Source organism: Sphingobacterium sp. UBA1897, from assembly GCF_002337775.1.
GTDB classification, from domain to species: Bacteria; Bacteroidota; Bacteroidia; order Sphingobacteriales; family Sphingobacteriaceae; genus Sphingobacterium; species Sphingobacterium siyangense.
The window spans coordinates 20,587-78,257 of record NZ_DDGR01000034.1 but is presented as its reverse complement, the minus strand read 5'-3'; the positions used below and the strand labels follow the sequence as shown (position 1 = coordinate 78,257).

The window sequence follows — 57,671 nt, the reverse complement described above, 5'->3', positions numbered from 1 at the left end:
AATTTGTATCCTACTCCTTTTACGGTGGTTACATAATCATCACCTATCTTTTCGCGCAACTTGCGAATGTGAACATCAATTGTTCGATTGGTTACAACAACAGAATCTTCCCAAATGCTCTTTAAGATCTGCTCACGCGTAAACACCTTGTTTGGTTTTGAAGCCAATAGATACAATAACTCAAACTCTTTCTTTGCAAGAACAATCTTTTGTTCCCCTTTGTAAACTAAGAAAGAATCTCGATCAATGACCAAATCGGCAATTTCAATCTTATCTTGAACAGTGGCATCTGACTCTTCAGAAGTATTTCTTCTTAAAATAGCGTTTATACGACTCATTAAAGCACGCGGCTTAATTGGCTTTGCTATATAGTCGTCTGCACCGACATGAAATCCTGCGATCTCCGAATACTCTTCACTTCTTGCAGTCAAAAATACCATGAATGTACTTTTGAATTCAGGCATTGCGCGCATGATGCGACAAGCTTCAATTCCGTCCATCTTTGGCATCATCACATCCAAAATGATAAGGTCCGGATTTACTTGTTTAGCAACGTTGATTGCCTCTTCTCCATTTTGCGCTGTAGAGACCTGATAACCTTCACGATTTAAGTTGAATGCAATTAAATCCAAGATATCTTTTTCGTCATCAACAATTAAAATCTTTTGTTTCGAAGAACTCATTTGTCTTATTTTTTTTGCTAAATTATAAACAAAATGATAACAATCAGTTAATCTAATGTTACCAAATTATTAAGTAATATAATATTTAACAATAACACATTGATTACTTAATTGTTTTCTTCAAAAATGCCTCCAGTTCCTCTCCACGCAAGTTCTTTGCTATAATAATGCCGTTCGGATCGAGAATGTATGAGGTAGGCAAGGCTTTAACACGGTAATCAATGACAACCGGTGAGCTCCAAGCCTTCAAATCTGACACATGTGTCCAAGTTAACTTGTCATCTTCGATAGCACGCATCCAGGAACCAGGATTATCATCAAATGAAACGGAGAGTATATCAAAGCCTTTACCATGATAGGTATTGTACAACCTAACGAGATTAGGGTTTTCCTGGCGACAGGGCATACACCATGAAGCCCAAAAATCCACCAAAGTATATTTCCCTTTAAAACTCGATAATTTAACTTCTTTGTTTGATGGTGTAAAAGAAGTCAACTCAGGAGCAGGTTGCCCAATTGCCATTTTTTTCAGTTTTTGGGTCTCCTCTTTAAACTGTGTTACATATCTGTTCTCCGTAAATTCATTTTTTATTTTATCTGCATAGGTAATGATTTCATTTTCGGCTACTTCAGGATCTAAGGTAGAGATTGCATAAAAACCTGCAAGATCATTGTGCTTATTCGAGAAATCGACTGCTTTTTTTGTATATGCACGCAATTCTTCTGCAAACTTTGATTTATATTCAGCACGAATCTTTTCGATCTCAGCTGCTGTGGAATTGGCCGTTAGCTTTGAAAACACCGTCTGCAATGAGTCCTGTAGATAATCGCGATAATTTCGCTCTTTGGCAAAAGGCTGTATAGTCTTTGACAATTCAGAACCATCAACCTGGTAATCATTTACATCTTTATGCAAATCTGTCTTAAATGTAATTGTCTCCCCCGGAGAAGCAATTAAATCGTACCGATTTTTACCGACACGCAAGGACAACAATCTGGATTGGCTAGCAGGTCGTACAAACTGAAATTTGTTATTATCGCCAAAAAACATAGAATCCAGCTTGGTATCACCTTCATACAATGAAATAACTTTGATATTGCCAGGATTTTCGACATTTCCAGCGATGGTAAACTGTTCTTTATTTTGGCAACCCATCATCAAACCAACGATCCCTACTACTGCTAAAAAAACTGCCTTTTTCATCCGTTTATTTTTATTTGTTAAGTACCTATTCCCAATTACGCAAATGGCTTTGCTCTGTTTGATTCACGCTACATGTCGCAGCTTAAAGAATCGTGAAAACGATCAGATTTATTCGGATCTTCCAAGGAAGAAGTCGAATAAATCTGATGGTTTCGTATTGTATATTTAGGAAATAAAATCATCTATTTACATCCTAGTTCAGCTAAGTAGCCTGTTCAACTACCCCTAAAATTTATTTCAAGAAATCTATTGCTCGCTCAATTGCACCTTTTAATCCGGCTGGGTTCTTACCTCCAGCTGTTGCGAAGAACGGCTGACCACCGCCGCCACCTTGGATATCCTTAGCCAAATCACGCACAATATTACTTGCGTTCAACCCTTTTTCTTTGGCCAATTCGTCTGATATGACAACGGTCAAACTTGGCTTACCATCAAATTCAGCACCGATCACCAGGAACAAGTTATTAACAGCCCCCTTTACCGCATAAGCCAAGGTTTTCACCGCCTCTGCACTCGGTAGATCGACGATTGTGGACAAGAAATTAATCTCGCCGACCTGCTGGATCTTTGCTTCCAGATCTGACTTTAACGCTAAGGATTTTTCTGTAATACTTTTCTCTACCTCTTTTTTCAAAGCACCATTCTCATCGATGATTTTACCCAGTGCAGAAACAAAATCTTTCGGATTATTCATGAGCTCTTTCAGGTGGTGAACCAATTCGAAATGCTCGCGGATAACAGCTGCAGAGCGAGTTCCAGTGATCGCTTCTATACGACGTACACCAGCTGCTACAGCAGATTCAGAAACAATTTTGAAAAAACCTATTTGCCCCGTTGCTTTAACATGTGTACCACCGCACAATTCTTTAGAATATTGATCTTCGAAGGTGATTACACGAACAAAATCGCCATACTTCTCACCAAATAGTGCTGTTACGCCCGAATCCAATGCTTGTTGATAAGGTACATTTCGTTCCTCCTTCAATGGAATATTTTCACGAATTTTGGCATTGACAATATCTTCCACCTGTTTGACCTCTTCTTCAGTCATTTTTGCAAAATGAGAGATATCAAAGCGCAAAATATCTGCGTTGACCAATGATCCCTTTTGATTCACGTGACTTCCCAACACCTGCTTCAGGGCAGCATGCAGCAAATGTGTTGCGGAGTGATTGTTTTCAGTATCGATTCTTTTGGTTTTATCGACCTGCGCAACAAATGTTCCTTTCAATTCCAGCGGCAATTTGTTTGTAAAATGTACAAATAGACCGTTTTCCTTTTTCGTATCTGTGATATAAATCTTTTCTCCAGTTTCTTCGGAAACCAATTCTCCAGAGTCGCCTACTTGGCCACCACCTTCGGCATAAAAAGGACTAACAGAAAGCACCAATTGGAATTGCTCTTTATTTTTCGCAACAACTTTACGGTATTTAATAACTTCAGTAACGGCAGTTAACGTATCATAGCCTACAAATTCAAATCCATCATCATCATTTACCACAACCCAATCACCCGTATCTATAGCAGTGGCAGCACGAGAACGATCTTTCTGAATTTGAAGTGCCTGGTTGAAACCTTCCATATCAACTGTTAAACCTTTTTCGCGCGCTAGCAATTCCGTCAAATCGATCGGGAATCCATAAGTATCGTATAATTCAAAAGCAAAATCCCCATTAATTACGGTGTGGTCCTCCACATAATTTTCAAAACGTTGGACGCCCGTAGACAACGTTCTTAAGAATGAAACCTCTTCTTCCAAGATTACTTTCTGTACAAAATCCTGCTGCTGGATCAATTCGTCAAATACTCCGGCGAACTGAGCTGCCAATACAGGTACAAGTTCATTGATAAAAGGAGTCTTAAAGCCTAAAAATGTATACGCATAACGTACTGCACGACGTAAAATACGACGGATCACGTAGCCAGCTTTATTGTTGGATGGCAGTTGACCATCGGAAATTGCAAAACTAACCGCACGAATATGATCAGACACTACCCGCATGGCAATATCAGACTTTTCATCTATACCGTATTTTATACCTGACTTCTCAGCAATAAAATCAATGGTAGGCGTAAATACATCGGTATCATAATTGGAGGTCTTCCCCTGTATACATCGCACCAAACGCTCAAAGCCCATTCCCGTATCCACATGTTTAGCTGGTAACGACTGAAGTGAACCATCTTTCAACCGATTAAATTGCATGAAAACAAGGTTCCAGATCTCAATTACTTGAGGGTGGTCTGCGTTGACCAAACTCTGCCCTGAAGTCTGTACGCGCTCTTCCGGACTACGCATATCGAAATGGATTTCGGAACAAGGTCCACAAGGCCCTGTCTCGCCCATTTCCCAGAAATTATCTTTTTTGTTACCAAGGAGAATTCTATCTTCACCAATCCATTCTTTCCAGAAATCGAAAGCTTCCATATCACGTTCTAAGCCTTCTTTTGCATCCCCCTCAAAAATAGTTACATATAAACGATCTTTGTCTAATTTATATACTTCTGTCAACAGCTCCCAAGCCCAAGCAATAGCTTCTTTCTTAAAGTAATCACCAAAGCTCCAATTTCCCAACATCTCAAACAACGTATGGTGGTAGGTATCGATCCCTACTTCTTCCAAATCATTGTGCTTTCCGGAAACACGCAAACAACGTTGCGTATCGGCAACACGCGGAAATTTGATGGGTGCTTCACCAAGAAACAAATCTTTGAATTGATTCATCCCCGCATTGGTAAACATTAATGTCGGGTCATTTTTTACCACTACTGGTGCTGAAGGTACTATCTGATGCCCTTTACTTTTAAAAAAGTCCAGAAAGGCTTGACGAATTTCTCTACTTGTCATTTAATTATCTAAAAATATGTGCAAACTTACTCAAAATTGGTAGGTTATGCAATGTAGAATTCCATATATTGACCTTGAAACGACTGTTTTCTCTAAACGAGCAAAACTTCAATATTGACTTTTCAAACAAAAAAATCAGGAGATAACATACAGACAATTAGGGTACACTTATTTTAGATATGACAGAAATCACAAACTGATATTAAATACAACATTTTAAAACTGTTATTCGTTATTCATATTTGTCTAAAGCGCGTCAAATTCAATACGTAAAACAACAAAAACTATTTGACTTAAGGTCATTCACAATTACATTTGTTTTATTACATTTGATAGTAAAATAGGGAATCCAGTACACTTTCACGCACATTCCCTAAATGCAAAATAAATAAGATTAGATTTTGTAGATTAAATTCCTTCTAATGAAAAAAAACATTCTACTACCGGTAGATTTTTCGGCTCATTCTAATAATGCTGTAAATTACGCAGTGGACCTTGCCCTCGAAAAGGGGTATTCTATCCATCTTTACCACAATTATACTTCGGCTTCTGCTGTATTTGAGGAAGAAAACAGCCGTAACGACGCAACTTCCCAAACATTCAAAGCTGATATCCTTATCAAAAATCTGGCAGAATCAATAAAATTACAACATCCTGCACTTGAAATAACCACCCAATGTGAGCGTGGTATGATAACAGAAACACTACCGGAACTTGCCACTCCTGATCGATTTGATTTTGTTATCATGGGGACTAAAGGCATCACCAATGACGATAGCCAACTTATTGGCAGCACGACCTATGTCATTAGCAAAAAAGCCAAAATACCTGTCTTGGCCATCCCAACTGAAGCGTCCTTTACACCTATTGACAAAGTTGGCTTACTGTCTAATTTTAAAGAAGAAGAGGTACAGACCGTGCAGGATTTTGTCAACATTATCGGCAAAGACTTTGAACTAAAACTTATGCATGTTCACTACGATCATTCATCAGAAAACAGAATCGAAGACAAGCTTGAAGTATGGAAATATAAGATCAAAAAATATATTGGTGTGACCAATATTGCTATAGAAGTAGATTCAATACAAGGCGACATTGAGGACTTAGATACGGTTCCGGAAGTGATTAATGAGATGATCCATGAGGAAAAGATCAAAATATTACTGGTGACACGATCGAGGAAATCGTTCTTTGAACGTGTTTTTACGCGTTCCGTTGCAAAAGCATTATTTAGTCATCCCTTAGTTCCAATATTTTTTACTAAAGCATAACCTTATAGCCATGTCTAAACTATTAATACCAGTAGATTATTCCGAAAACGCACGAGTTGCCGCATTTTATGCAGCTCAAATCGCGACGACAACAAATGATGAGATTACACTCTTTCATTCGTTCACTTCGCATATCAACAAATTTGCGAATGCGAAGCATTTAGTAGACCCCACCGAGGGAGAAGCTCACCATCAGATGGAAAAACTTGTAGCCGAACTTCTACAGGAATATCCTTCGCTTAAAATTTCTACCTTATTTGCCAACGGTATTTTGGCTGAAACACTGGATAAACAAGAGATAAAAGAGGTCTATCAAACGGTGATTATGGGTACAAAAGGAGTGACCGGACTTGAATCTGTATTGATTGGAAGCAATACATATGATGTCATTAAAGAGTCGAAGATCCCTGTTCTAGCCATCCCGAAAAACGTGACAAAATTCAAAAATGACAACATCGCTCTATTGACAAATTTCAAACCCGGTGAACTTGAAGTGCTTAAACAAGCGATACCATTATATGGAAAAAATTTCCATTTACAGCTTATCCACATCAACAAAAACAACCTAGATATCAACATATTAGGAGAAAAACTTAAAAATTGGATTGAACAGATTATTGCTGAAACTGGCATCGAGGATATTTCCTATATCATCAAGTCGCCAAGTTATTTTGCAGGTTCACGAGAGAATATTGCTAACGGTATCCATACCATTATCCGGGATGAAGATATCGATGTTATTTTGATCACAAAAAGCAGAAAAACTTTTTTCCAAAACATTTTTACAGAAAATATTGTTAAGCATCTGGCTTTTGAAATTGAGGTGCCAAACTTTTTTGGGCGTGTAGAGTAACCAAATAATTTTTGGCAAATTTATTGCAAGAGTGTTCAGTGAGTTAATTTAACAACAGTATTATAGTAGATAATTTTACAAACACGCATTATGAAAATTAGCCTTAAAAAATCAGGATTACTTGTTGCGGCAGGAATTTTATCCACCGCATCCTTTGCGCAAAGCACAAAAGAAGCATCAATCGAAGGCACAACTCCATTAGGTTCGGCAACACAATATAGAACCTGGTCTATCGGTGTAGGAGCCGGTGTAACAAGCTTGCAGAATATCGCCAAGTTTAACAATGGTGGTTATGACAAACTAGACTGGAATTTAGGATATAGTGCTTATATCAAGAAACAAATCTCGCCATCATTCGGATTAAAAGCAACTTATTTTGGCGGAAAGACAGCTGGTTATGATAACAGCGACAAGCAAACTGGATTCGAAACCAAAACTCCTTGGTCAGTTGCCTTATCTGGTGAGTTTTTAGCAGCCAACACGAATTGGAGATTTTTCAACAGTTTTATTAAACCTTATGCATCGATTGGTGTTGGGGTAATGAATGCTGAAACTGCTGCAATCGCTGGTGGTAACAAAGGTGAATATGGAGATTCTTATTCTAAGATCTATGTTCCCGCAGATTTTGGTTTGAAATTCGCTGTTGCCAAAGGTATTAACTTTGAATTGGGATACCAATTGAATTGGGCAAACCAAAGATTTGACAACAGAACAGTTGATCAACAATATAAAAATGACTTATTTACTTACGCACATGCTGGCTTAGAATTCGCATTGGGTAGCAGCAGCAAACCTGCATTGAATAATTCAAATCCTGTCGCAACCCTTGTGAATGACTATACAGTAAAATACGATGATCTAAAAGCTCAAAATGATGCATTGAATGCTAAAAACCAAGCTCTGCAAGGTCAATTGGACGGTCTAAACAATGATCTAAAAGATGACGACGGTGACGGTGTTGCCAACAAATATGATAAATGTCCGGGCACACCTTCAGGTGTTCAGGTTGACGGATCAGGTTGTCCAATTGTTGTGAAAAACGAAACCAAAGTTGTTGAAAAAGTAGTCGTTACTGAAGCCGATCGAAAAGTTGTTGCTGAAGCGATCAAAAACTTAGAATTCGATTTAGGCAAAGCAACGATTCGCTCCACTTCGTATGCAACATTGAATAAAGTTGCTGCATTATTGATCGAGAAGAATTTTAGTTTAAAACTCGCAGGTCACACCGACAATACAGGTTCACGTGAATTAAATATGCGTTTATCTAAGGAGCGTGCAGAGTCTGTAAAAGCATATTTAGTATCTCAGGGTGCTAACGCGTCGCGCATCGAAGCAACTGGATATGGTCCAGACCAACCGATTGCATCCAATAAAAACGCAGCGGGTCGTCAACAGAATCGCCGCGTTGAATTTACACTTTATTAATAACTAACAAATTACACTAATAAAAAGGTGTTTTTTAAACAGAAACACCTTTTTATTTACCAAATGTCATAATTCAACTACAAACCTATAGTGAATTTAATTTATAACTTATTACTTTTACACCGGTTTATACAAACACAAATTATATGAAACTAAAATTACAATTAGTACTTGCTCTAGCATCAGCGGGCTTATTTGCCAATAATGCAATTGCTCAAAATGCGAAGGGATCATCCATTGAAGGAACAACACCATTTGGTCCGGTTACGCAATACAGAACATGGTCTATTGGTATCGGTGCAGGGGTGACTAATCAAACCAATATTGCTGGTTTCAATCGTGCAGGTTATGAAGATTTGGCATGGAACCTGGGTTACAGTGCCTATATTAAAAAACAAATTTCTCCTTCGTTCGGTATTAAAGGAAGTTATTTCGGAGGTAAAACAGGAGGTGCTTTCTTAACGAAAACAGCAGATCAGTCATTCGAGGCAAAGACCCCTTGGTCAGTGGCCTTATCTGGAGAGTTCCAAGCAGCCAATACCAACTGGAGATTCTTTAACAGTTTCATCAAACCTTATGCATCAATAGGTGTTGGTGTGATGAACAGCAAAACTACGTTGACGACAGGAACAACTTCCCAAGAATCGGATGGCATTTCCAAAATTTACGTACCATTGGACATGGGACTTAAATTTGCTGTTGCCAAAGGGATCAACTTCGAGTTGGGTTATCAGTTAAATTGGGTTAACCAAAACTTTGACGGTATTCAAGGTGGTCAATATAAGAATGACTTGTTTACTTACATCCATGGTGGTTTAGAATTTGCATTGGGTAATGGTAGCAAACCGGCTTTGAACAATTCAAATCCAGTAGCGACCTTAGTTAACGACTACACATTGAAATATGATGATCTTAAAGCACAAAATGATGCTTTAAATGCTAAAAACCAAGCACTACAAAATCAATTGGATGGCCTAAACAGTGACCTGAAAGATGATGATGGTGATGGTGTAGCTAACAAATATGACAAATGCCCAGGCACACCTTCAGGTGTTCAGGTAGACGGTGCAGGATGTCCAATTGTTGTTAAAAACGAAACAAGAGTGGTTGAGAAGGTTGTTGTAACAGAGGCTGACCGAAAAGTTGTTGCTGACGCAATCAAAAACCTGGAATTCGATTTAGGAAAAGCAACCATACGTCCTACGTCATACGCGACATTAAATAAAGTAGCCGAACTGTTAATCGAGAAAAATTTTAGCTTAAAACTAGCTGGTCACACCGATAATACAGGTTCCCGTGAATTGAACATGCGTTTATCAAAAGAACGCGCTGAATCGGTAAAAGCTTATTTAGTATCTCAAGGTGCTAATGCATCACGTATTGAAGCGACAGGTTATGGCCCTGACCAACCGATCGCATCAAACAAAACCGCTGATGGTCGTCAACAAAACCGTCGCGTAGAGTTCACGCTTTATTAATCGATATTCTTTGATTTATACAAGCCAAAGGCATCACGTGAAGTGATGCCTTTTTTATTACTCCTTTTCTTATCGAAATCTTATTCTTTGATAAGGTAAACGTAAAAAGATCCCCCTATTTAAAGTAAATAAACATTTGAGCAACAAAAAGATAACTTCCAAACAAACAGCATAACACGTATTTTTAATAAAGAAAAATTTAAAAAATGCGTAGACCCCATGCTCTTGTGTTGGCTTTCTTTTCGTTGATCTTTTCCTCTTGTGAAAAGGATCCACCACTTCACGAACCCGGCTCAAATGAAACCATCAACCAGTGGACATTAGACCAAATGAAACGCTACTACTACTGGAATGATAAAATTGGATCAACCCAAGATTACCAACAAAGTCCAGATTTATTTTTCAAACATATCCTATACCCCGAAGATCATTTTTCCACTATCTTACAAACCCTAAATAGTGATACCTATGGAAATACGCTAACAAATACTTTTGGGTTCGATATGGTACAACTCCAAACAACAGGTAAAACCATCCAACTGATCACCCAGATTGTTCCCTTCAGCGAAGGAGATTTAATAGGACTCAAAAGGGGAGACAGCATAAGCCACATCAACAACGAGCCTATCGACCAGAGCAACCTGAAATCGCTACTAAGCAAATCCTTGATTTTACCGGCAATGCATTTGACGCGAAACGATGGCAAAATCTTTCATCTGCCTTCTTCCTATATTTCCCAGCCTGTCCTCTATACCGCTAAACTCATCTCCTCCTCCCCCACGGTAGGCTATATATTTTTAAGTCAATTTGACTTTAGTGGGGCATATTCATTATTGGAAGCGGTCCAAAATTTCAAGTCCCAACAGGTACAAGAACTTATTGTCGATTTACGTTATAACCCCGGTGGACAGGTTGCTTTCGCCTCATTTTGCGCACTCTTATTGGCAGACATCAAGGAAAACGACATTTTTGCCAAATACCAAGGCAACAAAAATATCAAAAATAGAGAAGACAGCTTCGCAGCAGCACTGCAAGGTCAGCCCGATGGCTATTCATTTTCAGCAAAAGATGTTCTAAAACAAGGTTTACATTTAAAAAGAATTTTTATACTCACAGGGCCAAACACGGCATCTGCGTCCGAAATGTTAATTAATGGATTACATCCCTATGTACAGGTTGTACAGGTTGGCGATAAAACCTATGGAAAAGATATGGCATCGACCACGCTATCTACACCTGAGGAAATTCATGGCACTGAACGTGCTTGGCATTTGATTCCCATGATCTATAAAATATACAATAAAATGGGACAAGGAGATTATAGCAACGGAATTACTCCTTCTACCAAGATCGACGAGTTTGCCTTTTTACCTTTGACCCCAATAGGTGACACCAGAGATCCATTGATCCGGGAAGTGTTACGAACAATTCGTGATAAAGACACCAGAGTCAAGGGCACTATCAATACAACAGAAAAGACGAACATTTTATCCCCAAAATATAGAGGAAGTACTTATCAGGTAATACCTATCGAAGTGAGTACAGAGGATAAGACCGAAAAATAATTTTATCAGTGGGCACAAGAATTTAATGAGGTGATGATCATACGTAGATCGGCTCCAGTCTGTCCATTTTTGACTAATTTGCGAAGAGAAGGAGACAAGATTTTCGAACGAATGGTTCGCTCCTTCGATTCATAGTACTGTACGATGTCTTCCAGCTGCTGTAACTGTTCCAAATATTGCCGATAAAGTTCATTCAGCTCCGCCATTTCATTCCTTAAGGATAGCAGCGCAGCCGCATCAACGGACTGATCTACATCTCCCTGAATTTTCAGGGAGATAGCAAATAAATTGCGATGTTTTATAGCATTGATGCCTTTCATAATGACTATTTTTTTGAATTAATGGTTTACCATTGATGTAAGTGTTGACGGGTATCTGTGCTTGTTTTGTAATGAGTTTTATTTCTGTAGCCAGATATTATCCAAACCATAGCCTATCCCTCCAATTTCTGAGAATGCATCAACATCAAAATATGCATCGGATTCTTTTTGAGGGAGATATACAATACCGATATCTACCGAAAAATTAAAAAACAAAAAGACTTTTTGTCCATCTATAAGGATCGGTTTTAAATCCTTATCTAATACTTGCGCCTTTGGCACAAAAGTAGCGTCAATCGGTATTTTGATAAATTCTTCGGGAATTTTATCTGATATCAAGTCGGTAATCAGGATTGGATTTTCGTCATACTTGACCATATCCATTCCCCAACTTTCATCATAGACAGGCTTACCTTGATAAACCGCCAATCGAATTGGCTCACCATTAGGTGAAATTGTTTTATTATAATTTAAGATCTTTACTTGCCTCACACCCGGAATCGATTCAACATCATCTCCCAAGGGATTTGGCCCAACAACGAGTGACGGATCAATGGGACTTTTACTATGTACACCAAAGGTATTTAATCCTGATTTGAGCGGAAGCCGTTGCTCTAGGACGACCTGATCATTACTATTATATGCAACGACCGATGAAGAATCGGCATCTTTATTTCGTATAAAAATAAAATTAGCATCGTTTGGATTAGCAACTTTTCCATCTATCGTTACTCTTTTTACATCCACCGACGCAGTGCTATAGGATCTAAAAGCAATCCGGGCCAATTCTTCAGTTTCTACAATAGGTTCACCTTTTTGACAGGAAGACAATAGGGATCCAATCCAAAGGGCTATAAAACAGAGAAATAAATTTTTAATCATCTATAAAGGATAAAGAAGTGAGCCATTGCATGGCTCACTCAATTAAATAATCAATATTAATAAGTTTTTGGAGCAAATTGAGTCCAGTTTGCAGTCCAAGGAGCAGTTGTCGGATGGAATGCACCTTTATAAGTTGTACTTCCATCACCATATGCAGGTGAAGTTGACAATGGTCTTAAAAAAGCAGGATTAAATGTAGATGTTGTTGGATAAAAAATATTTCCAGCTCCTGCTAAATTCAAATATGTCGTTGCATCTGTTGAAACATTTGTTTGATTTCCAGCTGGTGTTGCACCACTGAAAGCTGCTGTATACGCATGTACAACATTACCTGTAAAAGTACCTGTTGCACCATCCTGAAATGCAGCACCTGTGGCATAACCTGCGATAATCGAATTTTGAATATCATACTGTGAAGCTCTTCTCCAACGGTTACCAAATTTCAGCTTAGTCGTAGCTACACTAGCATCTTTAATACCCAAGAATGTGAAATTTTTCAATACCGGACGAGTCTTAGGTGTCGCTGCATATGGTGCTGTACCTTCGTTATCCGACTCCAAACCGTTTGAATCCGAGCTACCGCTTGATGTGCTATTTGTTGAATTAGGATCCTTTAATGATAAGGCATATTGAATTGTTCCAGTGTATCCATGATCGAAATCAAAGTCATCATCGTCATTCGATAATGCAACCAAGTACTTCGCATTTACAGTACCTCCGAAGAATTCGAAGCCATCATCTTTACCCCAGGATACTTGAATGTTTTCTAGGGTAGTTCCGCTACCAACACCACCTAGCGTTAATCCATTGATTTCATTGTTATCGTTCAAGTTGTAACCGGCAAATTCAATACGCACATATTTCAATGAACCTGAATTGTCTGCTGGACTAGAACCACCATAAGATACATCTGTTCCTATTGGTTGCGGTAATCCTTCGATTTTTGTTGTCGCAGGCTGGTTTGTTGTTGCTGATCCCAATATGATCAATCCACCGAAATCGCCAGGATTGCGGGATCCAGATGCATTCGGAGAAGTAAACACGATAGGCGATGCAGCAGTACCATTAGCGATCAATTTCGCTGTTTTTGGAACAACTAATACTCCCTTAATATCGTGTGTTTTTCCAGAGACATTATCAGTGTAGGCTTTAGTATTACCAGAAGTAATGTAAGTACCCGCTTGAATTGTCAATGTCGCACCCGGTTTTACGAAAGCAACTCCATCAATTTTCCATACGGTATCTGCAGAAAGCGTAGTTTTAGTAATAATACCGGCAGCATCTGTTGGGATCGTTGCCTGAGGTTTGTTTGGCAAACCAGCATTCAAATCTGAATTAGGTCCTACGTTGTCTTTGTTACAAGAAGCTAATGCGATTGCGCATACGCTTGCTACTGTTAAGATTTTTTTCATTTTGTGTTAAATAATTACTAGCTTTGCCATCACAAGATCATTTTTTAGACTATGCATCCCTATGGGATAGCATTTCATAAGGTTGCATAGTTGTTTTCAATCACCCGTTTTCTGTATTTTTCTATTTTACTTCCCTGTTGTGCGACTTGGACAAACCCGGAACTTATGTACATTATTGAGGAGTGATATGAAACTGCCTCGCGCAGATAGTTTTATCTTATTAAAAATTGTATGTCAATGAAAGATTAAATCTTCTTCCATCTTTTTTTCGATAGGTTATAATATCCCCATCAGCTTTATTGTATCTATTGTCCCCTTTAAATTTTTTGATTGTATAAATTCCATTTTCATTTCCGACACTGTATCCCTCTGTATTCTGATAATAGCGAGTCCAATCATCTAATAGGTTCGCCATATTCAACTTAGCTTCTAATTTATTGTTGAGAAAACGTTTATATATCTGCAGGTCCAGTTGCTTAGGCGCTAATTCATATTCCACTCTATTGGGATCAATGGAAGTAATATTCGTTCTGTATCCTCTATGGTTATAACTAACCGTCGTTCCGAATGAATTTCCCCAATAGCCAATTCCCAAATTCAACAACCATGGTGATTGACCGATCAAAGGACGATCCTGACCGGGAGAACGATCTTTAATCCGCTCAGGCAACTCCTTTCCGTCAACAATCTTATACTTCCACGAACTCAATACATTTACTTTGGAGCTTAAAAGCGTTGCATTCGCTGAGATAAAAAAATTTGTTAACCAATCTTTATCACCTATAAAACTTAAATTTTTACGAATTTCAAATTCTAACCCATTATTTTTAGCAGATTCCATATTATTAAAGACATAATAGGCCCCACCCGTAAATGATTCATCTTCGACCAGTTCAATGGGTTTATCCAGATATTTATAAAATCCCGTTAATGATATAATTTCTCCCGGACTTGGGTACCATTCCAACCGCAGATCTACATTATCAATAAAGGTCGATTCCACATTATCCCCTGAAATAATCGCATCCAGTTCAAAGTCATAAAATCCAAAAAAACCTGTTTCTCGAAAATCTGGACGGATGGCAGTTTTTGAATAGCTACCTCGAACATTAAAGGTATTAGTAACACTATAAGTGGCATTAATGGATGGTAAAAATTTCCAATTATTTTCACGCACAAGCAATTTATATGCTATAAATTTATTTTTGTCATCATTCGGATCACCATTCTGTTTTCTAAACATTTCGTCCTGACGATTTTTTAGGTTATAATATTCAGCACGAACACCATACACCAAGCGCAATTTATTCCATAATTTCTGATCCAACATAAAATATCCTGCGTGCGATTGCATACTTCCGTCATATACATTTCCGCCAATAAGCTCGGGATAATAATAAGCCTGACCAATGCCGTTGCCAATATTTTCCGACGAAAACAACACATCATAAGGCGCTTCGATAGCAGGCGCTGCGGTTGACGGATCATTAGGCATATAGGAACGCGTAAAGGGCAACAAACGAAATATGGATAAATCTCGCTTCTTAGACCAGCCCTGATAACCAACTTTAACCAAAGTACTGACAGATCGTCCTTCTCCAAAAATGCGGGAAAATGCCATTGCCCAATTATAATCATCCTCATTGATCTGTGTCCACATACGGGAATCTTTTCCCAGCACAGATGAATTTGACCATCCTGAAAGATTTAACAAATTTGGAGTCTGAAATAGATGTTGATCATCGAATACAGTAGTCAATCTATATCTCAATTTCCGCTCATCTAAAATCTGTTGTTTGATTTTATTATAGGCAAACATGCCTTCCGCTTTAATTTTCCAAGGCAATTTATATTCGCCGCTTAATTGATGCTGTTGTAAAGACATTGCTTCAGGCAGCTGATACTGATTTTTTGTTGGAGCATTACTTAGGTCTGCAAAGGCCGCTCGAATATTTTCATTATAGGAGTTGTTATAAGTACGGGCATATATATTTTTGAATGCGAGCTTAAAATCCTGCCCTTGTAACCCAAAATTCGCAACTAACCCACTACTACTATTAAAACGATAAGAAGTACCCGCTCCATTTAAACCGACTCCTGTACTGTCAATATAGTGTGCTCCATTAATAGCGGATCCTCTCACATTATTGAAGGCTACAATATTTTGTTCATTTCGAATATTCGCAGAAGCAGAGAAACCAAACAATAATCCATTTGAAAGATTATATCGTCGCCCCAATGCAAACCGAAAATTTTGGTTGGGATTGGCTTTATAACGATATAGTTTCATAGCGTCTGCATTGACCTGTTTAGATTGGGATATTGCATCAATGTCATTATACTTGACATCTGAACCCGGCATTAAAAATTCTTCATTTAACTTTGGATCGTCCAGTACATACCCAGGGGGGGCATCCAGACGTCGGGCTTCACCATTCCAATACCAAGGCAATATCCCCTCAGGTTGTTTTGAAGAAGAATGATTAAAACCAAAAAATTCCGATGCTTTCCGCTCCCCCAGCCGATAAAAGTCTTTGCCAGTTGTGCGGGAATTACCACCTATCCCATATTGTATTGTCGTAAAATTCTTCTCCGGAATATTCAATGTATTTACCGAAACCTGTCCGCCAGAAAATTCAGCGGATACATCCGGTGTTGCCGTTTTATTGACCACCACCGAGCTCACCATTTCTGTCGGTATAATATCAAAGGAAAAATCCCGTCTATTCTGCGAAGTACTCGGAATCACCACACCGTCCAACATGGCCTGATTGTAGCGGTCGGACATCCCCCGCACAATGACGTTCCGGTTATTAACAGTGGTCAATCCGGTAACACGTTTTAAAACCTGCCCCATATCATTGTCCGGTGTACGTGCGATCTGTTCGGCGGATATTCCGTCCGTCACCGACGCTGCGTTTTTTTGCGCCGCATAAAGACCGGCTACGGAAGCTTTTTTAAACGATACATTGACAACTGCCGTCTCTAGCGCATTTACCTGCGTCTTCATGGCAATGTTTAACCCTGTCCGTTGTCCGGACTGTATTTTGACCCCTTCAATACGTTGGGTCTGGTAAGAGAGGTAACTGACTTCCAATATGTAGGTTCCCGGTTCAGCATTCAAAAGATAGCTCCCATCGATACCGCTCTGTGTTGATTTATTGGTACCGATCAGTTTGATGCTGGCATTAGCCAAAGGCTGACCGCGATCATCAATAACTTTACCTGAAATATACCCATTCTGCTGTACCGGTTTTTCGACCAATGTAATATAGACACTGTTGTCTTGAGCCATTAGGTCAGTCTCCCTGAGCAGATAACGCATGACATCGCGGACACTATTACTTTTAAAAATTTTGGCATTTACCTTTTTCTTTGCCAGATTATATTTCGCTGCATCGAAAGCGATATGTATATTTTGGGATTCCAAACGTTCGAAAGCCGCCGGAATATTAGATTCACTAAAAGAAACTGTAATCTTTTTATTGAGTAACTGCCCGTATGCGCCCGAAGCTAAGAGCATTTCGGCCGACACGATCGAAAGAAATAGACCTACCAACGATGTCCTTATCATAAACTTAATATCGTTTTGCGTAACGTATTGCTTAAATTTCATAAATTTGTATGCGTATATAATATCTCTTAAGTTGTTGTATATGTTATCTATACCATCTCCAAATGGTACATGATGCAGAGTTGACGATGGCCGTCGTCAGCTCTCTTTTTTTATTCCCGAATTAGTAAATATGCACTATCCTGCCCTCCTTCCTTGATTTGTTGTGATGAATTGCTTTGATACTTTCCAGGGTTGCCGTCCAGGACAGCTGCTTTGATATCGGCATACTATACCGTTGTTGGGCAATCCGCTGATCGTCAGTTTTAATATCCACATCATAGATACTTTTGACCGCCAGTGCCAATTCTGCAAAACTGCTTTGCTTAAGATAAACTCTTCCCTCAATCCAGCTATTCCGTGTCGTCAGATCAAAAGTCTCCTGCTGGCTATTGTGGTTATTTTTGGTATAACGGATCTGTTCGCCGCGGGTCAGCACACCCAGCGGATTGCTATTGGCAGTAACCTGCACTTTACCTGTAAATACGGACACCGATATCTCATCCAATTCCGCATAGTTTTTCACGGTAAAGGAGGTCCCCAGCACCCTTGTCTGTATTTGTCGGGCATTCACCACAAAAGCTTTTGAGGAATCTTTCTTGATCTCAAAATAGGCCTCTCCAGCCATAAGCTCCACAACTCGATCACGCCTATTGTAAGAGACGGTATCCAATTTAATTTTGGAATATGCGTTCATTATAACGGTTGATCCGTCGGCCAAAAATATCCGCTTACGTTGTGAGGCCCCTGTTTCAAAAATCCGGTAACCGGGTTTTAAATTCGCTTCTCTTTGGGAGAAATTCAGATCATGCTGTTTTGTCCAAAATAAAACGCTAACACATAACAGTAGACTTGCTGCAACCGTTCCGCTCCAGTAGATTATGCTCCGACCCACTGATTTTTTAGACGCAGTACTTCCAATACGTTGCTGTATATTATTCCATAATCGAACCTCATCTACCTCCCCTTCAGAAAGTTCTTCCCGATCAAGCGTATCATACCAGCGATCAATCAGGGACCTCTCAGCCTTGTTCGCATTATTATGCTGGTATCTATAGATTAAGGATTCAAAAATTCTTCTTTTCACTTTTTATGCCTGCTGTTTATATACAAGTCCGCAAAAAAGCCTCAAAGTACTTCAAGAAATAGTTAATGTTGTATGAAAGAATTGTTAAAGGATCAAAGTTCAGAAAATAGGAATATGGCAAGGTGGGTAAGCTACTTAGCGAGCTCGTCTATAATAAAGACCAAAAGAAGGCTAAAACTACCGTTTTGAACATGTTGATAGCCCAAAATAGCTTTCCGTAATCGTTTGGATGCTTCCGTAAGATTATTTTTGACCGTTTGCTCAGACAGCCCCATACGCATGGCTATCTCTCGAATGGATAAATGTTCCCATTTCAATAAAAGCGCTTGCCGCATATTCTGTGGCATAATTTCCAGCTCTTCCTCCAACAACTTCTCAAGGGCTAAATACGTATTGAGATCCTCTGGATGCTGCTGCACATAGTCGAATATATGTTTACTCCAGTGTTCCAACAATCTGTCTTTGGCTTTATTGGAATTAAAGAAATCTATAATTTTATATTTGAGCATCCCTTTCAAATAGGCTGGAAGATTCATTTGGATGTCGATTGTATGCCGCCTTTCCCAAAATTGGACAAACAGCTCCTGTAGAATATCCTCCACATCCTGTCGGTCTAGGATCCGACGGGCAGCGTGCTGATAAAGATCTTTCCAGCAATAGCGATACAATTCCTCATAAGCAGAAGTATCGTTAAACTCTTTAATAGCTTGTAGCCAACGCTGATGTACAACTGGTCCTTGATTCATGCTAATACCAAAATTAAGGTTGAGATATTAAGTTTCTATTAATAAATGAATAAAGAAACTGTAGGTATATAAAATAGTTTCACATTCGAAATAATACTTTTCAAAGTGAGCTAAATCTATATAACAGCGCTCAATTTATTATCACCTGGTATAAAAGAATCAGATTCCCTTAAAAATCAATTATTTAAATTATTTGTTTATTCCAATATTATTCTTACCTTTGCAACGCCTTAGGCAATAGTGCCTATTGTATAAAATATTTCATGAACCCATTTTTAGAACTGGGAATCCGTGAGGAAGTTGTTAATGCCATCTCAGAATTAGGTTTCGAAAAACCTTCTGAAATTCAGGAAAAAGCCATTCCTGTTTTATTGACTGGTAACGACGATTTTGTCGGATTAGCCCAAACTGGCACAGGAAAGACCGCGGCATTTGGTCTTCCATTATTAGAGCAATTAGACTTTTCTCAAAAACACCCACAGGCATTAATCCTTTGCCCTACTCGGGAATTATGTTTACAAATCTCAAAAGATTTAGAAAAATTTGCTAAATACGTTGACAACGTACATGTTGTTGCTGTATATGGAGGTGCAAATATCTCAGACCAGCTACGTCAAATTAGACGTGGAGTGCAAATTGTAGTAGCGACCCCAGGTCGTATGTTGGATATCATCGGCAGAAATGCGATTGATTTTTCAAATGTAAAATATGTTGTATTGGATGAAGCGGATGAGATGCTCAATATGGGCTTCAAAGAAGACATCAACAACATTTTGTCAGAAACTCCTGACGAGAAAAAAACTTGGTTATTTTCGGCGACAATGCCTTCTGAGGTACGTCGTATCGCAAAGAATTATATGACCGATCCAGTTGAGCTTACTGTAGGTACAAAAAACACCGGTAATGCCAACATTGAACACCACTATTATTTGATCAAAGCAAAAGATAAATATGCTGCGTTCAAACGTATTGTGGATTCAAACCCTGATATCTTTGGTATCGTATTTTGTCGTACAAAAATCGAAACACAGGATATCGCTGAAGCGTTGATTAAAGATGGTTACAATGCAGATTCATTACATGGTGATTTATCCCAACAACAACGTGATAAAGTAATGAAACGTTACCGTGACCGTAGTTTACAATTGTTGATCGCAACAGACGTAGCCGCTCGTGGTATTGATGTAAGTGATGTAACTCACGTTATTAACTTCTCTTTACCTGATGAAACAGAAAACTATACACACCGTTCAGGCCGTACAGCCCGTGCAGGTAAAACTGGTATTTCACTTTCTTTGGTAAACGTAAAAGAACTAAGCAAAATCCGTCATCTTGAAAAGATCATCGGTAAGCCTTTTGAGAAAAAACAAGTACCTCAAGGTGCTGAAGTTTGCGAAAAACAATTATTTTCTATCGTTAAAAAGATTGAAAATGTTGAAGTAAACGACGAACAAATCAGCCCATTCTTGCCTGCAATTATGGAAAATTTGGAGTCACTTTCAAAAGAAGATATCATCAAAAGATTCGCTTCTCTTGAGTTCAACCGTTTCTTGGATTATTACAAAAATGCACCTGATTTAAATATCGAAGCGCGTGACGGTGGTCGTGAAGACCGCGGTGATAGACGTGATGGTCGTTCACGTGAAGGTTCAAAAGGCTACACGCGTTTATTTATGAATTTAGGTTCAGTAGACGAATTCTCTCGTGGAGATATGTTGGGCTTCATCTGTAACAATGCGAATATTTCAGGAAAATCAATCGGTAAAATTGATTTGAAAGGCGTGTTCACATTCTTCGAAGTTCAAGATGCAGAAGTAGAAAAAGTATTCCAAGGATTCCAAGGTGTAGATTACAACGGTCGTCAAGTACGTATCGAAGTATCTGGTGAAGCAAGAGGTGAAGGTCGTAGCGACCGTGGCGGAAGAAGCCGTGGTGGTGATCGTGGCGGAAGACGTGAAGGTGGATACCGTGGTGGTGATCGCGGTGGAAGACGTGAAGGTGGATATGGTGGCGGCGAACGCAGCGGAAGACGTGAAGGCGGATTCAGTGGTGAGCGTCGTGATCGTGGCGAGCGTAGCAGCAATGGCGGCGGCTTCCGTGATTTCTCTGGAAAACGTAAAGAATCAAAAAGCAAATACTAATCATTAGTACTTAGCATAAGAGTTAAAGACCCTGGTACAAAAGCGATCAGCTTGAGATGCCAGAGTCTTTTCTTTTATTTCCCCTCCTAACAGTACAGGCACTAATATCTCCTGCCAATATAATAGTCTCTATAAAAAAGCGTAAATTAGCTGTATTATACGAACTGGACTTCTAACATGCCAATAGTAGCAACAAGATTATTTGATTTAACATACCTGCAATATAGTATTGCCCCGGATTTCCCAATGTTTTCTTTCAGAAAAGATAACGAATGGGTACAAGTAAGCAATACTCAATTTATTGAACAGATCAACGAGACATCTAAAGGTTTGATCGCATTAGGCGTTCAGCCTGGAGAGAAAGTAGCATTAATTAGTGAGAACCGCATCGAGTGGAATATCCTTGATTTTGCCATTCAACAAATTGGAGCTGTAGTAGTCGCCATCTACCCTAATATTTCAACCTTAGATTACACGTATATCTTCAATCATGCCGAAATCAGGAAGTGTATTGTTAGTTCAAAGACACTATACACAAAGATATTAACGATACAAGATAATTGTCCGCAACTAAATGCTATTTACAGTCTAGACAAAGAGGATGGTCTAAACCATTGGCATGACTTCGTTTCCAAGGGCGAGATCATTACAGATGAAACGCTAAACCAACTACGTGATGGTATAAAAACCGATACATTGGCGTCCATCATTTACACCTCTGGCACAACAGGAAATCCCAAAGGTGTTATGTTGTCTCATAAAAATTTATTGGCAGATACGTTGAGTAGTGAATATTCCTTTCCTGTCGAACGAGGTGATCGTGCCCTCTCCTTTCTTCCAGTTTGTCATGCCTATGAACGCGTATTCCAATATGTATATATGTACAAAGGTTTGACAATCTTCTTTGCTCAATCGATGGATACGATAGGTGAAGATTTTAAATCCGTTAAACCACATATTTTTTCCGCTGTACCTCGTGTATTGGAGAAAGTTTATGAGAAGATTATGGCTACAGGAGAGCAATTAACAGGAGTCAAGCGTAAGCTATTCTTCTGGTCCTTGAGCGTCGGCGAACAATACAAACTGGAGGGACGTACATGGTGGTATGACTTTCAACTGAACATTGCCCGTAAATTAGTTTTTTCAAAATGGCGCGAAGCATTAGGTGGTGACATCAAAGGGATTGCCTCCGGGAGTGCTGCTTTACAGGAAAGATTAATCCGTCTGTATATGGCAGCAGGGATTCCAATATATGAAGGTTATGGCCTCACTGAGGCGGGACCATGTATCGCTGTAAACTGCTATAAACGAGGTATGAAAATTGGTACTGTAGGCTTACCGTTAATTAATATCGAAATAAAGCTTGCTAACGATGGAGAAATATTGACTAAAGGCGAGAATAATATGATTGGCTATTATAAAAATCCAGAGGCAACAGCAGAAGCGATCAAGGATGGCTGGCTTTATACTGGGGACATTGGCCAATGGGTAGACGGTAAATTTCTTAAAATTATAGACCGAAAGAAAGAGATGTTCAAGACTTCTGGAGGAAAATATATCGTTCCGCAGCAGATCGAATCTAAACTGGTCGAATCTTCATTTATCGAACAGGCTATGGTACTTGGAGAAGGCCGCAAATTTCCTGCGGCGTTGATTGTTCCCAACTATAATAATCTTCTAGAATGGTCAAGAAGTGCTTTTCCCGCCCTTGCCAATCTTTCTAGACTAGATTTTCTAAATAGCCCAGAACTGAAACAGAAAATGGGATCGGAACTCAACCGTATTAATCAAAATTTTGGCAGCTGGGAACAGATCAAGAAGTTCATCATAGTTCCCGACGAAATGACCGTTGAAACCGGTGAATTGACACCGACGTTAAAAATGAAAAGAAAAGTTATCTTGCAAAAATACGAACAAGAGATTGAAGATATTTATCAAAACTAGTCTACAAAAAAGCCTTTGTCAAAAACAAAGGCTTTTTGTAATCAACTAAATTATATTCTTTATTTTTTAACAATCCGTTGACGAATCGCTTCATAGATCACTACTGCGGCCGACACAGATACATTTAACGAACCTATTTCACCGTACATTGGTATCTTGGCCAGGTGGTCGGCAATACGAATTAGGTCATTGGAAACACCAACGTCCTCTGCCCCCATAATTACACAGGTTGGAGCTGTATAATCCACATCGTAAATGCTCGAGGTTGTTTTTTCTGTACTGGCAACTAACTGCACACCTGAATCAATCAAAAATTTACCAACTTTGGACAAGCTATCATGGCGACAGACAGGGATTTTATAAAGTGCTCCAGCAGATGTTTTAATGGCATCAGGGTTAACCTCAGCTGAGCCCTTTTTAGGGACAATGATGGCATGTACTCCAGAACATTCCGCTGTACGTGCAATAGCACCCAAATTGCGCACATCTGTCACTCCATCCAACATCAGAAGTAAAGGAGTTTCACCTTTTTCATAAATCTGAGGGAGAAGTTCTTCTATATCATGATAGGTAATTGGAGAAATAACCGCAATTACACCTTGATGATTTTTACGTGTTATGCGGTTTAATTTTTCAATTGGCACCTGTTGAGAAGCGATATTATGTTCCTTTAACAAGGCTTTCAATTCTAGAATCAAACTGCCGCTCAAACCGCGTTGTATAAATAATGACTCGATCTCTTTACCACTATCGATTGCTTCGATGACAGCACGAATACCAAATACCATCTGATTCACTTCACGTCTTTCCCCGTGGTCGCGATCACGTCTCTGAAAATTTCCTTGCATAATAAATACTAAATATTTCCCTCTTCATGGAAGAGTTTGCAAATGTACAAAAATAAAAAACAACTAGCGTGTTTGAATTAGCTTAGCCCCAAGTTAAACTCCTTCCGCAAAGTATCTAAAAGCGGGTTTTTGTTGACCATTGCTTGATACTTCTCCTGGGAAGTATAGGGTTTGCGTGAAATCGTATGTTCCATCATCACCCCCTGCAGATCCAGCGAAAAATTCTGGAGTTTCACACGTAAGTAGTTCAGCACATCAACCTTTGCACTTTGCAATACATCCATCTGAACACCATTTTCGACATCAATTTCAATCAATACCCCATTTAACCGCGGTTGCATAGCCGTCATCATGGTATACAAGTTAATCTTGTTTTCCGCTTTCAGCTGTTCAGCATAACTGTTCCAAACAGCAATAAATTGACCGAATGAAACATCACGTTGTTCGCTTCCACGTATTAATTCTGGCTCATCACCTTCTTTGGCAACCGCATTGTTATCGTATATGGTATTCAAATCCGGCAAAGACGGAATAATTGCTGCAGTAGATGCTCCCCATCCGCCTTTTTTTACTTTAGGAGGCACGTTGGAAATAGGATCTTTTTTCACCTCTTCCTTAGTCTCGGAAGCCTGATAATTTACGGGGTTAGCTTGCGAACGCGGTGTCACAGGATTTTCAACGACAGGAGCATTCGCTGGAGAAGTCGCTTGCGGAGTAGGGACTACCGAGGTTTGTTGCGCTTGTCCAACTACTGGCTCAGGAAGTTTTTTTTTTACGCCCTCGGTTGCCGAAGGAATCTGTACGGATCCAAGCTGGCTCAATTTAATCGCACTTGCGATATGACATGTCTTGAGGAGTGAAAGTTCAACTTGCAGGCGTTGATTTTTACTTGTCTTATAGTTGATCTCACATTGATTGGAAATATTCAATGCAGATAACAAAAATCCTGGAGAAGCTTTTTGGGACTGCTGCAGATACTTTTGACGAATACTATCACTGACTTCCAATAATTTTAGCGTACTTGGCTCTTTGGCAACCAGCAAATTTCTAAAATGAGCTGACAGACCTGCTATGAAATGACTGCCATCAAACCCGTGATTTAAAATCTCATTGAAAATCAATAAAGTTTGTGCTGCATCCTCCGTTAAAATAGCATCCGTTAGCTTAAAATAATAATCGTAATCCAAGATATTCAAATTATCGATTACAGCTTGATAGGTGACATTTTTATTGGAAAAACTGACGATCTGATCGAACATCGACAAGGCATCCCGAAGGCCACCATCGGCCTTTTGGGCAATGATATGCAAACCATCCTGATCATACGCTATGGCCTCCCGATCAGCTATTCTCGCAAGATGACTTGCCATGTCCTCCACTTTGATTCGATTGAAATCAAAAATCTGACAACGGGAGAGAATCGTCGGTAAAATCTTATGTTTCTCCGTTGTGGCCAGGATAAAAATTGCATAGGACGGTGGCTCTTCCAATGTTTTCAAAAATGCATTGAAAGCGGCCTGCGAGAGCATATGCACCTCATCAATAATATAGATCTTATATTTTCCTGCCTGTGGTGGTATACGGACCTGATCAATGAGATTACGGATATCATCTACAGAGTTGTTAGATGCTGCATCGAGTTCATGGATACTGAAAGAATTGCCATTTTGAAAAGATTTACAGCTATCACATTCGCCACAAGGCTCAGTTCCCGGTAAAATCTGTTCACAATTTATTGTTTTGGCCAAAATACGGGCACAAGTAGTTTTACCAACACCACGCGGCCCGCAAAATAAAAATGCCTGCGCCAATTGATTGTTGTGGATCGCATTTTTTAAGGTACCTGTAATGTGTTGCTGACCTACAACCGAATCAAAGGTAATCGGGCGGTATTTACGTGCAGAAACAATAAAATTATCCATTGCACGAAGATACGAATTTTAATATTATTTTTCTACGTAACATTAATTTGTAGCGGCAGTGGAGTGCGAAAATTTTGCGGTATTATCTCATTTTCTGGCATAAAAAAAGACATCCCTGTACAAAGTAAATATAGACTCCCTTGCCTACCTGCACATTGTATCAAAACAAGGCGTATGGCTATGGCTAGCAAGAATACTACACTAAAGTGTTTTAGACTAAGTCATTTTTAAATGTTAATTTCGGCGAACTAAAGACTATTCGAAAACAACTTTATTAATTATTGATAATAACAAGCAATATATCCCTGCATTAGGATACTTTGAGTGTAGCAGATAGTTAATAGCTTTCGTTAATCTTACAAAAACCAAATTTATGAAGCACTTAACACACCTATTTTACTTTTTTTTATTTAGTACATTTTTATTTGTAGGCTGCAAAAAAGAAGACAGTTATGAGGAACTCACGAGTCTAGCAGACGATAAAATCCAACAAGCTGTTAAACTAACAGAACATCTTTCCTGCAATGATCTAAAGGAATGTCGTATTGACACGCTTTATTACACCTATGTACCGGTACATCCAAGCTTTGAGCAAGCCTATAATCAATTACTTACCGAAGCTGCAGACCTTAAAGAAAGGGCGCAGAAAGTATATAAAGGGCCTATTGTTTACAATACGAGTCCTGCTGAAAATTATCTTCCACCCCACTTTGGATTGCGCTGCATTGCCGACAAGGTCAAGGTCGCCCGTGCCACGGATCTGGAACTACCTGAAATTAACCAGCGGCTGGATGAACTGTTACCTAAAATGACCACATTTTTCAATGACATTCCCTGTACCGACCCAAGTAAATGGCATATCGCCCCTTTTCGTAAAGACTGTGAATTTATCTCCATATTGTATACTGACAAAGAAAACTTTGCTGAGTTTGGCAATATGGCAGAACAATATAATCATTTGGATCATGCAAAAAGAGTACTAGACAAAAGCTTGAACTGTCCAGATAAAAATGACAAACCAGCCAAAGGAGTAATCTGTGAAAATGGTAAGCCTAAGATTACGTATTAATATACGCCGTGCTACCAAATCTTATATTCGATAAATCAAATCATTCTTTATAGGAATGATTTGATTTAGATAAAGCTCAGCCTTCAGATGGCTGAGCTTTTATCTAGTTCTATACTACTTCATCAGGTATCCGAAAGCTTTGGGTCTAACCATAGTTTCCTGATAAACCTTACCAAAACGATCGGTTACTTTAATTAACAAGGTGCTGGTGGGAGAAGAGGCCTTCACTTTAAACATGTGCGCTGTCAAAGTGCTCACAAAGTCCTCGGTGGGGGTAGCATTTCGATTAAGTCGCTGTGCTGAATAGGAAACAATATGCAATGGATCTCGCATACGAACACGGGAGACTGTCAACGGTTGACCATTTTCACTCACTTCGACTTTCCAATTTTTATCGTAGTTCCAAACATTGATCAATACCTCATTGTTGTTATTGGGATTCGCATATTCCGCCGCATAACTCTCCCATTTCAGATCACTTGTAGGCTTAAAATTTGGGGCATATTTATCTTTGGTAAGATGCACCTGATTAAGATCATAAGCCCTAAATTGATAATCAGCATGCTCACCAATACTCTTATACCCCCACTTTAAATCTCTTCCGTCTATCGCCCATATTCCATAGCCTCCTGGAGCCCCATCCTTACAAATATGATTGCCTGCATATCCCGCGTTACCGGTCCACCACCAAGTCGCACAGATGGCAGCTGTATTATGCTCCATGATATGCGGCGTAGCAGCAGTTTCCACGTTATAATTGATATGCGTATGTCCCGTGAGCACATGCACGGTTTTAAATCCATTCAAGGCGTTCACAAAATCCTGCGCATTGCTTATCCGATATCCTGTCGTTTCGGCACCGTTCGTATTGAGACTTGGATTGGTATGTAAATGTGCATGCATGGCGATCACAATCGGCGTATCCTTATCCGTAATGGTTGCTAGATCTTTTTTGAGCCATTCAATCTGATCAGCGACAATTTTTGTATTATAGTTCCTTGCATCACCGGCATTAATATATTCAATATTATCTAAAACAATGTAATGTACCTTACCGATATTGAAGGAATAATAAGTCGGCCCCAATACATCACGGAACTTATCTTCAGCTCCCCAATCCTCATAAAACTTTGGATCGTTATCATGATTGCCCATGGTATTAAATACCATCGCGTTGATCTTATTCATTTCAACAATATACTGCGGCAGTGCATAATTATTGGTATACCAATACCCATCCCAAGTCATATCTCCCAATGTCAGCGCATACACTTTATTGCCCGCATTTTTATAGTTTTGTATTGACTGATTAACATCGGGCAGGAATCCTTTCTGAAACTGATTCAGGTCATCCGTACGTTTAGCCAAATGCATATCTCCCAACACCATGACCACATGTTTTTCATTATTTGCAGCCTTAAGCTCAAAATCTTTAATCTCAACAATGTTTGCCGGCTGCGAAAGGCGTTGAAAGAATTGAGGCGCATTGACGTTTGAATCAACTTCATAGTTTCCCGGTATGGAAATAAACACATATTTTCCTTTTTTGGAAGAAGGTAAATAATATATACCAGCTGCATCCGTCATTGTCACTTCAAAGCCGTCTGATACCACAACATTGGCAACACCTACACCATTGGCGTAAACAACACCCTTTACAGTCATTCCTGTTTTGTCGGGGATATTCGCATTAAAAAATAAATTGACAATGGTTGATCCCAACAAAAATGACTGGGCTCCGCGTTTTACGGATATCCGATAACTATCCGATGGCAATTCCGTAGGGAAAACAAAAACAATATTATCTGCAGAAGCAGATTTGCTTGCGACAGTAAATTTCCCCATTACACCGAGTTTATTCAGTGATTCAAAATATAGCTGATCCCCCATCTTGAATCCTGTTCCTTGTATTGTATATTCGCCCCCCTTGGAAGATTCTATCCGAGAGGACAATAGCACACCGGTTATCCGTAATGTATTATCTTCATTCCCCGGTTCGGGTTCGCCAGGCTTATTTTCAGGAATAGCTGAGGCTTTGGTGCAGCTGTATAAGTTTAATGTTAGGCCAAGTCCGGTTACCAATGTAGCTCGGATAAAGACCCGTCGGTTATATTGTTCTTTTTTTTTCATAAAAAATAGGTGATTAAAGGCTATTAACAATTACTTAGCGGGGGGCACAAAAATAGCCCATGCAATTTTTCTGAAGAGAAAGTATGCATGGGCCAGGTTTATTATTTAGCGACGGTAACAACGATATCGTCGACAAAAATACGGTTAACGGTAGCTGGCCAATTACCAGCACGCTGATCAAAAGCGCCACCCAATAACCAAATTTGAGTCTCCGCAGTAGCTCCCGTAACAACAAAAGAATAGGTCGCTTCCGGAGCTTGCCATGCAACTCTGCACGATTCTAAATTCGAATTAGGAGTTGCAACGTTCATCACATTAAATTGGTTCACGCTGACCGTTCCTGGTCCTTTGACACCAACGTTGAGTAGATAATGATCACCAGTGGCATATCGTACAGCTTTGAAGGTAACCAATAGATTTTTTGTACGCTGTACATTGGCCAGCTTCGGCGAAATTAGATCGCCGCCGTAGTTCGTACGCCCTAATTTAATAAAGCCTGGTCGCGCATAAATCGATGCATAATTACCGCCACCTTCTGTCGTATTGATCGTACTGGTCCAGCCTTTGGCCAACTCATCAGTGCTCCATAAAGCAATCCTGGTTTCGCCTGAAGTCGCATTAAAGATCTCGCTTCCATAGGTCAGCCAGTTAAAGTCCTCCTGAAGAACGACATCGCCCTCTACTTGCAATTTTACGCCTTTCTGATATACAGTTAGCGGAGATGCCTGTTGCACGTCGTCTAAAAATAACAATAGATTTGCTGTACGCTCAATGTCGGTATTTTTATTTACCGTGATTGTTATTGGGGTATCGCCCTCACCTTCCATAGGTGCAACTTTCACCCATTCAGATTCATCTTCCAAAGCGACTTTCCATTTCCCCGTAGCGCGGAGAATATACTGCCCGGTTATACCATCTTCCAGAACTTCCAAACGGTTGGATATGCCATCTATTTTTAAATAGGGATCTTTCACCTGTCCTTGATCTGTGGTTCCTGCCTGTTCTACCTTCAGCACGTTATTTTGTAACTTTCCGTCTAAAGTAAAAAACAAAGTCAGTTCACGCGCTTCGGGATCGGTATTTTTGTAGACGGTAACGGTAAATGTGCCATTTCCATTCCCCTCCATTGGATCGATTTTAAGCCAGTTTTCTTTTCGGACGGGCTCAACCTTCCATTTGCCAGTCGCCTGAACAGTGTAGGTTTCAGATACACCATTAGCCGCAGCGGCCAATTTTGATGGATTATCTTTTAGTGCAAAAGCACCATCTACCGCAAGATCGTCTTTACAGGATGTTAGTATCATTATCAAACTAAGACAAAAGACAACTATTGATTTTGGAAGTATATCCAATTTGTAATAATTAATCGTATTCATGAATTCCATAATTTTATTTAACCTGCATTTCAACACGTTCCTTCATAATTGTCGTCACATTGCCTATCGTATACTGATAGGACAATAGAAACACATTTGTGCGCATACCAAATGCTTCTTCCACTTTGAATTTATTCGGATACATTGGGTCATTGTCCAATTGTACGACCTGAATATCTTTGTAAGGCTTTATCTTTACGTTATTAAAATCATCTATCTCCAACGTAAGACAGTTTTTCTCAATATTAGGTACTTTAGATATAAAGGTTTCATTTCCGGCGACCATCCGCACGCTATTGCTGGTTAATGGAAATAGCTGTTTATTCGCCGCTGTAGACAAACCATTGGCAAACCCCACCATTGAATACATGGTATTTTTGGCCTGTGATGCATATTCATTCTCTATGATGACCTGATACAACATGGTGCTTTTCTTAGGATTGATTTCAACACCGGATGAACCTGTCGCTTTCAGTCCAATAAAATAGGTAGAGTCCGGAGATAATCCATCTGGTCGCAATTTAACCATGGTACGGCCTGTTAGCTCGCCTGCTTTGATCACAATCTTTTTGTCCATGATTTCATACTTCTCTTTTGGAAGTAATTTGGCATACAGATCTTCCGAATTATCATAAACAGCAAAATTGTATTTTACTAAAGGTTCTGAATCCTCTTCCAGTGCAATAACAAGATCTTTATCAGGCGCATGTGTACCTCCTGAAGATGCCGCTACATAGCCAATTACTTCTTCTCCGGTCAAGCGAACCACTTCTTTAAACGTATTGTGATAATCAGAACTTATTAATGCTACCTCATTTTTATACATTTCCTTTTCGAATACTTCGTTGTCCTTACAGGCAACTAAAGCCATCGAAGCTGTCAGTATAGCGATAAAACTTCGTTTCATAATTTAATATTTTAATGTCTTCCACAAACCAAAACGGTTATGGAAGACGGTTATATTTTCCTTTTCTAATGCTTAATCCTAATTATAGCCCGGATTCTGATCCAATGATGGTAATCTGCGCATTTCGGCACGAGGTATAGGCACCCAAATCAACTTTTTATCGACCTGCCTTGTCAGGAATGACGATGTACCTGGTGAAACTCGCTTGTAGAAAGATTCCCGGTCCGCACCATCGGGGTTCATACCACGAATTGGTTCGCGTTCAGTCTCTTCGTATTTACCCCAGCGGCGTACGTCGTAAAAGCGTCTGTTTTCCCATAGAAACTCCACCATACGCTCACGTTCTATTTGCTTCTGTACCTCTGCCTTGTTGGCAAGCTGCGCAGCGGACAATCCTGGTAAACCCGCACGGTATCGAACAGCATTAAAAGAACCTTTTATTTCACTTTCATCTCGGCTCACGGTATAGGTTTTATCACCAAGCTGTACTGTATGGCTGCCAGTAAGGTTATTTAGTGCTTCAGCGTAGGATAACAATATTTCTGCATAACGGATAATAGGATATGCTTTGGGCATCATTCTGGCTCCGGTACCACTGATAGCATCAAATGGGTTTACCCATTTCTTAATAACATAACCAGTTAATGGATAGTTAGGTGAAGATGCCGAGACACCACCTCGACCATCAGGTTCCTGGTAAAAATATTTAGCCGTATGTGTATTCAACGTTGTACTCGACAAAGCCTGCCACACAGCACCGTTGAAACCTATCGAAGCATAAAAACGCATTTCCCGGTTTGCATACATCTTAAATATCCCTGCATTCAGTGGGTAACCCGAAAAATTACGCGGTTGAGCCGTAAATAAATCGTCAAAAGTACTACCCGCAGGAAGATCAGCCACCGCCTCAAAATACGTATCGCCACGTGCTTCTTCTTTGGTACGTCCGTCATCCATCAGATAGGCATCTACAACTTTTTGTGTCACCGAGAAACGTCCCCATCCTCCTAAAGTTGGCGGGAATGCCCCCTGATTCAAATCCGTTCTAAAATATTCTGTATTACGCCCCCAAATGTATTCGGGATTGATTGAAGCGACAGCCTCACCGGTAAAGACATCAGAATATGATCTAAATGCATCAATATCAGCCGCCCCATTCGGAAAGCTTCCATAAAAGTTTGGATCGGACGTTACCCCAGCTGGAAGCGTAGGCGTTCTTTCGTCCGCAGGCACTGTATGTAATTTGTACCGGCCCATATCCATGACACGCTTAGCAGCGGCAGCGGCTACTGCCCAACGTTTTTCATCGTATTGTTGTGACACATAATGTGTACCATCGGTCTTGCGAATCCAGCTACCAAAATAGGATGCGGCAACCGGTCCGCCATTAAACAATGGACTGGCATGGATCAAGCGCAAACGGGCGATCAATGCAAATGCTGCTCCTTTTGTCGGTTTGCCGAAATCCAATAGACTAACATCAGTGGGAAGTTGTACTGCAGCCTTTTCAAATTCACCACAGATGTATTCCATAGCCTCATCATACGTTGCCCGAGGCCGGTCATAATACGCAATATCCTCATTAGTATTCACAACTTCATCTCCCAGCAAGATCGGTGGGCCAAAATCTATAATGAGGTTATAGTATGCGTAAGCTCTAATAAAACGTGTATATCCTTCGATACGGTTACGGTCTGCGTAGCTCATATCCCTTGGCACATCGAGGTTCTTTAAAACATTATTAGCTTTACGAATGATTTTGTAGTATTTTCCCCATTGATTAAGAGTACCACCACCGCCTCCATAAAAATCAGGCGTAATATTTCCGGTGACAAAATCCATCCCATAGTAAATATTGGTCGTTCCAGTACCTGTAAGACCATTTATAGCTTCATCCGTCGCCATTGGTCCGGGTGTATAATTGGATCTGATCGTATTGGATTCGTCAGGAAACATTGCTGCGGCTCCCCACATATACGCTTCGATATAACGTGTATTGGTATACGCCGAATCAATATTGAACTCATCATCAAAGTACTGATCAATATTTAGATAATCTTTACAAGATGTCACCATAAACAACAGCTGTATGGCTAAGACGGATTTGGTTATTCTATTTATAATTACTGACGTTTTCATGTCTTTCAATTATTTCTATGGTATTAAAAATTAATATAAGCCTGTAACGAGTAAGTCGTCGGAATAGGATATTTGCGTCCACCCCAAGCGGCCTGTTCCGGGTCAAAAATCTTAACATTATCCCAGATATATAGGTTGTTTCCAACAAACTGAAGGTCCATGGATTTGACACCTAATCGCTTTAAAAATTTTGGGCTTACGTTATAATTCACGCTTAGTTCCTGTAAGCGTATATAACGAGCATCATCCATCCAAAATGAAGACAACTGTGTATTGTTACTATTGTTGCCATACTGCAAACGTGGATATTTGGCATTTGGATTTTCAGCTAGTGAAAGATCAATACCATGTTCGAGAGCGTATTCCCTTGGTATCCAACGATTGGCAGGATCATTTGCCAGGGTAATGACGTTACCATCTGTACCGCCGAAAAATGGCATATAGCCCATCCCAGTATTTTCAGTAGCATCTTTATAAGTCATTGGCTGACCAACATAGAAAAAGGATGTCTTACCTGTTCCTTTGAAAAGGACACCCAATGATAGATTTTTGTAACGGAATTCTCCACCAAAACCGTACATCAACAATGGATAGTTGCTATGGGTCAATGGCACTTTATCCAACGTATTGATAACACCATCACCGTTGACATCCTTATATTTGATATCACCAGGCAATACCGTTCCAAAACTCTGCGTTGGACTGTATTTGATATCGTCCTCGTCTTTGAATAGACCTAACGATTGATAACCACGAATAGAACCATAAGGATAACCATTATACTCTAGGTAAGAATACTCTAGGTAAGCCTGTTCCCAGTTTTGCACAATATTTTTGGAATAGGTAAAATTACCCCGCAAAGTCAGTGTCATATCGCTATTGAGCTTGGTGGTATAGCTAATATTACCATCAGCACCCGAACTCTTCATACGGCCCACATTGGCATACGGATTGGAAATTACCCCTACGTAATCCGGCACCTGCACTCGTGGCTGGAAGATTCCATTGCGCTGATCCTGGAAAAAATCAATCACAAAATCAATTTTATTATTAAAAAACTTTCCTTCTATCCCGAGATTGGACTTAATCGAGCGCTCCCATGCTAAGTTATCAGCTCCAATACGGGTTTCTGTAATTGTTTCAATACCGCCAACTCCCCAAACACCGCTATTGTAAATATCGGCCTTGGTCAAGTAAGGGAAACGGACGGCATTCAGAATCCGATCATTACCTACGGTACCGTAAGACGCCCTGATTTTAAAATAGTCTACCCAAGGAGCGGCATCTTTTATGAATTTGTAACTTGAAGGTACCCATCCTATCGCTACCGAAGGGAAAAAACCATATTGGCGACCAGGTTGAAAATTCTCAGAACCCGTATAACCGAAATTGGCATCCAATAAGTAAGTATCCTTATAGCCGTAGGTAAACCTACTGGACACCCCTTGATAACGAACAGGTATTGCGGTCATATTACTGGTTGCATCCTCGGTATCCTTGGCATCACTCAGGTAATAATAAACCAAAGCTGAAGTACGGTGATCTTCTCCAAATTTTTTATCATAATTAAGTGTGGATTCAAAATGATATTTTCGGTATTGGCTTACAGTCTTCGAATAGGAAGCCGGTTTCTCCTGTACCTTTTGAACCATGATCAATGATCCATCCAAATTACGGCCTGTTGCTTCATACAATGCTGGCTGCATCCACCTACGTTCGGAAAAATAGCTCTGGATATCATAAGCACCCTGACCACGGATTTTCAAGCCCTCAAGTAGGCTACCTAAGTCTTGCTCAAGCGCCAGGGTTACTTTACCTTTATAATTCTGATTATTATAGTTACCCGTACGGTTGATCATCACGTAAGGTGATGAACGTTGGCCCGATCCTACACCAGGCAATAAGCCATTAGAGTATTGAAGTGGAATAGAAATCGGTGTAAGCGTAGATTGTGTTTTCCAGATTGCATCTGTATTACCAAATCCAGGTTCCTTTTTAACCGATAAAAAACCATCAGATCCCAAAAATACCTTAGTCGTTTTCGTCAGGTTAATATCAAGATTTAGGCGATAATTGTATGTATTGTAACCGACATTAGAACTGTATATGCTATTCTTATCTACTTTGTAGGCTGCAGTTTCGCTATTTCCCCCCAAACTCAGGAAGTAGCGTGCTACCTCAGAACCACCACGTCCGGAGGCATAGTAGCTCTGACGCCAAAAACTTCGGTTTAGGATCTCATCCTGCCAACTGACATCCGGGTACATATCCGGATCCAGATGCTGCTGTATAATGCCCAATTCAGTATTATTAAATAGCGGTTCACTCCCGCGGACAATAGTCGCTTCATTGGCCAGCAAAGCATAATCGTATGCGCGTAGATATTTCGGTAAACGATTCAGTCTGGATAAGGTCGTATTTGCACGCCCAGTGATCTGTATACGGTCTACTGTACCGCGTTTAGTGGTCACCAATACCACTCCGTTTGCCCCCCGCACACCGTATACTGCAGTTGCTGAAGCATCTTTCAGAATGGAGAAGCTCTCCACGTCTGCAGGGTCTATGGTATTTAAATCACCTTCAAGCCCATCAATAAGCACTAAGGCTTTCGCGTTGGCACCAAATGTACCAATACCACGCACCCAAAAATCAGAGATATTTGATCCCGGTTCACCCGAAGTCTGCATGGATATAATACCTGCTGCACGACCGCCCAGCATATTCGCGATAGAAGGCGCGGGACTTTGTAACTGTTTTACATCTACTGTTGTAATGGCACCTACAGAACTAATTTTCCGTTGTTTTGCGCCCAAACCGACTACGACAACCTCATCAATATTCGTACTCTTATCGAGCATTTTTATTTCCAGGTTGTTGGTCGATTCTACCACCAAATGCTCGGCAACATCATAGCCCACACTGGTAAATACCAACCAGTCTCCATACACAGCTTTAATAGTAAACTTTCCCTTTTCATCTGTAGAAGTTGCTCCTGTCGGTTTATCCTTGACGTAGATTGATACTTTAGATATAGGTTGCCCCTTGCTATCAACGACAGTTCCGGCAATGGTTAACTGTTCTTCTGTTTGTTGTGCAAGTGCAGGTGATAGCCAGAGGCACAGCGGCAGGATGCACAAAAAATAAAAAATCTTCATAATATAATAAGTAGGTTAATTATTCGATAACTAATTTACGGATGCGCGCATTGCTCCAATCGGCGATATAGATATCGCCCTGATCATTCACCGCAACTCCCCAAGGTTGGTTGAACTGCGACTCTACAGGCCCACCGTCTTTATAACCAGCTTTAGTCGGTTGTCCGGCAACAGTAGAAACAATTCCATCAGCCGATAACATGCGGATACAGTGATTACCATAATCGGCAATAAACATATTTCCGTTCTTGTCAAATTTGATATCCTTTGGATAATTGAAAATTGCATCTTTAACGGGGCCGTCACGAAATCCTGCCCCACCCGGTGCATTGATACGTTTGAAGCCTTCGTTGATATGTTCAGGACGTAGGTCTAATACAGAAATTCCTTGTGCAAACGTGTTCGGGCTAGCGTTTGAGTGTAACGTAATATACAACTCCCAGGGTTTTGCCGGATTAATAGCTTGTCCATATTGTGAACCATAAGGCCCTTTGTGCACGATCGTCGCAGCATATGTCACCGGATCTATTTTAGCGATATGACCATCACGGAAGCGTGTGTATAAATGGCCATCGTAGGGGCAAAAAGTCACAAAGTTGGCATATCTATCCGCCTGAACAATTTTGCCATAATCAGCTGCTGAGAACTGTGCATTCCGCTGGCGAAGTGTCCAAGCCTCTCTTGGATCAAAGGAAAAAAACACTTCTGCAACCGACTCATGTGAAACCGTCATAATACCAGTCACCCGATCTACCGTCACTCCATTAGCATAGGGATTAGCATCCTTTGCAACGGAATATAATGGTGTTACAATGTTTTCCTTTTCGTTGATACGCGCAATACCAAATGATCCACCGTCACGCCAGGTCATAAATAGGTTGCCTTGCGCGTCCATATCTAGGTATTTACCATAGACATGTGCCTGATCGAGTGTACCTGCTAAAAAGTCCTTATCACCTGTACCGGTAACAGTACTGACCTGCGCCTGGATATGATAAGTAAATGATTTATCATAAATCAATGAATCTTTACCGATGACAACCGAAATTTTGGGATCATCACCAGGAAGACGTGGCACAATAGCATAAATACGTTCTCCACTTGAGGAGACTACTGCAGCCCGTGCATTATTAAAATACACTTTGATCTTATTTGGATCGGATCCAAAGTTTTGACCATCTAATAAGATTTTATCCTTAGCTCCGCCTTCTGCAGGATAGAAAGAAGAGAGCACGACCGGTTTATTGGGATCATGCTCACCTTGCCTTGTTGCAACATCTTCTTTACAATAAGAAAAAAACAGCAACGATAACAAAGAGAATGTTAATTGATTATATTTTTTCATAATAATTTTGGTTAAACAAATCTATAACTGGTTCTGACTTGAGATCGAATACAATTCAGAAAAACAAACAAAACAAATATTTCAAAACAAACAAAACAAATGTATTTTTTAAAAATTGAAAGAATAAGAAATAAACAACACAAATTAAAACAGGTATAAGATTTAGATTAAAACGCTGCAAAACTAACAAACAAGACCACAAAAACTACCATAACAATGATTATCATATTGTTAACATTGTTTTAATTTAAAAATAAGTAGTTAGTTTCATATTTAAGAAAAAAAACAAAAAGAAACATCACCAAAACAAAACGAAACAACATTATTGTAACATCTCAATTCACAGTTTACGCATATACTAAGACAAACCGTGGTGTTTTCTTTCACTTCCCATATTTTGCGGATTTTTGCGGGACATTAAAAAAAACAAAAAAATTGGCAGTTAAATGATGATATCGCAACTAGTTCATCCTTTCTTCATAAATCCTTCGTACCTGCCTCGCCCCTTATTCGGAGGCCGCCCGCTTCTTCTCCACTGTTTCCCTACTCCTTCCCTACTGATTATGTAGGCAATATGTAGAGAATCTGTAGGAAATATGTAGGCGCATTCCGAAGATGGCACGAACCAGACACGAAAAAATGGTGAATAAAGGGGAGAGAAAAAGAGCATAATGATTAGCCAATTTTCGGCCACCATATGGCCGCTTTTCGGCCAAAAAACCTTCCATATCCTTGAACTGGTAACAGTTAAAAATTCAGGAAAATGAAAAAAAATCTAGCGCCATACAGCCATTGTTCAGTGCGAGCATGTCCTAGTCTTGTCCTAATTTCTCCAAAAGTGTCCTTATTTCGCAAGAGGTGCGAGCATTCCCACTAAAATCCAGTATTATGTATTTTGAAAACTAGTGGGCTAGTACGGAAAATGTACAACTCTTTCTCCAGATTTGGACAACTTTTAACCTTATATACTCGATATATTTGGGATCAATTCAGCAGTGACAGGAAGTAGTGTCGATCAATTGAGAAGTAATGCAGTTGATTTAGGAATTAATTCTACAATATAAAACAATCACAAATTCTATGTTTGAATTCACTCATCCATTAGCTGGGATTTAGGCGTAGTCAATAAATAACAGTCAAACCGAGCTATAAAATAGCAAAAATATATTAAATAAACATGTGCTGGACGGTAGTATTTAGTAAATAAATTATAAATACTTTTCCATACCGTAAAAGTTGGAAAATAAACCACGATCAATTATGAAGAAGACCTTCAAATTTATATTACCAAAAGTAGCTTATTTCGAGGACGAAAAACACCCATTTCTCACCCAATTACCTGGTGCCAAGCGTAATCTATATGAGGATCCTTCTATCCAGCTTGTAGAGGAATACATAGATTACCGGCAGACCATATTATATCGGCTACAGGCCCATGTGCCCACTGATTGTATCGTGCAACTTAAAACAAACAGGCCAGACTTTCACCTGATTTATACCAAGAACGCGACGGACGATATTATCGTTCAAAAACATGGTACCAAAAACGAAATAGTACTTCCCCATAGACATAGTACTTTTACCTACATTCCGCGCAGTAAATTCGATATACTGCTAAAGCCCGGGAATTACCTGGTCTACGGGCTATTGATTGATATCGGCCTGGTGCGGGACATCATCTACCATCACGGCCACTTTCTATCCGAATTAAAAAATGCCAGAAAAAGGGATAAATCCAGTCTTTACCAGACCGCCTTATGGCCGATCAAAGAGCTGACTGATTACCAGCTCAACCGCATTGAAACAATCTTTTTCAACTATAGCAAACAAAACGAAGCAAAGGTTGTCGAGCAGATTTACCAGTTATTTGATATCGCCGAATCAAAACAATTTGCATTCTATGAGAAACTGAGCGAAAGTGAAATACTGGCCAGAAAAGCTAGAACAATGATCCATGATATCGTCAACCAAGGTTTTCAGGAAGTGAATATAAGCCTGATTGCCACTATCCTAAGCGTTTCTGATGCCCACCTGACGCGCTGCCATAAACGCCATTACAGACAGACTCTTTTACAGTATAGGGACGAAATACTCCTTCCGCTGGCAAAAGAAAGATTGCTTTCGACTTATAGTATTGGCGAAGTAGCCAATTTTTGCGGATTTAAATACCCAAGTGGTTTCTCCAAATATTTTGAAAAACGGGTAGGCCTGTATCCCTCCGATTATATTGAACTCCATCGTAATCCCGACAATGACAAAAATGAATACATCATATGATCAAAAATGGATAAATGAATTCACCGAGGCTGCCTTACCTTTGAAATACGCTTAAAGAACGAAAAGCAAAAGAGATGGCAGGCGTACAAGTGCCATGCGATCCCCGTCTTTCCCGACTGGGAGTCCAGCTATCTTCGGTACGTCTGCGAAAGGTTGGGAGGAGATAGCTGGAGCAAAATAAAATAGGGACGCGGGTACAGCGATAAAGCGCAAAACAACACAGAGGGCAGGCCGCACCCAGGATGTGCCGCTGCGCTACAGGTTATGGATAGGTAAAATGAACGAAGATGAAAAGTCTACAAACAGTAAAAACGAAAATCAGCCAGCTAGGCCTGCAGATCAGGTCGGGGCTCCAGTCCTTAGGGATCCTACTGTTTGGGCAGTTTGTCCTTCGATTCAGGTATAGAGCCATTCTTTGGTTCAGCACACTGCGCTATGCTCCTATCTGTCTATCCTTGGCCCTAAAGAGAGTCGCAAGCAAGATGTTGTATCCGCGTAAGTTTGCACTGTTCCCGAGTTAGCTGGCTTCTCGGCTTCCAGGAAGCTGGCCGACCATACAATAGGAACCCTCGATTGCATAACTGTGAGGCAAAACCGATGTGCAAAATGATTACCAACAGAATTTCAAATTAAAACATTACACCATGATAACGTTAAAATCAAAAATCATAGCTGGATTTACAGCATTAATACTATTATTCGGAGCTTTCTATATTGTGAGAGCGAACCAGAACAAAACGGAGCCTACTGTAGCACCAAAGATGCTTGCAACGCAATGGTTTGAATTTATCGGGTCTTCATCGGATTCCCCGACCGATCCAACTAAGTATCGGCTCATAGAAGAAGATGAACCGATGCCGACCTGTAACCCAGGGGATCAGGTATGTGCACTACGGGCAACTGTAGATTTAAACGGGCAGCCCGATATAGACAGCACATTGCAGAATGAAATACAGACTGCGACTTCAAACGAGCAACATTCGGCAAACGTACGGGTGAGGGAATAATCTGTGACTACTGACTACTCCTGAAAAAGAGAGGAAAGACTGATTGTTTTTCCTCTCTTTTTACTGTCAATTCTGAGTGAGCGACCCATTATCAATCACTTCATCAGGTAGTTTATACAGATACCTGACCACATCGGACGGCTTCATTGTATATGTTTTCCCTTCGGCGGTCCTGGTCATTGTTTCCACCTGTTCACCGAGTAGGATATACCTTCTGATATCTGACCACCGCTGTCCCCTAAATATCAGTTCCCTTTGACGTTCCTTTTTTATGTATTCCAGTGCCCTCCTTTGGTCTGTAAACACTACGGGTTTAAAGTCATCTGTGGAAAAACGCCCTGCCCGAACCAAATCGATGTCTTTTGCCGCATCGTTCAGCCTCTTTTGGCGGATATTCGCCTCCGCACGGATAAGGTACATTTCGGCCGTCGTTGTCCCGCAAAATAACTGGGAGGAATTTAAACCATTATAATTCCCCTTAAAGAGGATTTCCCCGAGGTTGTTCAGGGAGAAAAATGCCACTTTCCTCAGATCCCCCTTTTCATAATTGTCATATTCATGCATGTTTACCCGTCTCCTTGAAGGCGCAAGGGCTACGCCGCCGTTCATGGCTACGTCGAAAATCACTTCCTTATTCCATTTGGAAAAAGGAAGACTCGCGGTAGCGGTTATTTCCGTTCCATAGTCCATAACTTCTGACCGGATCATCAGGGCGGAATCCGCGTACCGTCCGGCAGTTTCAAATTCGGACATGACCAGGTATATTCTGGCCAGTTCTGCATAGGATGCCGCTTTTGAAGGTCTTGTCGGGATATCGGTTCTGTCCGGCAATAACCCAATGGATGTTTTCAGGTCAGTGATGATAAAATCATAGCATTGACGAACAGTACTTCTTGAGATCTGTTCATCCAGGGATGGCTCAGTCCGTAAGACCACTCCAAGCTGGGCATTGCTCCCCGAAGGATCATAAGGAAGGGAAAATACCTGCAGCAGGTTGAAGAGCTGGTGCGCCCTATAAAAAAGGGCTGCCCCCCGAAGCGTATTCACCTCCGCTTCATCACTGGTGGCCATTTTTATAGAAGGCAGGTATTTTAGTACCGTATTGGCATACAGGATCGCCTGATAGGGGCCGGTCCATTGGCTGGCCACGGGACTATACGGTTGCCAGAGATAAAGCAGCCTATCTCTTTCGTTGGTCATTCCTGCCCACGAAGTTTCATTTAGGTAGTAACTGTCACAGGCTGTTTCCCCAAGGCCTGTTGTGGCAAAGTTCATTACCACCTCGCTGTTGTCAAGCATGCCCCGCAGGTCCTGCAGGCTGCTGGGAATGGAGAAACTGTCATCAGGTTTTAAGTCAAGATATCGGGAGCAGCCTGAGAGGACGCATGCCACCAGGCTAATGATTGCGCCACTTTTTAAAAATTTTCGTTTTTTCATCGTTGTCTACGTGTTTTAAAATCCAATCTTAAACCCTCCCGTTAGTGTCAGCGGAGGTGCTATCGCACCGTTGGATACGGGGTCTATCCCTTCTTTGTTCGCTGTCCAGATCAGCCCCATATTTGTACCCATGAGAAATAGTTCCAATGACCTTATCCGCTGTCTTGCGATGTTTGAGAAACGGTAGGAAAGCCTGATATCCTGTAGCCGGATATGGTCTCCCCGCCTGACAAGAACTTCGCTGAGGCTATAGAAAGTTTCCCGGTCTGTATTCAGGGGATAGTACATTGCTGGTACATCGGTGTGCAGTTCATCACCTGTCTTTTTCCATCGTATGGAAATATCTGAATGCCCTGACCAGTTGCTGAAAAAGGAAGAATAGTTGATGCTGTTCTTTCTGAAAAAGTAAACAAATTGCCCTGAGACGGTGAATGCAAACTCCAGGTTCCTGTAGCCTATCCTGTTCCGGTAGGATGCCGTTAGCCGGGGTACACTTGAGCCATGATATACCAGATCATCCAGATCCGTGTTTCTGATTATATTTTGATAATTGATCGAAGGTTCTCCATTTTCGAATCCCCTTGGAGCTCCCTGATCAGCTGTTAATCCGTCCCAGCGGAAGCTGGTCAGCATATTTCGGTCCTTTCCCACAAAATACCCGGCATACATCGCCTGATTGGTCACAGCCAATATCCTACCATGATATTTTTCCAGGGTGGTCCTGTTGTACCCGGTCCGTAATACCCCGTTCCATGACCAGTTGCGGCTGCTTATAGCCGTCGAGACGGTGAGGTCTAATCCCTGGCCTTTGAGTTCCGCGGAATTCATTGTCACGGAGGAGGTACCCAGTGTTGGATCGACAAGAGCGAAACCGATCAGGTCGAGCGATTTCTTTCTGTAATAATCAAAAGTAAAATCCAGTCTTTTATTCCACATTTTCCATTCTATGCCCGCATTGAAAGTTTGAACTTTCTCCCAGCGCAGCCCCGTATTCTGCAAGGACAGGATATTGGTAAACGGCTGGTTCGAATAAAAATCCAGATAATTGGCCTGTTGGAGTACAAGTTCAGCAGGGATACTTGCATCCACATTTCCGCTATAGCCGAAGGAAGAACGTATTTTAAGATAATTCACCGCATCGGAATGATAGAATGGTTCCCCCGATATTTCCCATCCACCGCCCATGGACCAGAGCGGGGACCATTTATTTCTTGTGTCCACGCCGAATATATTGGAGGCATCGCTTCTAGCACTGGCAGACAGAAAATACCGGTCGGCAAAGCTGTAATTTATAGTTGAGTAGATGGATACATATCTATTTGCCGTTCTTCCTGTCCCCAGCCCATTTGGTATATAACCTTTACCGCCGATGGCGGGGAACAGGAGATATGTGTTGGCAAAATCGACTGGCGAAAAAGTATTCCTGTCTGCCTGGACCCCATAAGTTCGGTAGGATGAATTGCTGTTATTGATTTCCCTTACCTCGGCCCCGGCTATCCCCTGAAGGCGGTGCCCCCTGCCCAGCTGCCTGTCGATGTCCAGCTGGGTCCGGAGGGAATAGCCCCATAGTTTGGCATTGCTTCTGTCCTGTATGCCACCATCAGGTATCCCATAGGTCGTCTTGCCTCCGTTTATGGCTGTAAAGCGGTTGTACAGGTTCCGGGTATAATAACTGTTTTCTTCCAGTAATGACGAGGATTCTGTTAGGGCGCGGTTCAGCTGCGACTGAAGGGTGAACCGTAGGCCTTTAACTAAGTCGTAACCCAGATCAAGCCCCCCGACAATCTGCTGATTTTCTGACCTGCTACCGGTTCTTTCGAGCTCATCCAGGGGGACAAAATTCCAATTCCTGGATACCAGCCCCTGATTTTGGTCGATAAACGTTCTGTCATAGTCCGTGTAGAGGATGTCATTAACCCCGTCGCTGTTTTTCAATTGTGCATATGGATAGAGTTCTTTGTTGTTGACCTTGATGTGGCCGTAGCCTACCATATTGGAAGTGTTATACATGGTGCCCGTGATCCTGCTAAAAGAAAGGTCTGTCGAAAGGGTCAGTTTTGATACCGGCCTGTAGGTCTGGCTAAATCTGGCCGTGATCCTGTCCTGGCCGTTTGTTGGCATACTATAGGTATTTTTATTGTAACCGAGCGAAAAAGAATAGCTTACCTTATCCCCGCCTCCACGCAGGCCTATGGAAGAGCTGCTTTCAATAGCATTTCTGTAAACAAAGTTCAGAAAATCATTTCTTACGTCAATTCCCCGCAGTACAGCTAATCGTTCCTCGAGCTCCTTTTCGCTGATTTCCTGTTTCTGTTGCTGAATGAGAAGCTTTACGACTGGCGTGATCACCGGCTTTTTGCTGTCATTGATCTGTGTACCATAAAAACCTTTTTCAAAAAGAAACCTCTCCATGTCAATAAAATCACTGGACGAGGCGGTCTGGCGCGAGAACAGGTCCGGTTTTCTCGAAACCATCAAGCTGGAGGAAACATCTACGGAAAGAGGCTGGTTCAGTTTGCCTTTTTTTGTTGTGATGACCAGTACACCATTTCCAGCCCGTACACCCCAGATTGAGGCGGCGGCAGCGTCCTTTAGCACGGTAACTGTTTCTATATCCTGGGGATTGATATTTTCAAGCGTGCCCTCAAAAGGGAAGTTATCCACAACGATCAGGGGAAAGGTCTGGCCTATAAGGCTGGACTGTCCCCTAATGGTGAGGTTGGGCTGTTGCGCTGCTCCATTAAAATTATAGCCGGTCCTATCTGTATAGGCACCTGAAATAAGACCATCTATCCTGTCAAGTAGGTTTCCCGATGTATTATACTGTATTTCTCGCTCGCTGATCGTTGCTACGGAGCCGGTAGAAGCCCTTCTGTCAATACGCTGATATCCGGTGTTGATCTTCACTTCCTCCAGCGTGTTTGACCTTGGGAGCAATTCAACAGAAATATATTGCGCGTTTCCCAATAAAATCGGTCGGGATACCGGTACATATTGCACATCCCTGATCAGGATCGTGTCTTGGCCACGGGCAGTCGGCACAAGGGTAAAATTACCTGTAAGGTCTGATGATGTCGACACATTGTTCCCTTTAAGCATAATGGTTGCGCCCCGGATAGGTCTTCCGTTGGATTTATCCACTATCTTTCCTGAAATTGTGATATTGGTCTGCGCAGATAATGAGCTCCACAATATCAGCAGCAAGAGTGTTGTCCATATTTTCAAAGCAGCCCCCCTTTCTTTTGAGTATTGACCTGTTTTCGGCTTTGGATATTTCCGGCCGCTTTGGAGCTTATTGTTGACCAGTCATCGGCTTGTGCCTTTATTATGTTTTCAACGTCAAGATATTTGGCAGATGTGATTGCCCTGATCTTATTGCCCTTGATCCATACAATATGCGGTACGGACTGTACTCCGAAATAATAGGTCAGAACGAAATCTTCGGCTACAGAGAAGGGCTTGTAGTCCTTGAACCAATATAAAATGGTCTTTGAATGTTCGATTTCGTCGGTAGTTTGCGCAGTAACAGGTATCACGGAAACGGATGCTGGCAGTTCTATTTCTTTTAGCTTTCGCAGTGAATTCAGGCAGCTTCCGCACCAGGTTGCCCAAAAGTCCAGTACAATGAGTTCCTGCTTTCCAAAATCATTCAATGTAATCCTTTGTTTTCCGTCTGGGTGGTTTACAGTCAGTAGGTGGAGCCCCCACAATGCGTCTGGAATGGTATCTCCGATCTGTAATGGCTTGATGCTATTTAGCCTATCCGCCCCGCTGTCTTGGCGGAGCGTCTGAGCAGATAAACCAAACATATAAAACATAAGAGCTAATAAGATAAACGCTCTTATGTTCTTCAATGCCTTAAAAGAAAAATATAAATATTGAAAAACTATAGCTGTAAGCAGAAGCAATCCCCTACCAACTCCTGACCAACTTCGCCCTTTCCGCGGGTTTTCATCGAGTCGGCTGCGGAATTTCAGTGGGTCACACCGATGAAAACCCGATGCCAATTCGAAGCGAATAGCATAAAAGGCAGAAGAAAGGCCGGTATTAACTGGGAAAAAGTCCAAAGCCAGTAGGCGTACTTTTTTCAGCACTCGCCCAGTACCCTTACAATAGGATCTGCTCGAGTATCTGGCCAGTGCTTGGCAGATGTAGGTATTTATAATTATCTTGACTAGCGTCAATAATTTTAACGTATTCATAATTTGTTTGTTATTGGTTATTTCGATAATCGACTGAAAAAATCAGCGATTTTTTTGCTCAATTCCAGTTCTTTTTCTATAAGCTCGTCTGCTTCCGATTACAGCTCAGCTTTAGTAATATCTAGTTTACGATGATTGACGATACAGTATACGATCAACAGACGATACACTGCAATTGCAAACTCCTGCATTTCTTCATCTTTCAAAAGCTGACGCCTTTCTACTCCATCACCAACATAAGCACTCAACAGCACTAGGATATTAGCAGATATCGCATTTAAGGCATACCGATCTCAGAATGGTTCGATCTCCTTTATAGAGCCATAATCGACCTTGTGGACATCGTAAATCATCCAATCAAAAGCAAATTGTAGCACCAAAATCCTTTTCATTTTTCAGTTTGTAAATCCGTAACCCAAAGTACATAAGATCCCCTTTCCGATCGAAATCAGCTTTTTTTAAGGCCTGATCATACTCAGGTCAGTTTGACAATAATTTAATTAATTCGGGGAGCCAGATCGCGATTGAATGAGGAGTCACACAGGTAAATATATTGGCGTTACGCGATCCATGACTAAAAGAGACCAAATAGTATTTGGCAGAGCCAGCCGAGCTATTCGGGAGCTGTGATGATGTTTTTTTGTAATTGCTTCCGAAAAACAAAAGCACCGATAAAATCACATTTTTGTAATGTTAATTGGTGCTTTATTTTTTTGATTTTATTTCTCATAATTCGTCAAATTAAAACGAACTCAAAGAAATAGTCAAAAATGGATGACTACTTGCTTGTCGTAGCAGCAGAGGCTCTGGCGGAACCTTTACTCATTACCCTAGGAAATAACTTTCAGTACCATTATTAAAAAATAATGGGTGATGCCAAAGATCAAGCAAGCGCCATCCTACCCTAGGAATATTTTCCAAAGATAGGATAAATTGACGCATTACTCACCCTCCATATCACAATAATCGCCAGATCCTGCTACGAGAGTTCGCTATTAAGTTTAGTTTAATTCCTACTTTTTATTTTTTACCATTAAATTCAGATAATTATATTTAACCACCACAAATATATAAAATCATTTAAATAACTCCAAATAAAACGTATCGTTTTATGGAGTGGTGTTTTACCTACAGCTTCCGTTCTTTTATAGAATGGAACATAAAAACAATAATAATATACTGGTTCTTGATGTTGAACAAAAACTAATTGGCCTGCGTTTCAAGCAAATAAGAAAAACCATGGGCTATTCTAGTCATGAGAACTTTGCTTATGATTACAATCTTGACAGAGCTCAATACGGAAAAATCGAAGCGGGATCGTCCAACATGACACTAAAGGTTTTCATTAAACATCTAAATGCCATTGGTTATTCCTTTCCAGAGTTTTTTAATGAAGATTATGACTCAATAAAATTAGATTCTTAAAAGCAAGGTGAAAATTTATAAAATCATGAATCTTCAATCGTAGTAAGTGTCGCTGGATTCTTATCCGGCACACGGCGTTGATCTGCAAGACATTGATCTTGATAAAGTCCAGAAATTTACGAATAAAGTAAATGCGGCAGTTGGAAAATTTAAAGACGCTCAAGCTGATCGATTAGGAAAATCATGTTACCACCGCGGCCCTTTTTTTATTCGGGAAAGCTATATTGGCTATAATGTCCACGTAGGCCGGCTGAAAACACCATCTTTTATCATCGATGACCGAAATGTTTAATATGCTCTTTTTAATGTTATTGAAGATGCAATGCGTTTTTGAAAAACTAAATGAAATCAACATGTTACAATCCAAGATTATTCAGACCATCTGTATCAAACGAAAAGCCATCCTCTAAAGAATGGCTCTATAATATTTTATAAGCAAAAAATCCTATTTCAGCTCCTCCACCTGTTCGACAGTCAGTCCTAAAGCTTTAGCAATATCTTCTACAGCTACAACAATTTTCTTAAATTCTAACGCTGATTTAAGCTTTTCAGCTAATTTCTCAGCTTCGGCTTTGGCACGCTCTTCCAATCGGCCTTTCTCCATACCCTCCTTTTCAGCATACGCAATTGTAGCATTATAGACACGTTTTTGTTCTAAGCTTGATATGTATGACATCTTCTCTTCCAGCGTTAAATTTGCCAGTTCTCCTATAGCAAAACTAAGCTAAATTTCAATACGAAAGAAATTTAGCGATCTCTCATCCGCTTTATACATATTATTAAGTCGGATGAAAATACGCGATAACATTCTTTTATCCAAATACTTAGGTGATCCATCCAGCTCATCCAGATGCTTCATCAGGTACATCCATTGATCTATGATTGTATCCAACCTGGACAGTGGCTTAATGAAATTGGGCAAGACAAACATCTTATAGCTCAGCTTGGGATAAAGAACTTCTTGGTCAAGTTCATCAAAGATATTGGCACTGTAATAATATTTCGCCCTGTTCAATGGATCAAGCCGAAACCCCAGTACGGCAATAAAATATACCGGTGGCAGCTCATAATTATTTCCCGCAGTTGCTTTCTTGGTCAAGCGACTAATCGTTCGGGAGGTATAGCTTACCCCACGGTCAAAAATCACTTTCCGATCATACGGCAAACCGCCGTCTTCTTCAACATTGCTGTAACTGAGATCCTCGACCACATGCTCTCCCTCAAGCAGACTATTTAACAAATTGATTAAATTCTCTTTATTTTCCTCCCGTCCAAAATATAGCTTCCAGCCAAAATCAGAAAGCATACTAATGTATTTTGATGTTTTAGTAAAAAACACTCACAAATGAATCATATCCACAATATTTAGTAGAAATAACAGACTTATTGCAATCCCAAAAACATTTTTCAATAATCGGTATAAAAAGCAACTACAATTTGCTAAATTTACATTACATTAATGTTATCAATTTGTTAATAATTGAATATCAAAGGATACTATATTGCGTTTTTAACCATTTTATTTTGGTTAACCTACAGTCCAAAACTCGTTAGGGCGCAGCATCATGATTTCGATTTTTATGATGGCAAAGTATCTATTGATATTCCATCGTCCTTTAATATTCCATTCAATGACAGCCTAACAATAGCTCACATACAAAAATTCTATCAAATAGCTGATCAAACTAATTACATACAGCTTATAAATAGCCTTCTCGAATACAAAGATGAACATCATCTAAATGATTGGGTATATTATCAGCTGATTCGCCGCACCGCACAGCAGATTGCCCCGAAAGCTGAAAATTATACACGCTATACTTTATATAAATGGTTTTTAATGTGTAAATCTGGTTATGATGCCCGCTTGGCTGTGGGTAATAATCAGATCATATTTTTCATTCAGAACAAAGAAGATATCTCTGATATTCCTTTTTTTGAAATTGATGGCAAGAAATACACCTGTTTAAACTTCCATGACTATGGAAAGCTCTTTCAACGCGCAGACACCTATATTCCTGTTAAAATTAAAGTACCAGAAGCTATCAAAGATTTCAGTTACAAAATCACAAAATTACCTGATTTTGTACCCGCAAATTATAAGGAGAAGCAAATTGAGTTCAATTATGGACATAAAGCCTACCATTTTAATGTCAAGTTGAATGAAGATATCAGTGATCTTTTTAAAAACTATCCTGGCGTAGATTTTGAAACTTATTTCAATATTCCACTTAGCAAAGAGACTTATCAATCACTGATTCCTGCGCTCAAGGAAAATTTAAAAGGAAAAAATCAGCAGGAAGGTGTCGATTATTTAATGCGGTTTACGCGATATGCATTCTTATACGAAAATGACGAAGAGAATTTCGGATCCGAAAAGCGCCTTTCTGCAGAACAAACGCTATTGAATAAATACAGTGACTGTGATGACCGTGTTGCCCTGTTTTTTTATCTGGTAAAGGAAATCTACAATCTTCCTATGATCACCCTGCTCTATCCCACTCATGTAACGATGGCCGTCCAATTTGAACATCCTATCGGTGATGCTATTTTGTACAATGGAAAATATTATTCTGTCTGTGAACCTACACCACAAGCGCAAACGCTAGATATAGGTCAATTGTCTGAGGAGCTTAAAAATCAGTCTTATCAAATTGTTTATCACTACGAGCCGAGATAAGCGCGGATTTTTTTTCGGATTAGTGTAAGTCATTTAAAATTCCTTTTCGATATTATCCTAAGAAAAGGAATCGAGTTCTTCAATAATTGCAGAACTCGATTCCTTTAATATTGGTCAGAAATAGCTTCTATATAAAATCAGTTTTAATCAACCATTACAGAAAAGAAAGAGGTCATATCGCTTAAATTTTGATTGCTTACACTTTCAATTTTGATCTGTAAATTATAAAAATTATGTCCTCCTGCAGTATAAAGGTTATTGGGTAAATCAAAACTATATGTTCCCAAATTTGGAATATTATTACCAACCATCTTGACCATTTTTTTATTTTGATACAGATAGACATTTATTGCTTCCGTATTTACGAGATTAAGGTTCCAATTTACACCAACCTTATCATCATTATATAGAGCTATATGTGTATATCTTACAGTATTCGAGGAAATATCATAATAAAGCTTTTGTTCAGGATAGGTAATCCACTTATCCAGTAAAGAATATGGATAAATTGTTTGGGTAGCCAAAATATCATATTGGGAGAAACCGTTCCACAAATTTAAGGCTGTACCGCCCGTTCATCACGGACGAACCATCTTGTTGTGGCGTCCCTGTAATTAAGGATGCACCGTCCTGATTTTCATTCATTTGCTACCAATTTGTATGTCTAAATCCCAAACAATGCCCAATTTCGTGGACCATATTATAAATTTTTCCAGATTCGCTCACTTGCTGATTATTATTAAAATCTAAATTTATTCGTACTCTAAAACCTACTTCATCATTTGACGGAAACTCTGCAGCAGCAATAACATTATTTGGAAGAATACCGCCGTCATTCATAAAAATTATCCAATTGTCAGTTGGAGTTCCATCCATTACAGGAAAGAAATTCACAGTAGTACTTGATATTTGGCTCCAATTCGTTACAGCTTTTTGAATTGCTGAGTTCCAAGTATAATCGGCATCAACTTTATACAGTATTACTCCTGAATTATAAGAGAAAATCAAATTTGGAGTTCTAGCTTGAGCTTTCTTAGGATTAGACGCTTTTGTTTTCGAACTAACAGCTTCACTACTATTGTCTGCGGGGTCTAAAAAGGATTTCAACGCAATCAAATCTGTTCCTTGCTTTTTAACCAACAGATCATTTTCAACTAAATAATATCCCCCCAAATCTTGAATCATAGTAGGTGATATTCCCTTTTTCAATAAAGTACTATATACTTCATCATTTTTTGAGTGAGATGCATCGTCTGCAATAGGGCTTTACTCCTTCTTACAAGATGTCAATAAGATTGGGATCAGGAATGAAATCGTCAGCATCCTTCTAAAGGCTACTGTTAATTGGTTTAATTTTTTTATAATTTATCTTTTCCATTAAATTATAAAAGATAAATAAATTTAGTATTAACACATTAATAAATAGAAATAAACAAATAAAAAAATTAAACAACAAACCTAAAATAAATTAGCAAAAGCAACTTTATAAGTAATGATTCAAACAACAAAAATAGACACGACTATCTAATTTTAAAGAAATTGAGTTCTTTCAACCGATTAGTCCCTTATCCCCAAAAATAAAAAATCCCGCCAAGGCAGGATTTTCCATCTATTTTACTAAACTATAATTATCTATTTCTTAGAAAGAAGCACCAGTAGCAGCTACTGATCCTGATTTCAAGATGAAGTTTGGTGCTGTTAAGCTATATGGGTTAACCAAAAGATTTTTAGCAGCGTCATCATCCAAAAATGTATTATTATTTGTTGTCAAATACGTTTTCAATAAATCAACAGTAGCAAAAGAAGGTACTGTACCATCGGCTATAACGGCTCTATCTGCCGTAAATGATTGGTAAATATTGTTTTTGATCAAAGATGTTTTATCTGTCAAAGCATCACCAGTTTCTTTATCACGTATATCGATACCATAACGCATGTTGATAAAGATAGAATTAGCAAGGATCATCTTGCTTCCTCTTCTCCACAAATTTGCATACTCATGTTTTGGATCCACATCTGTATTACCAGGACCAACTAAAGTCATATTTGATATAACAGGACGTGTTCTTGGAGAAGAATCAAATACTTTTTCCGAATTATCAGATTCAATACCATTTGATTGACCAGCTTGATCCGCTAGTTTCGGATCTCTAAGACCTACTAAGAATTGAAGTTTTCCTGAGTAACCGTTATCGAAATCGAAAATATCATCGATGTTTGCTGTAGAGACAAGGTGCTTAGCATTTACTGTACCACCAAACCACTCAAAAGAATCATCACCAGAATAAGCAACTTGAACGTATTCAACAGTTGTTTTAGAACCAACTGATCCAAATGTAACACCGTTAATCTCGTTGTTTGTTGTATAAGCAATACCCGGGAACTCAACACGTACATATTTAAGAACTCCTGAGTTATCATCAGCGATAGTTCCACCATGATTTCCATATGGAGCTGTTAAACCACCTTCAATAAGCCCCGTTCCACCAGGGATATTATTAGGTGCTTTACCTAAGATAATAATTCCACCCCAATCACCTGGAGCTCTTGTACCAGCAGGTTGGTTTGAAGTAAATACAATAGGTTTAGCAGCAGTTCCTTCTGCATTGATTTTACCGCCCATTGTAACAACCAATGTTGCTTTTGTATTTTTATCTCCTCTAATTACTGTTCCAGCTGGAATCGTTAATGTAACACCACTTTTAATGTAAACAAAACCTTTTAACAAGTATGTTTTTGAAGCATCTAAAGTTTTATCTGCAGTTATTTCACCGGAAAGTTCCTCTGTAGCAGCAGAATATGCAGTTTTATTTGGTTCGTAATTAACCCATCCTGATGTCCAGTCAGTAGAACCAAATGCACCTTTGTAAGCTACTTTCTCAAAGAAAGAATCAGCAAGCGATTCATTTGAATCACCCGGGGTAACAGGAGGTTCAATTACCGAAGGATCACTCTTACTACAGCTTGCAAATGCAGTTAAACCTGCCGCTAAAACAGCTAAAAGATTTAAGTTTAAATTCGTTTTCATTTTCATGTTTTATTTATACAAAAAGAATAATTTAATTTAACGATACAATTAACTCTATGTTAAGTATTTGTGAATTAACAACAGACTACCAAAATTTATAAGAGAGTGTAAGAGACACAGTAGATCCATATTTCTCAGCTCTATTGATATTATCTGTGTTTTTATTGAATGCTGCGTTTGGATCAGAACCTTTTGGTTTTTGATAGAAATAAGCTTTATTATTTAAAATATCACTATAATTCAATTTCACTTCGGCTCTGGAGTTCGCAAATTTTTGCGCCAACTGTAAATCAAGAATATTTCTAGAATATTCGTAAATATCTGGATCTTCAGCATTACCAATTGCCCATATTCTTGGTCCAACTCTATTATACAAGAGTGTAATCGCTGTCGTATTTGGATTTTTGGTCGTATACGATAATCCCGCATTGATTAGATAAGGTGATTGTCCTTGTAGTTTTCTTTTACCTGTTGAGTTCACAGTAGTTGGAACAATAACTTTCGAATAAATGTATGATCCATTCGCGTTGATGACAAAATTGTCCAATCGCTCATCAATGAATTTCAGGTTCTTTCTTACTTCTGCTTCCAGTCCAAACACATCCGCAGACTTTGAATTGGTATAATTAAATGAACGGCCTGAGTTTCCTAATTGTAAAGCTTGTTCGATCGGATTTTCAAAATATTTATAAAAAGCTCCCACCGATAAAACTTCACCAGCTGTTGGATAATACGCATATCCCAGATCAAAATTTGACGTTTTTGATTGTTTCAAATTGGGATTTCCACGAACGTTCATGTTTTTATTGAAGTCATAAAATGGGAAAGGTGCCATTTCTCTAAACTCCTGTCTTCCCACCGTTTGTGAAGCTGCAAAGCGAAAACTTTGCTTACTATCTAAATTATAGATTAAATTCAACGATGGTAGTAATGAAATTGTCGTTGTGTCGACACCTACTGGATTGCCATTGTCTTCACTATTTAATTTCAAATTATATGACTCAAGACGTGCTCCAGCAATAACCCTCAATTTCTCCATCACAAATCCATCATACATCAAATAGCCTGCGTTCAAAAATGCTTTCGCATCATAATGATCTCCACCGTTGGTTATTTCATTTAGTATAAAGCCGTTTGGACGAATATTGGCTTGATCAAAAATTTTGTCTTGCGGTAATTTCAACAAACTCGCATCAAAGTTTCCATTTCGAATAAATCCAATCACCCTTGCATTAAAATTTCTGTCACGCAATTGATTGAAATAACCTGCTTTTAATTTATCATTTTCTGAGAATAAACGGATCGGTAATGTCAAATTTAAAGCCCCACCATACGAATTCTCAGTCATTGTCGAATTGAAATTACCTGCTCTGTCGGCTGTAGATGAACTGGTCGCAGAAATCGATGCAATACCATCTTTTGAATATTCCATCCGCTTATAACCGGGCTCATCTCTATCCGTACGACCATAATTCAAGGACCAATCCAATTTTAATTTACTGTTATCTGAAAGGATATGTTCACCAGATAATTGATTTGTTAAAATAGATCGTTGTAATAGATAATCTCCCGTGCGATAAAATTCACTCCCCGAATCATCTTTTCCTTCACGGAACGTAAATTGATTCTCTAAAATTCGATTATATAAGTTTTTGAAAGAGATTTTGTTTGACTTCCAAGAATACGCGAAGTTTGCAAGGGCTCCTAAATTTGTATTGTAACTATATTGATCGTCATGGAATACTTCTGGCAACGACTGGCCAACATACGCTTTTTGGTCTGCTTCGCGTTTCCTTTGGTCGTAACGATAAGTCAATGAAAAAATAGCTCCAAATTTAGAATCATCTTTAAAATTCTTAGTGGAACCGTAATTCAGTTGAAAGTTAGGCGTTAATGTTGACTTCTTCGTATCATAGCCCCAATTGTTTTTAAACAATTTAGAATACTCAAAAATTTCATTTGAATTATTTTGTAAAGATTGAAAATCCTTTGTGGAAGGAAAATCTTTAGGAATTTCACGGTCACTTCCTGCAAAACCAAACACTTCACCACCAGCTCTTTTTGCTGAGGTAAAATCTTTAAATGTGGATTGTGTATTATAAGATGTACCTATGGATGCATCAAAGAAATTTTTCTCTGGAAAATCTTTAGTATTCACTTGAACTACACCTCCGGAAAAATCAGCAGGGATATCTGGGGTTGCAGTTTTATTAATTATGATTGATTCAATTAAATTTGAAGGAATGATATCAAAAGAAAAAGCACGTTTATCTACTTCTGTATTGGGTAAAATCGCATTATTCAACATAGCTGAATTGTAACGATCACTCAGCCCCCTTACAATAACATATTTATTATCTTGGATACTAGCACCACTTACACGCTTAATTGCCTCTGACGTATTTCTATCTGGACTTCTCTTAATTTGTTCGGTCGAAATCCCACTGGAAATTCTAGCACTATTTTTTTGCTGCGAGTACAAAGCACTTATCGACTCTTTTTTGAAAGTTCCCGTAACAACAACCTGATCCAATACAGTTCCCCCAGTATTATCGAGTACTACATCTAGCGTCGTAACATCCTTATCCTTTATCTCTACATCAGTAATTTGCTTAGTAGCAAAGCCTACATAACTAAATTCTAATGTATACTTCCCTGCAGGTACTGCAGGAATATTATAATTACCAGTCACATCTGAACTTCCCACTCTCGCCGTACCGAGTACCTTAACAGTCACCCCTGTGATTGTTTCACCTGTTTTGACATTTGTTACTTTACCCGCCACCTTTCCACTGCCCTGTGCATAAACTGTTGTTGACGCAGCTACTGCTAGCGTTACGACTGCAGCGATTCTTTTAAGTTGTAATTGTGGTTCCAATTTATTTGTTTTTTGTTTCTGCAAAGCTATTAGCAGAATATTAGATTAACATTAACAACAAATTACCATTGCGTAAACCAGTTGTTAAATTAATGTTACTTACCTCCTGTTTTTTTTGATTTTCAGCAAAAAAGGCCTTTTAATGCTATTTATACGAATATTTACCCCCCTTAAGCGGTCAGCATATTAATGAAGTGTAAGAAAATTATTAAGCACTTAATTTATTAACACAATAAGGTTATTTTTCTAAATTACACTTTAATGAATGCCATTTACGGCCTTATATAGATAAGTGGTACTGCTAGTTGAGAGAGACCGATCATCTTCCATTGCCAACTGTTAACTCACTGCAGTAAATTGCTTTTTATATGCAA

The 57,671-nt window shown here is 39.7% G+C and carries 40 protein-coding genes (1 of these 40 running past the window's edge); 14 read left to right on the top strand and 26 right to left on the bottom strand.

Annotated elements, in window-relative coordinates; genetic code table 11:
- From B4N43_RS22965 to alaS, 3 genes are all read right to left on the bottom strand, one after another.
- On the bottom strand, window positions 1–683 hold the 5' portion of the coding sequence (locus B4N43_RS22965; protein WP_088160705.1) for a response regulator transcription factor. 13 nt of this gene lie to the left of the window's left edge; only the first 683 of its 696 coding nucleotides appear in the window; it begins with the start codon at window positions 681–683; its stop codon lies off the left edge, out of view.
- Window positions 684–786: 103 nt separating this feature from the next.
- Window positions 787–1,887 (bottom strand): TlpA family protein disulfide reductase, encoded by a 1,101-nt coding sequence (locus B4N43_RS22960; RefSeq protein ID WP_088160704.1) that lies wholly within the window; start codon window positions 1,885–1,887, stop codon window positions 787–789.
- A gap of 232 nt (window positions 1,888–2,119) precedes the next feature.
- Entirely contained in the window at window positions 2,120–4,735 is a 2,616-nt protein-coding gene (gene alaS / locus B4N43_RS22955) for an alanine--tRNA ligase (protein WP_088160703.1), read from the bottom strand.
- 422 nt (window positions 4,736–5,157) lie between these two features.
- Between alaS and B4N43_RS22950 the strand changes: the two genes are divergently transcribed.
- The 5 genes from B4N43_RS22950 to B4N43_RS22930 all read left to right on the top strand — a co-directional run bounded on the left by B4N43_RS22950 (window position 5,158) and on the right by B4N43_RS22930 (window position 11,327).
- Window positions 5,158–6,006: a universal stress protein gene (locus B4N43_RS22950; protein WP_286736437.1), complete on the top strand. Its 849-nt coding sequence runs from the start codon at window positions 5,158–5,160 to the stop codon at window positions 6,004–6,006.
- A gap of 10 nt (window positions 6,007–6,016) precedes the next feature.
- A complete protein-coding gene (locus B4N43_RS22945) occupies window positions 6,017–6,859 on the top strand; it encodes a universal stress protein (protein WP_286736435.1) in 843 nt (280 codons plus the stop codon).
- A 90-nt stretch (window positions 6,860–6,949) separates the two neighbouring features.
- Window positions 6,950–8,284 (top strand): OmpA family protein, encoded by a 1,335-nt coding sequence (locus B4N43_RS22940; RefSeq protein ID WP_075991683.1) that lies wholly within the window; start codon window positions 6,950–6,952, stop codon window positions 8,282–8,284.
- A 146-nt stretch (window positions 8,285–8,430) separates the two neighbouring features.
- Window positions 8,431–9,762: an OmpA family protein gene (locus tag B4N43_RS22935; RefSeq protein WP_286736433.1), complete on the top strand. Its 1,332-nt coding sequence runs from the start codon at window positions 8,431–8,433 to the stop codon at window positions 9,760–9,762.
- A 206-nt stretch (window positions 9,763–9,968) separates the two neighbouring features.
- Window positions 9,969–11,327 carry a S41 family peptidase gene (locus B4N43_RS22930; RefSeq protein ID WP_286736431.1) on the top strand — a complete coding sequence of 453 codons (1,359 nt, stop codon included), beginning with the start codon at window positions 9,969–9,971 and terminating at the stop codon, window positions 11,325–11,327.
- A 5-nt stretch (window positions 11,328–11,332) separates the two neighbouring features.
- Here B4N43_RS22930 and B4N43_RS22925 read toward each other — a convergent pair whose 3' ends face one another.
- The 6 genes from B4N43_RS22925 to B4N43_RS22900 form a co-directional block, all read right to left on the bottom strand.
- A complete protein-coding gene (locus tag B4N43_RS22925) occupies window positions 11,333–11,647 on the bottom strand; it encodes a hypothetical protein (RefSeq protein WP_286736430.1) in 315 nt (104 codons plus the stop codon).
- A 78-nt stretch (window positions 11,648–11,725) separates the two neighbouring features.
- On the bottom strand, window positions 11,726–12,529 hold the full coding sequence (locus tag B4N43_RS22920) for a hypothetical protein (protein WP_088160697.1): 804 nt from the start codon (window positions 12,527–12,529) through the stop codon (window positions 11,726–11,728).
- A gap of 56 nt (window positions 12,530–12,585) precedes the next feature.
- Entirely contained in the window at window positions 12,586–13,941 is a 1,356-nt protein-coding gene (locus B4N43_RS22915; RefSeq protein WP_286736427.1) for a hypothetical protein, read from the bottom strand.
- 220 nt (window positions 13,942–14,161) lie between these two features.
- Window positions 14,162–17,515: a TonB-dependent receptor gene (locus B4N43_RS22910; RefSeq protein ID WP_286736425.1), complete on the bottom strand. Its 3,354-nt coding sequence runs from the start codon at window positions 17,513–17,515 to the stop codon at window positions 14,162–14,164.
- Window positions 17,516–17,678: 163 nt separating this feature from the next.
- Window positions 17,679–18,641, bottom strand: a complete 963-nt coding sequence (locus tag B4N43_RS22905) for a FecR family protein (protein WP_088160694.1) — start codon at window positions 18,639–18,641, stop codon at window positions 17,679–17,681.
- Between the two features lie 131 nt (window positions 18,642–18,772).
- Window positions 18,773–19,387, bottom strand: a complete 615-nt coding sequence (locus B4N43_RS22900) for an RNA polymerase sigma factor (protein WP_088160693.1) — start codon at window positions 19,385–19,387, stop codon at window positions 18,773–18,775.
- A 263-nt stretch (window positions 19,388–19,650) separates the two neighbouring features.
- On the opposite strand from B4N43_RS22900, the gene B4N43_RS22895 reads away from it, so the two are divergent.
- Together B4N43_RS22895 and B4N43_RS22890 are read left to right on the top strand one after the other, a co-directional pair.
- Window positions 19,651–21,528 (top strand): DEAD/DEAH box helicase, encoded by a 1,878-nt coding sequence (locus B4N43_RS22895; RefSeq protein ID WP_075991675.1) that lies wholly within the window; start codon window positions 19,651–19,653, stop codon window positions 21,526–21,528.
- Window positions 21,529–21,705: 177 nt separating this feature from the next.
- Complete coding sequence (locus tag B4N43_RS22890; RefSeq protein ID WP_286736422.1) at window positions 21,706–23,472, top strand: AMP-dependent synthetase/ligase; 1,767 nt, start codon at window positions 21,706–21,708, stop codon at window positions 23,470–23,472.
- Between the two features lie 59 nt (window positions 23,473–23,531).
- On the opposite strand, the gene rlmB is transcribed toward B4N43_RS22890, so the two are convergent.
- Window positions 23,532–24,320: a 23S rRNA (guanosine(2251)-2'-O)-methyltransferase RlmB gene (rlmB, locus tag B4N43_RS22885; protein WP_046672182.1), complete on the bottom strand. Its 789-nt coding sequence runs from the start codon at window positions 24,318–24,320 to the stop codon at window positions 23,532–23,534.
- Between the two features lie 77 nt (window positions 24,321–24,397).
- Window positions 24,398–26,242 carry a DNA polymerase III subunit gamma/tau gene (locus B4N43_RS22880; RefSeq protein WP_286736420.1) on the bottom strand — a complete coding sequence of 615 codons (1,845 nt, stop codon included), beginning with the start codon at window positions 26,240–26,242 and terminating at the stop codon, window positions 24,398–24,400.
- Between the two features lie 373 nt (window positions 26,243–26,615).
- On the opposite strand from B4N43_RS22880, the gene B4N43_RS22875 reads away from it, so the two are divergent.
- Entirely contained in the window at window positions 26,616–27,311 is a 696-nt protein-coding gene (locus tag B4N43_RS22875) for a hypothetical protein (protein WP_286736418.1), read from the top strand.
- Between the two features lie 114 nt (window positions 27,312–27,425).
- Here B4N43_RS22875 and B4N43_RS22870 read toward each other — a convergent pair whose 3' ends face one another.
- The 6 genes from B4N43_RS22870 to B4N43_RS22845 form a co-directional block, all read right to left on the bottom strand.
- Window positions 27,426–29,441, bottom strand: coding sequence for a calcineurin-like phosphoesterase family protein (locus tag B4N43_RS22870; protein ID WP_286736416.1), 2,016 nt, complete (start codon window positions 29,439–29,441; stop codon window positions 27,426–27,428).
- Window positions 29,442–29,542: 101 nt separating this feature from the next.
- Window positions 29,543–30,745, bottom strand: coding sequence for a BACON domain-containing protein (locus B4N43_RS22865; protein WP_286736415.1), 1,203 nt, complete (start codon window positions 30,743–30,745; stop codon window positions 29,543–29,545).
- Window positions 30,746–30,830: 85 nt separating this feature from the next.
- Window positions 30,831–31,724: a DUF1735 domain-containing protein gene (locus tag B4N43_RS22860; RefSeq protein ID WP_286736413.1), complete on the bottom strand. Its 894-nt coding sequence runs from the start codon at window positions 31,722–31,724 to the stop codon at window positions 30,831–30,833.
- Window positions 31,725–31,802: 78 nt separating this feature from the next.
- The gene (locus tag B4N43_RS22855) at window positions 31,803–33,863 is read right to left on the bottom strand and encodes a RagB/SusD family nutrient uptake outer membrane protein (protein WP_286736411.1); all 2,061 of its coding nucleotides are present in this window, start codon (window positions 33,861–33,863) and stop codon (window positions 31,803–31,805) included.
- 23 nt (window positions 33,864–33,886) lie between these two features.
- Window positions 33,887–37,018: a SusC/RagA family TonB-linked outer membrane protein gene (locus tag B4N43_RS22850; protein WP_286736410.1), complete on the bottom strand. Its 3,132-nt coding sequence runs from the start codon at window positions 37,016–37,018 to the stop codon at window positions 33,887–33,889.
- A 19-nt stretch (window positions 37,019–37,037) separates the two neighbouring features.
- Window positions 37,038–38,363: an IPT/TIG domain-containing protein gene (locus B4N43_RS22845; protein WP_286736408.1), complete on the bottom strand. Its 1,326-nt coding sequence runs from the start codon at window positions 38,361–38,363 to the stop codon at window positions 37,038–37,040.
- A 1,260-nt stretch (window positions 38,364–39,623) separates the two neighbouring features.
- Here B4N43_RS22845 and B4N43_RS22840 point away from each other — a divergent pair.
- The 3 genes from B4N43_RS22840 to B4N43_RS22830 all read left to right on the top strand — a co-directional run bounded on the left by B4N43_RS22840 (window position 39,624) and on the right by B4N43_RS22830 (window position 41,647).
- Entirely contained in the window at window positions 39,624–40,640 is a 1,017-nt protein-coding gene (locus B4N43_RS22840; RefSeq protein ID WP_070567275.1) for a helix-turn-helix domain-containing protein, read from the top strand.
- Window positions 40,641–40,927: 287 nt separating this feature from the next.
- Window positions 40,928–41,161: a hypothetical protein gene (locus tag B4N43_RS22835; RefSeq protein ID WP_139145028.1), complete on the top strand. Its 234-nt coding sequence runs from the start codon at window positions 40,928–40,930 to the stop codon at window positions 41,159–41,161.
- Window positions 41,162–41,284: 123 nt separating this feature from the next.
- Complete coding sequence (locus B4N43_RS22830; RefSeq protein WP_286736406.1) at window positions 41,285–41,647, top strand: hypothetical protein; 363 nt, start codon at window positions 41,285–41,287, stop codon at window positions 41,645–41,647.
- A gap of 66 nt (window positions 41,648–41,713) precedes the next feature.
- Here B4N43_RS22830 and B4N43_RS22825 read toward each other — a convergent pair whose 3' ends face one another.
- Genes B4N43_RS22825 through B4N43_RS22815 form a run of 3 tightly spaced genes read right to left on the bottom strand, consistent with a single transcriptional unit; the run spans window position 41,714 to window position 47,286 of the window.
- Window positions 41,714–43,084 (bottom strand): RagB/SusD family nutrient uptake outer membrane protein, encoded by a 1,371-nt coding sequence (locus B4N43_RS22825; protein ID WP_286736404.1) that lies wholly within the window; start codon window positions 43,082–43,084, stop codon window positions 41,714–41,716.
- Between the two features lie 15 nt (window positions 43,085–43,099).
- Window positions 43,100–46,309: a SusC/RagA family TonB-linked outer membrane protein gene (locus B4N43_RS22820; protein ID WP_286736402.1), complete on the bottom strand. Its 3,210-nt coding sequence runs from the start codon at window positions 46,307–46,309 to the stop codon at window positions 43,100–43,102.
- A complete protein-coding gene (locus B4N43_RS22815; RefSeq protein WP_286736401.1) occupies window positions 46,306–47,286 on the bottom strand; it encodes a TlpA family protein disulfide reductase in 981 nt (326 codons plus the stop codon). Before B4N43_RS22815 ends, B4N43_RS22820 begins: the two co-directional genes overlap by 4 nt.
- A gap of 1,152 nt (window positions 47,287–48,438) precedes the next feature.
- On the opposite strand from B4N43_RS22815, the gene B4N43_RS22810 reads away from it, so the two are divergent.
- Both B4N43_RS22810 and B4N43_RS22805 read left to right on the top strand, forming a co-directional pair.
- Window positions 48,439–48,711 (top strand): helix-turn-helix transcriptional regulator, encoded by a 273-nt coding sequence (locus B4N43_RS22810; protein WP_070567287.1) that lies wholly within the window; start codon window positions 48,439–48,441, stop codon window positions 48,709–48,711.
- A gap of 46 nt (window positions 48,712–48,757) precedes the next feature.
- The gene (locus B4N43_RS22805) at window positions 48,758–49,003 is read left to right on the top strand and encodes a hypothetical protein (RefSeq protein WP_286736400.1); all 246 of its coding nucleotides are present in this window, start codon (window positions 48,758–48,760) and stop codon (window positions 49,001–49,003) included.
- Between the two features lie 153 nt (window positions 49,004–49,156).
- Here B4N43_RS22805 and B4N43_RS22800 read toward each other — a convergent pair whose 3' ends face one another.
- Both B4N43_RS22800 and B4N43_RS22795 read right to left on the bottom strand, forming a co-directional pair.
- Window positions 49,157–49,387, bottom strand: coding sequence for a hypothetical protein (locus B4N43_RS22800; protein WP_286736398.1), 231 nt, complete (start codon window positions 49,385–49,387; stop codon window positions 49,157–49,159).
- A 48-nt stretch (window positions 49,388–49,435) separates the two neighbouring features.
- Entirely contained in the window at window positions 49,436–50,017 is a 582-nt protein-coding gene (locus tag B4N43_RS22795; RefSeq protein ID WP_286736396.1) for a PD-(D/E)XK nuclease family transposase, read from the bottom strand.
- Between the two features lie 174 nt (window positions 50,018–50,191).
- Here B4N43_RS22795 and B4N43_RS22790 point away from each other — a divergent pair, with 174 nt between their 5' ends.
- Window positions 50,192–51,391 (top strand): hypothetical protein, encoded by a 1,200-nt coding sequence (locus B4N43_RS22790; RefSeq protein ID WP_286736395.1) that lies wholly within the window; start codon window positions 50,192–50,194, stop codon window positions 51,389–51,391.
- Window positions 51,392–51,534: 143 nt separating this feature from the next.
- Here the strand turns inward: B4N43_RS22790 and B4N43_RS22785 are convergent, their stop codons facing one another.
- The 4 genes from B4N43_RS22785 to B4N43_RS22770 form a co-directional block, all read right to left on the bottom strand.
- On the bottom strand, window positions 51,535–51,915 hold the full coding sequence (locus tag B4N43_RS22785) for a hypothetical protein (RefSeq protein ID WP_286736393.1): 381 nt from the start codon (window positions 51,913–51,915) through the stop codon (window positions 51,535–51,537).
- Window positions 51,916–52,039: 124 nt separating this feature from the next.
- Window positions 52,040–52,600 (bottom strand): M57 family metalloprotease, encoded by a 561-nt coding sequence (locus tag B4N43_RS22780; protein ID WP_286736390.1) that lies wholly within the window; start codon window positions 52,598–52,600, stop codon window positions 52,040–52,042.
- A gap of 430 nt (window positions 52,601–53,030) precedes the next feature.
- Window positions 53,031–54,425, bottom strand: coding sequence for a hypothetical protein (locus B4N43_RS22775; protein ID WP_286736388.1), 1,395 nt, complete (start codon window positions 54,423–54,425; stop codon window positions 53,031–53,033).
- A 79-nt stretch (window positions 54,426–54,504) separates the two neighbouring features.
- Window positions 54,505–57,297 (bottom strand): TonB-dependent receptor, encoded by a 2,793-nt coding sequence (locus B4N43_RS22770; protein WP_286736386.1) that lies wholly within the window; start codon window positions 57,295–57,297, stop codon window positions 54,505–54,507.
- Window positions 57,298–57,671: the final 374 nt, after the last annotated feature.

Excerpts from the sequence above, each read along its gene's own strand:
- B4N43_RS22800 (WP_286736398.1), bottom strand. The coding sequence starts at position 49,387 with ATGTCATACATATCAAGCTTAGAACAAAAACGTGTCTATAATGCTACA.
- B4N43_RS22835 (WP_139145028.1), top strand. The coding sequence starts at position 40,928 with ATGAAAAGTCTACAAACAGTAAAAACGAAAATCAGCCAGCTAGGCCTG.
- B4N43_RS22825 (WP_286736404.1), bottom strand. The coding sequence starts at position 43,084 with ATGAAAAAACGAAAATTTTTAAAAAGTGGCGCAATCATTAGCCTGGTG.
- B4N43_RS22870 (WP_286736416.1), bottom strand. The coding sequence starts at position 29,441 with ATGAAAAAAAAAGAACAATATAACCGACGGGTCTTTATCCGAGCTACA.
- B4N43_RS22925 (WP_286736430.1), bottom strand. The coding sequence starts at position 11,647 with ATGAAAGGCATCAATGCTATAAAACATCGCAATTTATTTGCTATCTCC.
- B4N43_RS22875 (WP_286736418.1), top strand. The coding sequence starts at position 26,616 with ATGAAGCACTTAACACACCTATTTTACTTTTTTTTATTTAGTACATTT.
- B4N43_RS22945 (WP_286736435.1), top strand. The coding sequence starts at position 6,017 with ATGTCTAAACTATTAATACCAGTAGATTATTCCGAAAACGCACGAGTT.
- B4N43_RS22845 (WP_286736408.1), bottom strand. The coding sequence starts at position 38,363 with ATGAAAAAATATAATCAATTAACATTCTCTTTGTTATCGTTGCTGTTT.
- B4N43_RS22890 (WP_286736422.1), top strand. The coding sequence starts at position 21,706 with ATGCCAATAGTAGCAACAAGATTATTTGATTTAACATACCTGCAATAT.
- B4N43_RS22815 (WP_286736401.1), bottom strand. The coding sequence starts at position 47,286 with ATGAATACGTTAAAATTATTGACGCTAGTCAAGATAATTATAAATACC.
- B4N43_RS22900 (WP_088160693.1), bottom strand. The coding sequence starts at position 19,387 with ATGAATCAAGGACCAGTTGTACATCAGCGTTGGCTACAAGCTATTAAA.
- B4N43_RS22950 (WP_286736437.1), top strand. The coding sequence starts at position 5,158 with ATGAAAAAAAACATTCTACTACCGGTAGATTTTTCGGCTCATTCTAAT.
- B4N43_RS22895 (WP_075991675.1), top strand. The coding sequence starts at position 19,651 with ATGAACCCATTTTTAGAACTGGGAATCCGTGAGGAAGTTGTTAATGCC.
- B4N43_RS22940 (WP_075991683.1), top strand. The coding sequence starts at position 6,950 with ATGAAAATTAGCCTTAAAAAATCAGGATTACTTGTTGCGGCAGGAATT.
- B4N43_RS22860 (WP_286736413.1), bottom strand. The coding sequence starts at position 31,724 with ATGAAACGAAGTTTTATCGCTATACTGACAGCTTCGATGGCTTTAGTT.
- B4N43_RS22850 (WP_286736410.1), bottom strand. The coding sequence starts at position 37,018 with ATGAAGATTTTTTATTTTTTGTGCATCCTGCCGCTGTGCCTCTGGCTA.
- B4N43_RS22915 (WP_286736427.1), bottom strand. The coding sequence starts at position 13,941 with ATGAAAAAAATCTTAACAGTAGCAAGCGTATGCGCAATCGCATTAGCT.
- B4N43_RS22830 (WP_286736406.1), top strand. The coding sequence starts at position 41,285 with ATGATAACGTTAAAATCAAAAATCATAGCTGGATTTACAGCATTAATA.
- alaS (WP_088160703.1), bottom strand. The coding sequence starts at position 4,735 with ATGACAAGTAGAGAAATTCGTCAAGCCTTTCTGGACTTTTTTAAAAGT.
- B4N43_RS22935 (WP_286736433.1), top strand. The coding sequence starts at position 8,431 with ATGAAACTAAAATTACAATTAGTACTTGCTCTAGCATCAGCGGGCTTA.
- B4N43_RS22840 (WP_070567275.1), top strand. The coding sequence starts at position 39,624 with ATGAAGAAGACCTTCAAATTTATATTACCAAAAGTAGCTTATTTCGAG.
- B4N43_RS22865 (WP_286736415.1), bottom strand. The coding sequence starts at position 30,745 with ATGATACTAACATCCTGTAAAGACGATCTTGCGGTAGATGGTGCTTTT.
- rlmB (WP_046672182.1), bottom strand. The coding sequence starts at position 24,320 with ATGCAAGGAAATTTTCAGAGACGTGATCGCGACCACGGGGAAAGACGT.
- B4N43_RS22920 (WP_088160697.1), bottom strand. The coding sequence starts at position 12,529 with ATGATTAAAAATTTATTTCTCTGTTTTATAGCCCTTTGGATTGGATCC.
- B4N43_RS22810 (WP_070567287.1), top strand. The coding sequence starts at position 48,439 with ATGGAACATAAAAACAATAATAATATACTGGTTCTTGATGTTGAACAA.
- B4N43_RS22930 (WP_286736431.1), top strand. The coding sequence starts at position 9,969 with ATGCGTAGACCCCATGCTCTTGTGTTGGCTTTCTTTTCGTTGATCTTT.
- B4N43_RS22880 (WP_286736420.1), bottom strand. The coding sequence starts at position 26,242 with ATGGATAATTTTATTGTTTCTGCACGTAAATACCGCCCGATTACCTTT.
- B4N43_RS22795 (WP_286736396.1), bottom strand. The coding sequence starts at position 50,017 with ATGCTTTCTGATTTTGGCTGGAAGCTATATTTTGGACGGGAGGAAAAT.
- B4N43_RS22775 (WP_286736388.1), bottom strand. The coding sequence starts at position 54,425 with ATGAAAATGAAAACGAATTTAAACTTAAATCTTTTAGCTGTTTTAGCG.
- B4N43_RS22910 (WP_286736425.1), bottom strand. The coding sequence starts at position 17,515 with ATGATAAGGACATCGTTGGTAGGTCTATTTCTTTCGATCGTGTCGGCC.
- B4N43_RS22855 (WP_286736411.1), bottom strand. The coding sequence starts at position 33,863 with ATGAAAACGTCAGTAATTATAAATAGAATAACCAAATCCGTCTTAGCC.
- B4N43_RS22960 (WP_088160704.1), bottom strand. The coding sequence starts at position 1,887 with ATGAAAAAGGCAGTTTTTTTAGCAGTAGTAGGGATCGTTGGTTTGATG.